The sequence below is a fragment of the Streptomyces sp. NPDC007983 genome (assembly GCF_042958345.1).
GTDB lineage: Bacteria > Actinomycetota > Actinomycetes > Streptomycetales > Streptomycetaceae > Streptomyces.
In genome coordinates this window covers 56,583-114,253 of the sequence record NZ_JBIBJI010000014.1, presented here as the reverse complement: position 1 = coordinate 114,253, position 57,671 = coordinate 56,583, and the positions used below count along the sequence as shown (strand labels likewise).

General features: G+C 71.5%; 43 protein-coding genes and 2 tRNA genes (2 of these 45 cut by a window edge). 23 read left to right on the top strand and 22 right to left on the bottom strand.

Translation table 11 applies throughout. The features are described from left to right. Both ACFZCY_RS32980 and ACFZCY_RS32975 read left to right on the top strand, forming a co-directional pair. A protein-coding gene (locus ACFZCY_RS32980; protein WP_391181545.1) for a hypothetical protein crosses the window boundary here: on the top strand, window positions 1-683 show its 3' portion. Its footprint begins 331 nt before the window's first position; 683 of the gene's 1,014 nt are visible here — the last part of the coding sequence; its start codon lies off the left edge, out of view; it ends in the stop codon at window positions 681-683. Between the two features lie 74 nt (window positions 684-757). After that, complete coding sequence (locus ACFZCY_RS32975) at window positions 758-1,612, top strand: hypothetical protein (RefSeq protein WP_391181542.1); 855 nt, start codon at window positions 758-760, stop codon at window positions 1,610-1,612. Window positions 1,613-1,706: 94 nt separating this feature from the next. Here the strand turns inward: ACFZCY_RS32975 and clpX are convergent, their stop codons facing one another. The 5 genes from clpX to ACFZCY_RS32950 form a co-directional block, all read right to left on the bottom strand. Further along, window positions 1,707-2,993, bottom strand: a complete 1,287-nt coding sequence (gene clpX, locus ACFZCY_RS32970; protein WP_123104843.1) for an ATP-dependent Clp protease ATP-binding subunit ClpX — start codon at window positions 2,991-2,993, stop codon at window positions 1,707-1,709. Between the two features lie 183 nt (window positions 2,994-3,176). Beyond that, complete coding sequence (locus ACFZCY_RS32965; RefSeq protein ID WP_055553128.1) at window positions 3,177-3,833, bottom strand: ATP-dependent Clp protease proteolytic subunit; 657 nt, start codon at window positions 3,831-3,833, stop codon at window positions 3,177-3,179. Between the two features lie 62 nt (window positions 3,834-3,895). After that, entirely contained in the window at window positions 3,896-4,510 is a 615-nt protein-coding gene (locus ACFZCY_RS32960; RefSeq protein ID WP_361481694.1) for an ATP-dependent Clp protease proteolytic subunit, read from the bottom strand. A 324-nt stretch (window positions 4,511-4,834) separates the two neighbouring features. After that, window positions 4,835-6,277: a trigger factor gene (gene tig / locus ACFZCY_RS32955; protein ID WP_391181536.1), complete on the bottom strand. Its 1,443-nt coding sequence runs from the start codon at window positions 6,275-6,277 to the stop codon at window positions 4,835-4,837. Between the two features lie 154 nt (window positions 6,278-6,431). After that, window positions 6,432-6,508, bottom strand: a tRNA-Pro gene (locus ACFZCY_RS32950). 152 nt (window positions 6,509-6,660) lie between these two features. On the opposite strand from ACFZCY_RS32950, the gene ACFZCY_RS32945 reads away from it, so the two are divergent. Beyond that, window positions 6,661-6,734: transfer RNA gene (locus ACFZCY_RS32945), tRNA-Gly, on the top strand. Window positions 6,735-6,800: 66 nt separating this feature from the next. Here the strand turns inward: ACFZCY_RS32945 and ACFZCY_RS32940 are convergent. Continuing rightward, entirely contained in the window at window positions 6,801-6,995 is a 195-nt protein-coding gene (locus ACFZCY_RS32940; protein ID WP_055552862.1) for a hypothetical protein, read from the bottom strand. A gap of 563 nt (window positions 6,996-7,558) precedes the next feature. Between ACFZCY_RS32940 and ACFZCY_RS32935 the strand changes: the two genes are divergently transcribed. Continuing rightward, window positions 7,559-8,740, top strand: coding sequence for an acyltransferase family protein (locus tag ACFZCY_RS32935; protein ID WP_391181534.1), 1,182 nt, complete (start codon window positions 7,559-7,561; stop codon window positions 8,738-8,740). 63 nt (window positions 8,741-8,803) lie between these two features. Here the strand turns inward: ACFZCY_RS32935 and ACFZCY_RS32930 are convergent, their stop codons facing one another. From ACFZCY_RS32930 to ACFZCY_RS32910, 5 genes are all read right to left on the bottom strand, one after another. Continuing rightward, complete coding sequence (locus ACFZCY_RS32930) at window positions 8,804-11,338, bottom strand: FtsX-like permease family protein (protein WP_391181531.1); 2,535 nt, start codon at window positions 11,336-11,338, stop codon at window positions 8,804-8,806. Next, the gene (locus ACFZCY_RS32925) at window positions 11,335-12,141 is read right to left on the bottom strand and encodes an ATP-binding cassette domain-containing protein (protein WP_391181529.1); all 807 of its coding nucleotides are present in this window, start codon (window positions 12,139-12,141) and stop codon (window positions 11,335-11,337) included. The genes ACFZCY_RS32930 and ACFZCY_RS32925 overlap by 4 nt, the downstream gene beginning before the upstream one ends. A gap of 129 nt (window positions 12,142-12,270) precedes the next feature. Continuing rightward, window positions 12,271-13,383: a SpoIIE family protein phosphatase gene (locus tag ACFZCY_RS32920; RefSeq protein WP_391181526.1), complete on the bottom strand. Its 1,113-nt coding sequence runs from the start codon at window positions 13,381-13,383 to the stop codon at window positions 12,271-12,273. Window positions 13,384-13,732: 349 nt separating this feature from the next. Further along, window positions 13,733-14,542, bottom strand: a complete 810-nt coding sequence (locus ACFZCY_RS32915) for a DNA-formamidopyrimidine glycosylase family protein (protein WP_391181523.1) — start codon at window positions 14,540-14,542, stop codon at window positions 13,733-13,735. Beyond that, complete coding sequence (locus tag ACFZCY_RS32910; protein WP_391181521.1) at window positions 14,542-15,030, bottom strand: ribose-5-phosphate isomerase; 489 nt, start codon at window positions 15,028-15,030, stop codon at window positions 14,542-14,544. Before ACFZCY_RS32910 ends, ACFZCY_RS32915 begins: the two co-directional genes overlap by 1 nt. 182 nt (window positions 15,031-15,212) lie before the next feature. Between ACFZCY_RS32910 and ACFZCY_RS32905 the strand changes: the two genes are divergently transcribed. Continuing rightward, complete coding sequence (locus tag ACFZCY_RS32905; RefSeq protein WP_391181519.1) at window positions 15,213-16,640, top strand: amino acid permease; 1,428 nt, start codon at window positions 15,213-15,215, stop codon at window positions 16,638-16,640. Between the two features lie 72 nt (window positions 16,641-16,712). Here ACFZCY_RS32905 and ACFZCY_RS32900 read toward each other — a convergent pair whose 3' ends face one another. Continuing rightward, window positions 16,713-17,306: a biotin transporter BioY gene (locus ACFZCY_RS32900; RefSeq protein WP_391181516.1), complete on the bottom strand. Its 594-nt coding sequence runs from the start codon at window positions 17,304-17,306 to the stop codon at window positions 16,713-16,715. A gap of 269 nt (window positions 17,307-17,575) precedes the next feature. On the opposite strand from ACFZCY_RS32900, the gene ACFZCY_RS32895 reads away from it, so the two are divergent. After that, window positions 17,576-18,997, top strand: a complete 1,422-nt coding sequence (locus ACFZCY_RS32895) for an amino acid permease (protein WP_391181513.1) — start codon at window positions 17,576-17,578, stop codon at window positions 18,995-18,997. 164 nt (window positions 18,998-19,161) lie between these two features. After that, a complete protein-coding gene (locus ACFZCY_RS32890; RefSeq protein WP_391181511.1) occupies window positions 19,162-19,803 on the top strand; it encodes a Fe-Mn family superoxide dismutase in 642 nt (213 codons plus the stop codon). Window positions 19,804-19,917: 114 nt separating this feature from the next. Here ACFZCY_RS32890 and ACFZCY_RS32885 read toward each other — a convergent pair whose 3' ends face one another. Next, window positions 19,918-20,553 (bottom strand): DsbA family protein, encoded by a 636-nt coding sequence (locus ACFZCY_RS32885; protein ID WP_391181508.1) that lies wholly within the window; start codon window positions 20,551-20,553, stop codon window positions 19,918-19,920. A 160-nt stretch (window positions 20,554-20,713) separates the two neighbouring features. On the opposite strand from ACFZCY_RS32885, the gene pepN (ACFZCY_RS32880) reads away from it, so the two are divergent. Both pepN (ACFZCY_RS32880) and ACFZCY_RS32875 read left to right on the top strand, forming a co-directional pair. After that, entirely contained in the window at window positions 20,714-23,335 is a 2,622-nt protein-coding gene (gene pepN / locus ACFZCY_RS32880) for an aminopeptidase N (RefSeq protein ID WP_391181505.1), read from the top strand. A gap of 142 nt (window positions 23,336-23,477) precedes the next feature. Next, window positions 23,478-24,500, top strand: coding sequence for a hypothetical protein (locus ACFZCY_RS32875; RefSeq protein WP_391181502.1), 1,023 nt, complete (start codon window positions 23,478-23,480; stop codon window positions 24,498-24,500). Window positions 24,501-24,520: 20 nt separating this feature from the next. On the opposite strand, the gene ACFZCY_RS32870 is transcribed toward ACFZCY_RS32875, so the two are convergent. Beyond that, window positions 24,521-26,257: a TIGR03767 family metallophosphoesterase gene (locus tag ACFZCY_RS32870; protein ID WP_391181499.1), complete on the bottom strand. Its 1,737-nt coding sequence runs from the start codon at window positions 26,255-26,257 to the stop codon at window positions 24,521-24,523. A gap of 336 nt (window positions 26,258-26,593) precedes the next feature. Here ACFZCY_RS32870 and ACFZCY_RS32865 point away from each other — a divergent pair, with 336 nt between their 5' ends. Together ACFZCY_RS32865 and pepN (ACFZCY_RS32860) are read left to right on the top strand one after the other, a co-directional pair. Then, on the top strand, window positions 26,594-27,619 hold the full coding sequence (locus ACFZCY_RS32865) for an aspartate-semialdehyde dehydrogenase (RefSeq protein WP_391181497.1): 1,026 nt from the start codon (window positions 26,594-26,596) through the stop codon (window positions 27,617-27,619). A 208-nt stretch (window positions 27,620-27,827) separates the two neighbouring features. Then, the gene (gene pepN / locus ACFZCY_RS32860) at window positions 27,828-30,401 is read left to right on the top strand and encodes an aminopeptidase N (protein WP_391181494.1); all 2,574 of its coding nucleotides are present in this window, start codon (window positions 27,828-27,830) and stop codon (window positions 30,399-30,401) included. A gap of 56 nt (window positions 30,402-30,457) precedes the next feature. Here the strand turns inward: pepN (ACFZCY_RS32860) and ACFZCY_RS32855 are convergent, their stop codons facing one another. The 6 genes from ACFZCY_RS32855 to ACFZCY_RS32830 form a co-directional block, all read right to left on the bottom strand. Beyond that, window positions 30,458-32,248 carry a tetratricopeptide repeat protein gene (locus ACFZCY_RS32855; protein ID WP_391181491.1) on the bottom strand — a complete coding sequence of 597 codons (1,791 nt, stop codon included), beginning with the start codon at window positions 32,246-32,248 and terminating at the stop codon, window positions 30,458-30,460. Window positions 32,249-32,269: 21 nt separating this feature from the next. Beyond that, window positions 32,270-33,244 carry an acyl-ACP desaturase gene (locus ACFZCY_RS32850; RefSeq protein ID WP_391181488.1) on the bottom strand — a complete coding sequence of 325 codons (975 nt, stop codon included), beginning with the start codon at window positions 33,242-33,244 and terminating at the stop codon, window positions 32,270-32,272. 212 nt (window positions 33,245-33,456) lie between these two features. Then, window positions 33,457-33,699: a hypothetical protein gene (locus ACFZCY_RS32845; protein WP_391181485.1), complete on the bottom strand. Its 243-nt coding sequence runs from the start codon at window positions 33,697-33,699 to the stop codon at window positions 33,457-33,459. A gap of 49 nt (window positions 33,700-33,748) precedes the next feature. After that, the gene (locus tag ACFZCY_RS32840; RefSeq protein WP_391181483.1) at window positions 33,749-35,446 is read right to left on the bottom strand and encodes an alpha-L-fucosidase; all 1,698 of its coding nucleotides are present in this window, start codon (window positions 35,444-35,446) and stop codon (window positions 33,749-33,751) included. Window positions 35,447-35,755: 309 nt separating this feature from the next. Beyond that, window positions 35,756-37,948, bottom strand: coding sequence for a 4-alpha-glucanotransferase (gene malQ / locus ACFZCY_RS32835; protein WP_391181480.1), 2,193 nt, complete (start codon window positions 37,946-37,948; stop codon window positions 35,756-35,758). Then, complete coding sequence (locus ACFZCY_RS32830; protein ID WP_361481750.1) at window positions 37,948-38,238, bottom strand: hypothetical protein; 291 nt, start codon at window positions 38,236-38,238, stop codon at window positions 37,948-37,950. The genes malQ and ACFZCY_RS32830 overlap by 1 nt, the downstream gene beginning before the upstream one ends. A 424-nt stretch (window positions 38,239-38,662) precedes the next feature. On the opposite strand from ACFZCY_RS32830, the gene ACFZCY_RS32825 reads away from it, so the two are divergent. Then, the gene (locus ACFZCY_RS32825; protein WP_391181767.1) at window positions 38,663-41,668 is read left to right on the top strand and encodes a beta-N-acetylglucosaminidase domain-containing protein; all 3,006 of its coding nucleotides are present in this window, start codon (window positions 38,663-38,665) and stop codon (window positions 41,666-41,668) included. 87 nt (window positions 41,669-41,755) lie between these two features. Here ACFZCY_RS32825 and ACFZCY_RS32820 read toward each other — a convergent pair whose 3' ends face one another. Then, window positions 41,756-42,292 (bottom strand): HNH endonuclease, encoded by a 537-nt coding sequence (locus ACFZCY_RS32820; protein ID WP_361481753.1) that lies wholly within the window; start codon window positions 42,290-42,292, stop codon window positions 41,756-41,758. A 420-nt stretch (window positions 42,293-42,712) separates the two neighbouring features. On the opposite strand from ACFZCY_RS32820, the gene ACFZCY_RS32815 reads away from it, so the two are divergent. After that, window positions 42,713-43,795, top strand: coding sequence for a mechanosensitive ion channel domain-containing protein (locus ACFZCY_RS32815; protein ID WP_391181476.1), 1,083 nt, complete (start codon window positions 42,713-42,715; stop codon window positions 43,793-43,795). 66 nt (window positions 43,796-43,861) lie between these two features. Here the strand turns inward: ACFZCY_RS32815 and ACFZCY_RS32810 are convergent, their stop codons facing one another. Next, window positions 43,862-45,799, bottom strand: a complete 1,938-nt coding sequence (locus tag ACFZCY_RS32810) for a protease pro-enzyme activation domain-containing protein (RefSeq protein ID WP_391181474.1) — start codon at window positions 45,797-45,799, stop codon at window positions 43,862-43,864. Window positions 45,800-46,025: 226 nt separating this feature from the next. Between ACFZCY_RS32810 and ACFZCY_RS32805 the strand changes: the two genes are divergently transcribed. The 10 genes from ACFZCY_RS32805 to ACFZCY_RS32760 form a co-directional block, all read left to right on the top strand. After that, window positions 46,026-47,249, top strand: coding sequence for an ROK family protein (locus ACFZCY_RS32805; RefSeq protein WP_391181471.1), 1,224 nt, complete (start codon window positions 46,026-46,028; stop codon window positions 47,247-47,249). A gap of 164 nt (window positions 47,250-47,413) precedes the next feature. Further along, window positions 47,414-48,742, top strand: a complete 1,329-nt coding sequence (locus ACFZCY_RS32800) for an extracellular solute-binding protein (RefSeq protein WP_391181469.1) — start codon at window positions 47,414-47,416, stop codon at window positions 48,740-48,742. A gap of 11 nt (window positions 48,743-48,753) precedes the next feature. Beyond that, window positions 48,754-49,707: an ABC transporter permease subunit gene (locus tag ACFZCY_RS32795; protein ID WP_391181466.1), complete on the top strand. Its 954-nt coding sequence runs from the start codon at window positions 48,754-48,756 to the stop codon at window positions 49,705-49,707. A 14-nt stretch (window positions 49,708-49,721) separates the two neighbouring features. Continuing rightward, complete coding sequence (locus ACFZCY_RS32790; RefSeq protein WP_391181464.1) at window positions 49,722-50,627, top strand: ABC transporter permease subunit; 906 nt, start codon at window positions 49,722-49,724, stop codon at window positions 50,625-50,627. Beyond that, complete coding sequence (locus ACFZCY_RS32785) at window positions 50,624-51,886, top strand: 6-phospho-beta-glucosidase (protein WP_391181461.1); 1,263 nt, start codon at window positions 50,624-50,626, stop codon at window positions 51,884-51,886. Before ACFZCY_RS32790 ends, ACFZCY_RS32785 begins: the two co-directional genes overlap by 4 nt. Before the next feature lie 77 nt (window positions 51,887-51,963). Continuing rightward, complete coding sequence (locus ACFZCY_RS32780) at window positions 51,964-53,034, top strand: BadF/BadG/BcrA/BcrD ATPase family protein (RefSeq protein WP_391181763.1); 1,071 nt, start codon at window positions 51,964-51,966, stop codon at window positions 53,032-53,034. A 124-nt stretch (window positions 53,035-53,158) separates the two neighbouring features. Then, a complete protein-coding gene (locus ACFZCY_RS32775; protein ID WP_391181458.1) occupies window positions 53,159-54,571 on the top strand; it encodes a hypothetical protein in 1,413 nt (470 codons plus the stop codon). A gap of 20 nt (window positions 54,572-54,591) precedes the next feature. Further along, entirely contained in the window at window positions 54,592-55,698 is a 1,107-nt protein-coding gene (locus ACFZCY_RS32770; protein WP_391181455.1) for a transporter substrate-binding domain-containing protein, read from the top strand. A gap of 200 nt (window positions 55,699-55,898) precedes the next feature. Further along, on the top strand, window positions 55,899-57,257 hold the full coding sequence (locus ACFZCY_RS32765) for a hypothetical protein (protein ID WP_391181453.1): 1,359 nt from the start codon (window positions 55,899-55,901) through the stop codon (window positions 57,255-57,257). Further along, window positions 57,250-57,671, top strand: partial view of a tetratricopeptide repeat protein gene (locus tag ACFZCY_RS32760; protein WP_391181450.1) — the beginning only. Its footprint extends 2,062 nt past the window's final position; 422 of the gene's 2,484 nt are visible here — the first part of the coding sequence; it begins with the start codon at window positions 57,250-57,252; the stop codon falls past the right edge of the window. The genes ACFZCY_RS32765 and ACFZCY_RS32760 overlap by 8 nt, the downstream gene beginning before the upstream one ends.

Genomic DNA, 57,671 nt, shown 5'->3' with positions numbered 1-57,671 from the left:
GCCTGGCGATAGCCATCGGCGCGGTGGTCGTGGTGGCCGCGGTGGTCGGCGGTGTCGTGGCGTTCAGCGGCGGGGACGGCGGCGGCACGGTCGCCGACGACGGCAAGCGCTACAAGCTCACCACCCCGCAGACCGTGGCCGGTGAGTACACGAAGTCCGACTCCTCCAGCGGCGGCGGGATCACCTCGTCGGACGCGGACGACTTCGAGAAGTTCGGCGTCAGCAACCCGAAGACCGAGGGCGCGGACTACAAGTCCGGCGAGGGCATGAGTTCGAAGCAGCTGCAGCTCAACGGCGTCTGGGGTGAGGTGAAGGACCCCGAGGCGGTCGTGGACGGCGCCTTCTCGAAGATCGCCGAGGAGTCCGAGAAGGACAAGTCGGCCGGCAGCATGAAGGCCGAGCTGGTGGGCAGCCCGGAGAAGGTGTCCCCCAGCGGGCTCGACAACGCCGTGATGAAGTGCCAGAACGCCAAGTTCACCCCGAGCGGGGACTCCGGTTCCAGCGGCCTGCCCACCAAGGGATTCACCATCCCGATCTGCATGTGGGGCGACCACAGCACGATCGCCTATGTGGTCGTCTCCGACACCGCGGCCGCGCTTTCCGGCAAGAGCATGTCGCTGGACGCGGCCGCGGAGATCACAGCGAAGGTCCGCAAGGACGCGCGCGTCGAGATCCCCAAGTAGTCGCGTTCCCGGCGCGGTTCCGCACCGTCCCCGTCCACACGCCGTCCACCGTCCGGAGGGATACCCCCACACCCATGAGCCACAACCAGCCACCGCCGCCGCCCGGTCCCTACGGCGGCGGCGGGCCCGGCCCGTACGGGGGCGCCCAGCCCAATCCGTACGGCGGGGGGCAGCAGCCGTCCGCGGTGCCCAACCCGTACGCGCAGAACCCGGGTTACGGCTATCCGCAGCCGGCCCAGCCGGGGTACGGCTATCCGCAAGCGCCGGGTCCCTATGGACAGGCTGCGCAGCCGGGCTACCCGGCGCCGCCCGGGCCCCCGCCGGGCCGCAATCGCACCAAGATCATCGCGATGTCGGCGGCGGGGCTCGTGGTGGTGGGGGCGATCGTCACCGGCGCCGTGGTGCTGTCCGGCGGCGACGGCGGCCCCGCGCCGATGCGGCTCGTCACCCCCAAGACGCTCGACAACGGCACGTACACCCTGTCCAAGGGCACCGATGAGCTGAGGGACGAGGGCACCAGCGTGCAGGGCAGCATGCCCAAGGGCGCGACATCCGTCCTCGGGCAGTACCAGCGCGCCGACGACGAGAACTCGGGGCTCGCGTTCTCCGGCATGTACGGGGAGATCGACGACCCCGCCCGGGTCAAGGACGGGATGTTCAAGGGCTTCGAGGACGGCGAGGGCACTCCGTCCGTCGAGCAGAAGCGCAAGACGTTCCGGCCGGACGGCGCGGACGGCCCCGCCATCGACTGCGAAGTCGTGAAGATGTACGAGCGGATCTACGCCCCGGCGTGCGCGTGGGCGGAGGAGACGGACGCGGCGATGGTGCTGGACGTCAACGCGGAGAACACCACCGCGTCCGACGTCGACCTGGAAGCCTTCGCGAAGGTGACCGCGGGCATCTACAAGGACACCCGCGAGCCCGCCTAGCCCCGCCCGCCCACAGGAGGCCCTACGGCGGCCTGTGACATGAAGAGGGCCCCGGGGAGACCGGGGCCCTCTTCGTATGCGCTCTACGCGGCGCTCACGCGCTCTTCTCGTGCCGTTCACCCGGCTCGGTGCCGCGCGAGCGGGGCACCAGCGTCGGGTTGACGTTCGAGTGGACGACGTCCTCGGTGATGACGACGCGGGCCACGTCCTTGCGGGACGGCACCTCGTACATCGCCGACATCAGGACCTCTTCGATGATGGCGCGCAAGCCCCGCGCGCCGGTGCCGCGCAGGATCGCCTGGTCGGCGATGGCCTCCAGGGCGGGGCGGTCGAAGTCCAGCTCCACGCCGTCGAGTTCGAACAGCCGCTGGTACTGCTTCACCAGCGCGTTCCGCGGCTCGACCAGGATCTGCAGCAGCGCCTCGCGGTCGAGGTTGTGGACGGAGGTGATGACGGGGAGCCGGCCGATGAACTCCGGGATCATCCCGAACTTCACCAGGTCCTCCGGCATGACCTCCTGGAACTGGTCGCTGGCCTCGATCTCGCGCTTGGAGCGGATCGTGGCGCCGAAGCCGATGCCCTTGGCACCGGCCCGCGACTCGATGATCTTCTCCAGACCGGCGAAGGCACCGCCCACGATGAACAGCACGTTCGTCGTGTCGATCTGAATGAATTCCTGGTGCGGGTGTTTCCGGCCGCCCTGCGGCGGAACGGAGGCCGTGGTGCCCTCGAGGATCTTCAGCAGCGCCTGCTGCACACCCTCGCCGGAGACATCGCGGGTGATCGAGGGGTTCTCGCTCTTGCGGGCCACCTTGTCGATCTCATCGATGTAGATGATGCCCGTCTCGGCCTTCTTGACGTCGTAGTCGGCGGCCTGGATCAGCTTGAGGAGGATGTTCTCCACGTCCTCGCCGACGTAGCCCGCCTCGGTGAGCGCGGTGGCGTCGGCGATGGCGAAGGGAACGTTCAGCATCCGGGCGAGGGTCTGCGCGAGCAGGGTCTTCCCGGAGCCGGTCGGGCCGAGCAGCAGGATGTTGGACTTCGCCAACTCGATGCCGTCGTCCTTGCTGTGGCTGCCGTTCTCTCCGGCCTGAACCCGCTTGTAGTGGTTGTAGACCGCGACGGACAGGGCCTTCTTGGCGGCCTCCTGGCCGACCACATAGCCCTCGAGGAACTCGTAGATCTCCCGCGGCTTGGGGAGTTCCTCCCAGCGCACCTCGGAGGTCTCGGCCAGCTCTTCCTCGATGATCTCGTTGCAGAGATCGATGCACTCATCGCAGATGTACACACCAGGGCCCGCGATGAGCTTCTTCACCTGCTTCTGGCTCTTTCCGCAGAACGAGCACTTGAGCAGGTCGCCGCCGTCACCGATGCGTGCCACGAGGTGCTTCCCCTTCGCCTTGGATCCGCTTTGCTCCGCGGAACCGGGTGCTTGCGCTGCGAGCTTTCCGCTTGATGTTTCCGGGGGCCGGCCCCCAGCCCTCTATGACGGTACCTTGCCGGGCCCCCGGTTCGGGCCCCCCTTGGACCGAACTGGTCCAAGGGGCGCCGGGCCGCCCGGGCTTCAGCCCAGGCCGACCGAGGTCTTACGGGTCGAGACGATCTGGTCGACCAGACCGTACGCCAGCGACTCCTCGGCGGTCAGGATCTTGTCACGCTCGATGTCGTCGCGGATCTTCTCGATCGGCGTGGTGGAGTGCTTGGCCAGCATCTCCTCCAGCTGCGACCGCATCCGCAGGATCTCGTTGGCCGCGATCTCCAGGTCGGAGACCTGACCCCGGCCCGTCTCACTGTACGGCTGGTGGATCAGGATACGGGCGTTGGGGAGCGCCATCCGCTTGCCGGGGGTACCGGCGGCGAGCAGCACGGCCGCGGCGGACGCCGCCTGGCCCATGCACACCGTCTGGATATCGGGCTTGACGAACTGCATCGTGTCGTAAATGGCGGTCAGCGCGGTGAACGAGCCGCCGGGCGAGTTGATGTAGACCGAGATGTCGCGGTCCGGGTCCATCGATTCCAGGCACAGGAGCTGCGCCATGACGTCGTTGGCCGAGGCGTCGTCGATCTGGACGCCCAGGAAGATCACGCGCTCCTCGAAGAGCTTCGCGTACGGGTCGTACTCCCGGACACCCTGGGAGGTGCGCTCGACGAAGCGCGGAACGACATAGCGCGATTCGGCCATCGGGCCGTCGTAGAGGCCGCTGCCGGGAAAGTTGTTCATCTGGGTGTTCACCATCCTGTGGCGATCAAAGGGCTGGAGGTCGGCTAACGGGACGGCGGGGCTCAGGCCCCGGTGCCGCCCCCGCCCGGAACGCCCGAGGCCGAGGCCATGACGTCGTCGACCAGGCCGTACTCCTTGGCCTCCTGGGCGGAGAACCAGCGGTCGCGGTCGGAGTCGCGGGTGATCTGCTCGACGGTCTGACCGGTGTGGAACGCGGTCAGCTCGGCCATCCGCTTCTTGGTGTGCAGCAGCCGCTCGGCGTGGATCTTGATGTCCGAGGCCGAACCGGCCAGGCCAGCGGACGGCTGATGGATCAGGATCTCGGCGTTCGGCAGCGCGAACCGCTTGCCGGGGGTGCCCGCGCTCAGCAGGAACTGTCCCATCGAGGCGGCGAGGCCCATGGCGATGGTGACGACGTCGTTCGGGATGAACTGCATGGTGTCGTAGATCGCCATGCCCGCCGAGATCGAGCCGCCCGGAGAGTTGATGTAGAGGTTGATGTCCTTGTCCGGGTCCGCGGCGAGCAGGAGCAGCTGCGCGGTGATCTTGTTGGCGATTTCGTCGTCGACCGGCTGGCCGAGGAAGATGATCCGCTCACCGAGCAGCCGGTTGTAGACCTGGTCGCCGAGGCCACCGCCGGTCGGCTCGCCGGCGGCGGAAGGCATCGTATTCGTCACGTATCCACCTGCTCGTCTCTGACGGCGACTGGCCGTCTCAGCGTCTTCTTCTGGGCTCGGGACGGGCCGGCCGGTGCGATCCGGCGGGCCTGCGAGACTCCCTGCCCTCGTATCTACGGACCCTAACGCGCTGGTCGGCGGGCGCCATCCCGCATCAGGAACTGTTCGCTCTGAGCGCAGGTTCCGCCGCCCACGCGGCCTTCGTGCAACGCCTTCACAAAAGGATGCACGGAAAGGATTCACGAAAAGGTTCGCGGAACACGAACGGGCCCGGACGCGCGCAGACGTTCGGGCCCGTTCGTACGGGCTGCGGAGCGGCCAGGATCAGCCCTCGGCCTTGTCCTGCGCCTTCTCCTGCTCGGGAGCGGCCTCGGCGGCGGCCTCGGTGGCCTCAGCGGCCTCGTCGCCCGCCTCGGTGCCCTCGGCGGCGGCCTCGACCGTCTCCGCGGTCTCGTCCTCGTCGTCGAGGTCGACGGTCTCGCCCTTGTCGTCCACGACCTTGGCGGCCTCGACCACGACGGCGAGCGCCTTGCCGCGGGCGACCTCACCGACGAGCATCGGCACCTGGCCGCCCTCGACGACCTGCTGGGCGAACTGGTCCGGGCTCATGCCGGAGGACTGCGCACGGCGCATCAGGTGCTCGGTGAGCTCCTCCTGGCCGACGGACAGCTGCTCCTTGTTGACCAGCTCGTCGAGGACGAACTGGGTCCGGATGCCCTTCTCCGCCTGCTCCTTGAGCTCGGCGTCGAACTCCTCGGCGGTCTTGCCCTGGATCTCCAGGTAGGACTCCAGGTTCAGGCCCATCTGGCCGAGCTGGTGGTGCTCCAGGTTGTGCTTCCGGGTCTGGATCTCGTCCTCGAGCAGCTTCTCGGGGATCGGCACCTCGACCAGCTCCAGGAGGGCATCCAGCACCTTCTCCTGGGCCTGGGTGGCCTGGTCGTACTTCTTCGACTGCTCCAGGCGCTTGCGGCTGTCCGCGCGCAGCTCCTCGAGGGTGTCGAACTCGCTGGCCAGCTGGGCGAAGTCGTCGTCCAGCTCGGGCAGCTCCCGGGCCTTGACCTCGTTCACCTTGACGGAGACCTCGGCCTCCTTGCCCTGCGCGGAGCCGCCCTTCAGCTCGGAGGTGAAGGTGGCGGTGCCACCGGCCTCCAGGCCGGTCACGGCCTCGTCGATGCCGTCGAGCAGCTCACCGGAGCCGATGGTGTAGGTGACGCCCTCGGCGACACCGTCCTCCAGCACCTCGCCGTCGACCTTGGCCTCCAGGTCGATCACGACGATGTCGCCCTCGCCGGCGGCGCGCTCGACGGGGCTGGTGGTGGCGAAGCGGTCGCGCAGCTGCTCGACCGACTTGTCGATGTCCTCGTCCGAGACCTCGACCGAGTCGACGGTGACCTCGATGCCGGAGTAGTCCGGGATCTCGATCGACGGGCGGATGTCCACCTCGGCGGTGAACGTCAGCAGCTCGTTGTCCTTGAGCTCGGTGATGTCGACCTCGGGCTGCCCGAGCGGGTTCAGCTCACCTTCGTTGACCGCGTCGGTGTAGAACTTCGGGAGGGCGTCGTTGACGGCCTCCTCCAGCACCGCGCCGCGGCCGAAACGCTGGTCGATGATGCGGGCCGGGATCTTGCCCTTACGGAAGCCAGGCACCGTGACCTGCTGGTTGATCTTCTTGTACGCCGCGTCGAGGCTGGGCTTGAGCTCCTCGAAGGGCACCTCGACAGTGAGCCGAACCCGGGTCGGGTTCAGGTTCTCCACGGCGCTCTTCACGGTTCGGTCTCCTTGGGGCTGACGTGTGGTGTTCTGCTGCCTCGCACTGATGCTTCGCAGCGGATCGCGCCCGGTAGAGAAAGACACAGACGCGCAGCTTGCATAGTAACCGCAAGCATGACGCGGCCCACAACGCGATCTTGACGCCAGTGGATGGTCGGGGTGGCCGGATTCGAACCGACGACCTTCCGCTCCCAAAGCGGACGCGCTACCAAGCTGCGCCACACCCCGTCGGTGCGACACGTAGGGTACATGGCCGCGGACGCCACGGCTGCCTGTTATTCCACCGCGGGACAAGGGTGTGCGGGACAGGGCCCGGACCCGCTACGATGCTTCCCGTGCCGCGGTCGCAGGTGATCACACCTGGGCGACGAGCGGCGCATGCGGGCGTAGCTCAATGGTAGAGCCCCAGTCTTCCAAACTGGCTACGCGGGTTCGATTCCCGTCGCCCGCTCCATGACGCACGACGGCCCGGCCCCGGGGAGATCCCCGGAGCCGGGCCGTCGGCGTTCCCGGACGCGACTCAGAGGTTGATGTCGCTGATGGAGCTGGCGACCGAGTCGAGGAAGTCCTGGATGTTCGGCGCCAGGTCGGAGGAGGCCAGGAGAAAGCCGAAAAGGGCGGCGACCAGCGCCGGCCCCGGCTTCGTCTTGCCGGCGCGGATCATCAGTACGAGGATGATCCCTACCAGCACCACCAATGACAGGGAAATGACCACAGCTGATCACACTTCCTCGGTCGCTCATGTCTTCACCCGGCCCCGGAAGCACGCGACCTCGCACACCCCCGCTGCAACCATCGTGCCATCAACTACGGCTCCACAGCAGCAGGGTGAGGTGATCACCTGCGTCGGCACACACCACACCCACCCCCTTGGTACCCCGTCAGAAATCCTTTACACGAGCGGTCACGGGTGACGCTCCCCACAATTCGGTGGATCAATTCCCGGCCTGATCACATAACCCGGAAGGGAATTCCGATTTCCATGAATCAGACATTCCGCCGGAGCCGCCTGAGGGGCATATGCACCATTTAAGGGGGATGAAACCCGACAGAACGGGCGGTCCGGTTCCTCATATCGAACAACCGGATCGCTATGTCGACTTGATAACGGTCGGCTATCGGCCGGAGTGTGAACTGTATTACCGGGGAAGACCTGGACGAGGTTTTACGCAATAGAGGTTTCGGCGCTATCGTGCCTCAGATGTTCCACGCTGCCATCTCTCCCCCACGCGCAGTGCGGTCCCGGGTGCTCTCCCCCAGCTCCTGGTGGGAGGGCCTGTGACCAACTCCCTGCGCCCGCACGGTTCCCAGCGGTCCCCGCTCCCCCCGGCCCGGGAGGCCGAGGCCGGGGCACCCCCCACACCGCAGAGCGAAGAAGCAGGGCGTCAGGCGACTCCGCCCGCCGCCAGTGCCCCTGCCGGGCAGAAGCCGAAGCAGCGGGACGCGTTCTTCGACAACGCGAAGTACCTCGCGATCGTGCTGGTCGCGATGGCCCACTCGTGGGAGCCGCTCACCGACTCGAGCCGCACCGCGGAAGCCCTGTACATGACCGTGTACACCTTCCACATGCCGGCCTTCATCGTCATCTCCGGCTTCTTCTCCCGCAGCTTCGACATGCGGCCCGACCGGCTCCGGCGGCTCATCACCGGGGTCGCGGTGCCGTATGTGCTGTTCGAAGTGGCATACAGCCTCTTCAAGCGGGTGGCCGACGACGACCCGAGCCACCCGATCAGCCTGCTCGACCCCTGGTACCTGACCTGGTTCCTGGTCGCGCTGTTCGTGTGGCGGCTCACGACGCCCATCTGGAAGCTGGTGCGCTGGCCGGTCCCGCTCTCGCTGGCGATCGCCACCCTGGCGTCCGTCTCGCCCGACATCGGCGACGACCTCGACCTCCAGCGGGTCCTGCAGTTCCTGCCGTTCTTCGTCATCGGCCTGTGCATGAAGCCCGAGCACTTCCAGCTGATGCGGGGCCGCAAGATGCGGATCGCGTCCGTGCCGGTCTTCGCGTGCGCCCTGCTGTTCGCCTACTGGGCGGCGCCCCGGATGAACTCGGCCTGGTTCTACCACCGCGACAGCGTCCAGGAACTCCACGCCCCGGCGTGGACCGGTCCCGTGATGACCCTGGCCATGTTCGGCTGCTCGATGGTCCTCACCGCCTGCTTCTTCGCCTGGGTGCCGCGGCGCCACATGTGGTTCACCGTGCTGGGCGCCGGGACGCTGTACGGCTACCTGCTGCACGGCTTCCTCGCCAAGGGCTCCCGCTTCTGGGGCTGGTTCGACGCCGAGTGGGTGCACAAGCCGCTGGGTGAGATCGCGGTCACCGTCGTCGCCGCCAGTGTGGTCACCGCGCTGTGCACCCCGCCGGTGCAGCGCGTCTTCCGCTTCGCGATGGAGCCGAAGATGACGTGGGCCTTCCGCAAGGACCCCGCCGAGCAGGCCCGTCACCGTACGGCCGCCTGACGGCTCACAGAACGCCCGAAAGGGGCCGGGACCGCATGGTCCCGGCCCCTTTCGCTTATCCGCTCACCCCCGTTCGGCCGTCTCCCGGCGCAGTGCCGCCCGGGCGGGCAGCAGGGTCGCCGCGAGGCCGAGCGCCACGGCCGCCCCCGCGAACCCGGCGTAGGTCAGCGGCGGGACGTACGGGCTCCCGCCGGTCAGCCCGCGCACCATCGGTACGAGCGTGGCCAGGGCGATCGCCGTGCCCAGCGCGACACCGGCCGTGGCCACCAGCAGCGCCTCCCAGCGCACCATGCCCAGCACCTGCCGCCGGGTCGATCCGATCAGGCGCAGGGTGCCCAGCTCCCGGCGGCGGTCGAGGACCGTCATCACCAGGGTGTTGACGGCGGCGACCGCGGCGAAGCCGCCGAGCACCGCGGCCATGGTGGTGTTGGACCAGGCGTTCAGCGCGCGGTCCCGGTCCTGGGCGGCCGCGTAGCCGTCCCGGCCGGTGACCCGCTCGCCGAGCCGCTTCCCGAGCGCCGCCGCGACGGCCGTACGGTCCGCGCCCGCGTCGTCCCGTACCAGTACGTCGCCGTCGAAGGACGAGGTGACATGGGCCGCGAGGGCCGCGCGGGGCAGGGTGAGGCGGGCGACGCCCAGGCCCCGGCCGTACGTCGCGACCACCTCGGGTGCGGCCCTGGTGCCGTCCGGGAGGCGGAGCCGGAGCCGGTCGCCCACGCGGACGTGCGCGGATCGCGCGAGGCCCGCGTCGACCGCCACCCGGCCCGGTCCCAGATCCGCCAGGCGGCCGCTGCGGACGTCCAGGTCCTGTACGGCCTCCAGCGCGCGGCCGGTGCCGGTGACGCCCTGGGCCGTCGCGCCCTCCAGCGCGGAGCCCGTCGGCACGAGCACCCCGGTGCGCAGCACGCCCACCGCCGCCGCGACGCCGGGTACGTCAGCCGCGCGGTCGGCCGTATCGGCCGGGAGGCCGCCGGGTGCGGAGACGACGTGATCGGCGACGATCCCGGCGCGCCGCTGCCCGGCCATCGCGTGGTCCTCGCTGGTGTGCATGAACACGAGCGTCGAGGAGAACGCCATGGCCAGCACGATCGGGGTGAGCGCGGAGGCCAGTCGGCGGGCGTTGGCCAGGGAGTTGGCCGACGCCAGGACGGCCGGGGCCGCGCCCGCGCGCAGCGGCAGTCCGATCAGCCAGGCGCACAGCAGGGCGACCAGCGGACCGAGCAGGGCCATGGCCAGCATGAAGAGCATCACGATCCCGAGCGCGGTGTTGGCCGCGTCCTCGCCGGAGGCCGACGCGGCGACCCCGGCGAGCACGATGCCGCCGGCCAGCGCCGCCGTGCCCAGCAGGGTGCGGATCACCCCGGGGCGCAGCCGCTCGACGGCGGCCTCGCCGAGCGCCCGGCCCGGTTTGATCCGCGCCGGGCGGCGCGCCGCCATGAGGCCCGCCAGGAGCGAGGTGACCAGCCCCGCGCCGACCGCGGTGACCAGCGGAATCCAGGAGACCGACAGTTCCATGGGGGCGGGGATCGCGCCCTTGGCCTCGAGCTGTCCGAACCACCAGTGCGCGAGGGCGATGCCGGGCAGGCAGCCGAGCGCGCCCGCGAGCGGGGCGACGAGCAGCGCCTCGGCCGCGATGGAGCGGCGGATCTGGCGCGGGGTGGCGCCGATCGCGCGCAGCAGGGCGACCTCGCGGGCGCGCTGGCCGACGGAGAGGGCGACGGTGCCCGCCGCGGTGAAGACGGCCACGGCGGTGGCGATCCCGCCGAAGGAGCCGCCGAGGGCGGTGAGCAGTTCCCTGGCCCCGGTGACCGAGGGGTCCTCGACCGCGCCGCGTCCGTCGCCGGTGTGCACGCGCGCGGTGGTGCCGTGCGCGGTGTCGCCGTATGCGTCCTTCAGCCGTGCGGCCAGGCCGTCCGGGCTGGTGCCGGGGGCGGGGCGGACGAGGATCGCGTCGACCGTACGGGGGTGGCCGGACAGGGCGCGGGCGCGGGCGTCGGCGAACCAGGCCGTGGGGGTGGCGTGGGTGCCGCGGGCGGTCCGGGCGATGCCGGACACCCGGAAGACGTGCCGGCCGTCCGGGGCGCTCACCGTGACGCGGTCGCCCACTCCGGTGTCCGCCGCGCGGGCAGCGGTCTCGTCGAGCACGATGCCGCCCGCCCGGGGCGGTGTGCCGGTGGCGAGCGTCACGCCCGTGAAGGGGGCCGCGCCCCAGCCGTGGCCGGTCAGCGCGCCCTGTGAGCCGCCGCCCGTGCGCAGCGGGAAGGCCGTGTCGGGTGCGGCGGCCGCCGCCCCGGGGGTGCGGGCGGCGGTGGTGACGAGCGCGGCGTCGAGCCGGGCCCGGTCGGGGACCGGCTCGGACTCGTCCTCCCGGTCCTCCCCGTGGCCGACGGTGTAGTGCGCGCGCTGGTCGGCGGCGACGACGACCGGGGCGCCCGCGTAACGCTCGGGCGGCACGGAGGCCCGTACTCCGGTCTCCAGCAGGATGCCGCAGGCGGACACGATCATCGCGGTCATCATCAGGGCGACGAAGGTGCCCGCGAAGGCGGCGGGCTTGAAGCGGACGGAGGCGCGGGCCAGTCCGTTGGTGAGCGCCCTCACCGGACGACGGCGAGGCCGGCGGGGGTGCGGGCGGTGAGCCGGGTCATCCGGTCGGCGATCTCGTGCGCCGGGGCGCGGGTGAGCCGGTCGGCCAGCCTTCCGTCCGCGAGGAAGAGCACCCGCTCGGCGTAGCTCGCGGCCACCGGGTCGTGCGTGACCATCACCACGGTCGCGCCGAGCGTGTCCACCGCGTGCCGCAGCAGTCCCAGCACCTCGGCGGCGGTGACGGTGTCCAGGGCGCCGGTCGGTTCGTCGGCGAAGACGACGTCGGGGCGGGTGACGAGGGCGCGGGCGATGGCCACGCGCTGTTGCTGCCCGCCGGACAGCTGTCCCGGGCGGCGCCGGGCGTGCTCGTGCAGCCCGACCTGGGCCAGCATCTCGCGGGCCCGGTGGCGGTCGGGGCGGGCGCCGGCGAGCCGCATCGGGAGCAGCACGTTCTGCTCGACGGTGAGGGAGGGCAGCAGGTTGAACGCCTGGAAGACGAAGCCGAGGCGGCTGCGGCGCAGCGTGGTGAGCTTGTTCTCGCTCATCCCGGTGATCTCCGTGCCGCCGAGCGTCACGGACCCGGCGGTCGGCCGGTCCAGTCCGGCGGCGCACTGCAGGAACGTCGACTTGCCGGAGCCCGAGGGGCCCATGACGGCGGTGAAGCTGCCGTGCGGGAGGGCGAGGTCGATGCCGCGGAGCGCGTGCACGGCGTTGCCGCCGCGGCCGTAGCGGCGCTGGACGCCCTGGAGTTCGATGGCGTGGGGGGCGGGGTGCGGTGCCGGGGGCGCCGCTGTCGTACGCCGCTTGCGCAGCCGCATGGTGGTGGCCCTTCTCCGTAAGGTCGCCCGATGTCCTGCGAGGTCCTACGAACCTAGGGATCGGGGGTGTCCCGGAGCCATGGCGGTCGCCGCCGTGTCCAAGGGGGGTTAACCCCCGGTACGACGGTCCTACTGGCGGCAGATCAGCAGGAGCGCCCGGTCGTCGTTGACGTCCTTGGCCACCGTCTCGATCAGGTGCCAGGCCGCGCCCTGGAAGCCGGAGGCGACGTAGCGGTCGGCCTCGCCGGTCAGATGGTCGATGCCCTCGCTGATGTCGCGGTCGGCGGTCTCGACGAGGCCGTCGGTGAACAGCATCAGGACGTCCCCGGGGCGCAGGGTGCCCTTGGTGGGGTCGAACTGGGCGCCGTCGTAGACGCCGAGCAGCGGGCCGTCGGCGGACTTCTCCTCCCATTTGCCGGTGCCCGCGCTGAGCTGGAGCGCGGGCAGATGTCCGGCGGAGAAGAGCTCGAAGTCGCCGCTGTCGAGGTCGAGTACGAGGTGGACGGAGGTCGCGAAGCCCTCTTCCCAGTCCTGGCGCAGCAGATAGCCGTTGGCGGCCGGGAGGAAGCCGTGCGGGGGCAGCGAGCCGAGGAGGCCGCCGAAGGCGCCGGAGAGCAGGAGGGCGCGGGAGGCGGCGTCCATGCCCTTGCCGGAGACGTCGGTGAGGACGACTTCGAGGGTGCGGCCGCCGTTGCCGGTGCGGGCGGCGACCACGAAGTCGCCGGAGAAGGACTGGCCGCCGGCCGGGCGCAGCGCCATCTCGCGGTGCCAGCCGCGCGGCAGGGCGGGCAGCTTGCTCTGGACGCGGATGCGTTCGCGCAGGTCGAAGAGCATGGTGCCGCCGCGCCGCCAGGGCACGCCGACCCGGCTGCGGAACTGGGCGATGAGCAGCCCGGAGAAGCCGACGGCGGCGACCACGAGGATGGTGCCGGGGGTGACCCGGGCGGAGGTGTCCTCCTCGGTGTACGGGCCGAGGACGGCGGACTCCACGATGAGGGCGGAGGCGGCGGCCGCGTACAGGGCGAGCAGGCTGGCGGGGCGCAGCAGCAGTCCGCCCGCGACGATCGGCAGGACGAGGGCGGAGGGGGCGCACCAGTCGGGGGTGGCAATGGTGCCGCCGGCGATGGCGGGGACGGCGAGGAGCAGCAGGGTGAGGGCGAGCCGGTCGGAGCCCTCGCCGCGGAAGTAGTCGACTCCGGCTTTGCGCACGCCGGTGCGAACCCGGTGCAGAGCTTTGCGCATCCGGGCCATCGGAGTGTCCGCGCCGCCAGTCATTGCATCGGGACCCTACCCACCCGTTCGGACGCGCGTCGATTCGTGGCGCGTTGAACCACCCAGCCAGGGGGGCAATCGTAAGCGATATTCGTTCGGGTGTACGGGAAACCGCTGCTGGGGATGGGGATATGAGCGCGGGGCCGGGGGCGGCCGATCGGCTGTTTGGGATGATTGGTACGGAAAGCTGGTGTTCGCCTTCGGTGTCGTACCCCGATCGACGGGGAAAACCGCGCGCTGGCGGGAGTTGACCGAATGCGAGCGCTCCGCCGGCGGCCGGGGCGGCGGTCCCACCTGACGGAGCGCCGGCCGACGCGCATCACGACCGCTGGCAAGCGGGGCACCAGAACAGGTTCCGGGCGGCCAGGCCCGCGGTGCGGATCTCGCCGCCGCAGACATGGCAGGGCTGCCCGGCCCGGCGGTAGACGTAGACCTCGCCGCCGTGGTCGTCGACGCGCGGCGGGCGGCCCATGGCCTCGGGGGTGTGCTCGGGGCGGACCGTGTCGATCCGGTTGTTCCGTACGCCCTCGCGCATCAACTCCGCGAGATCGGCCCAGATCGCGTCCCATTCGGCGCGGGTCAGTCCGCGGCCCGGGCGGTACGGGTCGATGCCGTGCCGGAACAGGACCTCGGCGCGGTAGACGTTGCCGACGCCCGCGACCACCTTCTGGTCCATGAGCAGCGCGGCCACGCTGACCCGGCTGCGGGAGATCCGGGCCCAGGCGCCGGCGCCGTCGTCGTCGGGGCGCAGCGGATCGGGTCCGAGGCGGTCGTGGATGGCCTGCTTCTCGGGCTCGGTGATCAGGGCGCAGGCGGTCGGCCCGCGCAGATCGGCGTAACCCCCGGGGCCCGCGAGCCGCAGCCGTACGGTCTCGGTGGGCGGCGGGGCGGGGGCCGGGCCGATGGCGTACTTGCCGAAGAGCCCGAGGTGGACATGGACCCAGCCGGTGGCCGCGAAATCCAGGAAGAGGTGCTTGCCGTGTGCCTCGGCGTGCTGGAGGACCTGTCCGTCCACGAGGGCCGCCCCGTCGGCGAACTTGCCCTGGGGGCTGGCGGCATGGACGGGCCGGCCGCCGAACCGGTCGAGATGGTCGGCAGCCAGTCGGTGGATGGTGTGCCCTTCGGGCATCAGTCGCCGGCGGGGTGATGGGCCGGGATGGGCGGCAGTGCGCCGGTGGTCTCGTAGTCGGCGAGCATGGCGATGCGGCGGGTGTGCCGCTCCTCGCCCGAGTACGGGGTGGCCAGGAAGATCTCGACGAACTTGATCGCCTCTTCCCGGGTGTGCATGCGCCCGCCGATGCTGATCACGTTGGCGTCGTTGTGCTCGCGCGCGAGGGCGGCGGTCTGCTCGCTCCAGGCCAGTGCGGCGCGTACCCCCTTGACCTTGTTCGCCGCGATCTGCTCGCCGTTGCCGGAGCCGCCGATCACGATGCCGAGGCTGTCGGCGTCGGCGGCGGTCCGCTCGGCGGCGCGCAGGCAGAACGGCGGGTAGTCGTCCTGGGCGTCGTAGATGTGCGGGCCGCAGTCGACGGGGTCATGACCGCCCGCCCGGAGCCACTCCACGAGGTGGTTCTTCAGTTCGTATCCGGCATGATCGGAGCCGAGGTACACGCGCATGCCCTGAGTGTGGCACGGCCGTGTCTTTCCCGCCGAGCCGGGTAGGCGCTCTGTGATTACCACGCAACACCAAGGAACCTCATGGAAACCTCAAGTAACGATTTGAAATCGAAGGTTCACCTGTTCGTTCTCCTGAGATTCACTGGCGTCGCTCCTATTCCGGAAGCAAAGGATCGAGCCATATGAGCGCACAACCAGCGACTTCCCCCGACGGCCTCAAGGCCGGGCTCAAGAACCGCCATCTGTCCATGATCGCGATTGGCGGGGTGATCGGCGCCGGGCTGTTCGTCGGCTCCAGCGCCGGTATCGCCAAGGCCGGGCCGGGCATCCTCGTCTCCTACGCACTCGTCGGCCTCATGGTCGTCCTCGTGATGCGCATGCTGGGCGAAATGGCCGCCGCGAATCCGACCTCCGGCTCCTTCTCCGCCTATGCCGACCGGGCGCTCGGCCGCTGGGCGGGCTTCTCGATCGGCTGGCTCTACTGGTTCTTCTGGGTCGTGGTGCTGGCGGTCGAGGCGACCGCCGGTGCCAAGATCCTGGAGGGGTGGTGGCCCGCCGTACCGCAGTGGGGCTGGGCACTGATCGTGATGCTCGTGCTCACCGCCGCCAACCTGGCCTCGGTCTCCTCCTACGGCGAGTTCGAGTTCTGGTTCGCCGGGATCAAGGTCGTCGCGATCATCGCCTTCATCGTCATCGGCGGGCTCGCGGTCTTCGGCGTCCTGCCAGGTTCCGACAACGAGGGCGCGGGGCTGTCCCACCTCACCGACCACAGCGGCTTCCTGCCCAACGGTCCGGGCGCGATCCTCACCGGGATCCTGCTGGTCGTCTTCTCCTTCATGGGCAGCGAGATCGTCACCCTGGCCGCCGGTGAGTCCGCCGACCCGCAGCGGGCCGTCTCCAAGGCCACCAACAGCGTGATCTGGCGGATCGCGGTGTTCTACCTGGGCTCGATCTTCGTCGTGGTCACCCTGCTGCCCTGGGACGCGAAGTCGATCACCAAGGACGGCAGTTACGTCGCCGCGCTCGACTCGATCGGCATTCCGCACGCCGGCCAGGTCATGAACGTCATCGTGCTGACCGCCGTGCTCTCCTGTCTCAACTCCGGCCTCTACACCGCCTCCCGCATGGCCTTCTCGCTCGGGAGGCGCGGTGACGCCCCGGCCGCGTTCGCGAAGATCAACGGGCGCGGTGTGCCGCAGACCGCCATTCTCGGCTCGGTCGTCTTCGGCTTCGTCGCGGTCTGGTTCAACTACCAGTGGCCGGACACGATCTTCCAGTTCCTGCTGAACTCCTCGGGCGCGGTCGCGCTCTTCGTCTGGCTGGTGATCTGCTTCACCCAGCTGCGGATGCGCGGCATCATCCAGCGCGAGAACCCGGACAAGCTGGTCGTCCGGATGTGGGGCTTCCCGTATCTGACCTGGGCGACCATCGGGATGATCTCGTTCGTGCTGCTCTACATGCTCACCGACAAGGACGGACGCGACCAGGTGCTGCTGTCCACCCTGGTGGCGGTGCTCGTGGTGGGCGTCGCGCTGGTACGGGACCGGATCGCCGGCCCCAAGCCGGTCGCCCCGGCCGAGAACGCCTCCAAGGAGTCCGTGGCCCCGTAAGCCGTTCACCGGATATGCGTCGGGCGGGCTGGGGAACCAGCCCGCCCGACGTGTACCGATGAGGGTGACGGCTCAGCCGCGGCGGCCCACCAGCTTCCAGGCGGCCGGCAGCGCGCCCATCGCCAGCGCGGCCTTCAGGGCGTCCCCGATCAGGAACGGGGTCAGTCCGGCGGCGACCGCCTGGCCGAGGGAGATGTCCGTGGCCAGCGCCAGGTACGGGACGCCGATCGCGTAGATGATCGCGGAGCCGGCCGCCATCGTGCCCGCGGTGCGCAGCGCCCCCCGGTCACCGCCGCGCCGCGCCAGCGCGCCCACCACGGTCGCGGCGAGCAGCATGCCCAGCACATAGCCGAAGGACGGCATCGCGGCTCCGGAGTCGCCCTCGGCGAACCAGGGCATGCCCGCCATCCCGGCCAGCGCGTACAGCGCGAGCGCCAGGAAGCCCCGGCGGGCCCCGAGCGAGGTGCCCACCAGCAGCGCGGCGAACGTCTGGCCGGTCACCGGCACCGGCGAGCCGGGGACGGGCACCGAGATCTGCGCGGCGAGGCCGGTGAGCACGGCGCCACCCACGACGAGCGCGGTGTCACGGGCGAGAACGCGCCGCGCGGGGAAGACCGCGTCGGCGAGGACCGTACCGGTCGGGGCGGCGGCAGAAACAGTGCTCATGAGCGGAACTCCGGGGTCGGGAGGGGGCGGACTACGCGACGGTAACCCGAGGTGAAGCCGCCCCACACCATCGGATCAGCACAAATGCCGGGCCCCGGGCTTGGCGGCTTCGGGCAGATTAGTCACGCAGAATGGCGCGATACGGAGCGTGACCATGATGTCCGATATCCAGAAAAGTTTGACATCAATGTTGTCCTGATCGGACGCACGCCCCACACTGGGGGCGTTTTGCATCCGCCCGCCCCTCACACAAGGGACAGAGACCAGCCATGAACCCGACACCTGCGTCCTCAGCGCCGCAGAGCGGCGCCAAGGCGACCGACGCGGGCGGGGACGCCGCGCGGCCGCTCTCGCACGGCCTCAAGCAGCGCCATCTGTCGATGATCGCCCTCGGCGGCGTGATCGGCGCCGGGCTGTTCGTCGGCTCCGGTGCCGGAATCGCCGCCGCCGGGCCCTCGATCATCCTCGCCTACGCGCTCTCCGGGCTGCTCGTGATGCTCGTGATGCGGATGCTCGGCGAGATGTCGGCGGCCAACCCGGCCTCCGGTTCGTTCTCCGTGCACGCCGAGCGCTCGATCGGGCCGTGGGCCGGATTCACCGTCGGCTGGATGTTCTGGGTGCTGCTGTGCGTGGGCATCGCCGCCGAGGCGATCGGCGCGGCCGGGATCATGGTCCACTGGTTCCCGGGCACCGACTCCTGGATGTGGGTCGCCGTCTTCATGGCGATGTTCTGCGGCACCAACCTCGCGGCCGTCAGCAACTTCGGCGAGTTCGAGTTCTGGTTCGCCGCGCTGAAGATCGCCGCGATCGGCATCTTCCTCATCCTGGGCGTCCTCGCCATCATCGGCGTCCTGCCCGGCACCGACGCCCCCGGCAGCAGCAACCTCACCGGCGAGGGCGGCTTCATGCCCAACGGCGCGAACGGCCTCGTCGTCGGCCTGCTGGCCTCCGTCTTCGCCTACGGCGGCCTGGAGACGGTGACGATCGCGGCGGCCGAGTCCGAGAACCCGGTCAAGAGCGTCGCCGGGGCCGTGCGCACCGCGATGTGGCGCATCGCCCTGTTCTACGTCGGCTCGATGGTCGTCGTCGTCACGCTCATACCGTGGAACGACGCGTCGGTCGTCAAGGACGGCCCGTACGTGGCGGTCCTGGACCACCTCGACATCCCGGCGGCCGGCAACATCATGAACGTCATCGTGCTGGTCGCCCTGCTCTCCGCGATGAACGCCAACATCTACGGCGCCTCCCGCATGTCCTACTCCCTGGTCGTCCGCGGCGAAGGCCCCGCCTTCCTCGGCCGGGTCTTCGGTGGCGTCCCCCGCCTCACCGTGCTCGCCTCGTCCTTCTTCGGCTTCGTCGCCGTCCTGCTCAGCTACTGGTGGCCGGACACCATCTTCAAGTGGCTCCTCAACATGGTCGGCGCCGCGGTGCTGGTCGTCTGGGGCTTCATCGCCGTGTCCCAGCTCGTGATGCGCCGCCGCCTCCAGCGCGAGGCCCCGGAGAAGCTGGTGGTCAAGATGTGGCTCTTCCCCTATCTGACCTACGTCGCCCTGGCCGCCACTGTGGCCGTCCTGCTCCTGATGCTCCGCGAGGACGACACCAGCACCCAGCTGTACTTCACGCTCGGCATGACGGCGGTGCTCGCGGTCATCGGCTACGCCCGCCAGCGGGCGCTGTCCGCCCGGCACTGATCTCCTCTCTCCTTCCGCTTCCGAGGCGGGGCGGGTCCCTCCATCCGAGGGCCCGCCCCGCCTCGGTCTTTTGGCGCGGGCCCGGGCTCTCCCCTGGCGGAAAACGCTCTTGCTGATAGCGTGCAATTGCAAGTCAATTGCATTAAGCGTCCGGAGGGCTTGGCATGGCCATCTACACACTTCCTGAACTTCCGTACGACTACTCGGCGCTGGCCCCGGTCATCAGTCCCGAGATCATCGAGCTGCATCACGACAAGCACCACGCCACGTACGTCAAGGGCGCGAACGACACGATGGAGCAGCTCGCGGAGGCGCGGGAGAAGGACCAGTGGGGGTCCATCAACGGGCTGGAGAAGAACCTGGCCTTCCATCTGTCGGGCCACATCCTGCACAGCATCTACTGGAACAACATGACCGGCGACGGTGGTGGTGAGCCGCTGGAGAAGGACGGGGTGGGCGAGCTGGCCGATGCCATCACCGAGCACTTCGGGTCCTTCGGCCGGTTCAAGGCGCAGCTGTCGAAGGCGGCCGCGACCACGCAGGGGTCGGGGTGGGGTGTGCTGGCGTACGAGCCGGTGAGCGGCCGGCTGGTGGTGGAGCAGGTGTACGACCACCAGGGCAACGTGGGGCAGGGCTCGGTGCCGATCCTGGTCTTCGACGCCTGGGAGCACGCCTTCTATCTGCAGTACAAGAACCAGAAGGTGGACTTCATCGAGGCCATGTGGAAGGTCGTCAACTGGCAGGATGTGGCCCGCCGTTACACGGCGGCGAAGGAGCGCGCCCACAACCTGCTGCTCGCGCCGTAAGAGACCTCCTGCTCACGTGATCGTCTTCTCAGCCTTCACAGGCAGGCGGAAAAACAGGGCCCCCGCGCGGTCGAGTCGCGCGGGGGCCCTGCCGTGCCGGGGCATGCGGGCGGGTCAGTCGAAGATCGGGCCGACCGTGCGGGTGCGCTTGATCTCGTAGAAGCCGGGGATGGAGGCGACCATCAGGGTGCCGTCCCAGAGCCGGGCGGCGGCGTCGCCCTTGGGGGCGGGGGTGACGACCGGACCGAAGAAGGCGATCTGCTCGCCGTCCGAGCCGGGGACGGCGATGACCGGGGTGCCGACCTCCTGGCCGACCAGGTCGATGCCCGCCTTGTGGGAGGCGCGCAGCTCGGTGTCGTACGCGTCGGAGTCGGCCGCGTCCGCGAGGTCGGCGGGCAGCCCGGCCTCCTCCAGGGCGGCGACGATCGTCTCGCGGTTCTTCTCCAGGCCCTGGTTGTGGAAGCGGGTGCCGAGGGCGGTGTAAAGGGGTCCGAGGACATCGCTGCCGTGCTTCTGCTCGGCGGCTATGCAGACCCGGACCGGGCCCCAGGCGGTCTTCATCAGCTCCTGGTACTTCTCGGGCAGCTCATCGAGCTTGGGCTCGTTGAGCACCGCGAGGCTCATCACATGCCAGCGCACCTCGACCGGGCGGACCTTCTCCACCTCGAGCATCCAGCGCGAGGTCATCCAGGCCCAGGGACACAGCGGATCGAACCAGAAATCGGCGGGCGTCTTGACAGTCTCGGCCATGGTCTCTCCTCGGACGGGAACGCGCGAATACGGAGTTATCTCGTACGACAACGTGGCCGGGTGCGGGGACCATTCCCCGATACCGAGTGTCAGTGCCGCGTGACATGATTCCCGCTGTCCGCCATCCGAGATGGCCAGCCGATGACGAGGGAGCCGCTACGTGCCCGGTGAGAACCTGACCCGTGACGAGGCCCGCGAGCGGGCGAGGCTGCTGTCGGTGGAGGCCTATGAGGTGGCCCTCGATCTGCGGTCCGCGGTCGGGGCGGACACCGGCCCGGGCCCGCGCACCTTCCGCTCGACGACGACCGTGCGCTTCCGCTGCGCCGAGCCGGGCGCCGCGTCCTTCGCCGACCTGGTGGCGCCGGAGGTCGTCGCGGTGCGGCTCAACGGGCGGGAGCTGGACCCGGCGGCCGTCTTCGACGGGACCCGGATCGCCCTGGAGGGGCTGGCCGGGGAGAACGAGCTGGTGGTGGACGCGCGATGTGCGTACAGCCGCACGGGCGAGGGGCTGCACCGCTTCGTGGACCCCGAGGACGGCGAGGTGTATCTGTACACCCAGTACGAGCCGGCCGACGCCCGGAGGGTCTTCGCCAACTTCGAACAGCCCGATCTGAAGGCGCCGTTCACCTTCTCGGTGACCGCCCCCGCGGGCTGGACGGTGCTGAGCAACGGGACGGCCGACGGGGTCGAGCCGTCCGGCGACGGCGACGGGGCCGCGACCACCCGCTTCACCCCGACGCTGCCCATCTCGACGTACATCACGGCCGTCGTCGCCGGCCCGTACCACTACGAGAGCGACCGCTACCGCCGCACCCGGCCGGACGGCTCGGTGCTGGAGATCCCGCTCGGCGCGCTGTGCCGCAAGGGGCTCGCCAAGCACTTCGACGCGGACGACGTCTTCACGGTCACCAAGCAGGGCCTGGACTTCTTCCACGACCACTTCGACTACCCGTACCCCTTCGGGAAGTACGACCAGGCGTTCGTGCCGGAGTACAACATCGGCGCGATGGAGAACCCGGGGTGCGTGACCTTCCGCGAGGAGTTCATCTTCCGCGGCAAGGTCACCCAGGCGTCGTACGAGCACCGGGCGACGGTCATCCTGCACGAGATGGCGCACATGTGGTTCGGCGACCTGGTCACCATGGAGTGGTGGGACGACCTGTGGCTCAAGGAGTCGTTCGCCGACTTCATGGGGGCCTTCGCGCTGGTCGGGGCCACCCGCTTCACCGACGGCTGGATCACCTTCGCCAACCGCCGCAAGTCCTGGGCGTACCGCGCCGACCAGCTGCCCTCCACCCACCCCGTCACAGCCGACATCCGGGACCTGGAGGACGCCAAGCTCAACTTCGACGGGATCACGTACGCCAAGGGCGCGTCCGTGCTCAAGCAGCTGGTGGCCTACGCCGGGCAGGACGCCTTCCTGGAGGGCGCCCGCCGCTACTTCAAACGGCACGCGTACGGCAACACCCGGCTGACCGATCTGCTGTCGGTGCTCACCGAGACCTCCGGCCGGGACATGGCGGCCTGGTCGCGAGCGTGGCTGGAGACCGCGGGCGTCAATGTGCTCACCCCGCAGGCCGTCTACGACGCCGAAGGGCACATCACCGAGCTGGCCGTCCTCCAGGAGGCCGCGTCCGACACCCACCCGACGCTGCGCCCGCACCGGGTCGCGGTCGGGCTGTACCGGAAGGACGCGGCCGCCGGGGAGCGCGCCGGGGCGCTCGTGCGCTACGCCCGCGCCGAGGTCGACGTGGACGGCCCCCGTACGGTCGTCACCGAGCTGACCGGGGCCGAGCGGCCCGATCTGATCCTGGTCAACGACGAGGACCTCACCTACTGCAAGATCCGCTTCGACGAGGTCTCGCTGGACACGCTGCGCGAGCACCTGGGCGAGCTGAGCGACCCCCTGGCCCGCGCGCTGTGCTGGTCCGCGCTGTGGAACCTCACCCGGGACGGGCTGATGCCCGCCCGCGACTACCTCGCGCTGGTGGCGAGGTTCGCCGGGGCGGAGAGCGACATCGGCGTGCTCCAGATGGTCCAGGCGTGGGCGCTGTCCGCGCTGCACCACTACAGCGCGCCGGAGCGGCGTGCGGAGGCCGGGGGCCGGATCGCCGAGGGCGCGCTGCGCGAGCTGCGGCTCGCCGAACCGGGCAGCGGACACCAGCTCGCCTGGGCGCGGTTCTTCGCCCAGGTCACCACCGGCGACGCCGAGCTGCGGATGCTGCGCGGCCTGCTGGACGGCTCGGCCCGGATCGACGGGCTCGATGTGGACCAGGAGCTGCGCTGGACGTTCCTGGCGGCGCTCGCCGCGCTGGGCGAGGCCGACGAGGAGGCGATCGCGGCGGAGCTGTCCCGCGACGACACCGCGTCCGGCAAGCGCCATCAGGTGCGCCTCCTGACCGCCCGGCCCTCGGCCGCGGTCAAGGCCGAGGCATGGGCGGCCGTGGTGGACTCCGACCGGCTGTCCAACGCGCTGGTGGAGGCCACCATCGCGGGCTTCGACCAGGCGAACCAGCGCGAGCTGCTGGCCCCGTACGCCCCGCGCTACTTCGAGGTGATCGAGCGGATCTGGCAGGAGCGGTCGATCGAGATCGCCATGGCGATCGTGCGCGGACTGTTCCCGTCCACCCAGGGCGACGCCACCGTCCTGGCGGCGGCCGACGCCTGGCTGACCGGTCACCCGGAGGCGCCGTCCGCGCTGCGCCGCCTGGTGCTGGAGGCCCGCGACGACCTCGCGCGGACCCTGCGCGGACAGGAGTGCGACGCACGGGCGGCGGGCTGACGGCTGCGGCTCCCGACGCCCGTCGGCGGACGGGGGCCCTTTCGGCATTCGAACTGCCGTACTTTAGTGCGGTGTTGTCCGGTTTTGTCGACGGTTCTGTCACAGCGGTGAGCGGGGTGGAGCGGGCGGGAATGGCGGGGTCATGAACCACAACACACCGCTGTCGCCCCGCCCCCTCCACCACCTCTCGGACGCCCGCCGCCGGGTCCTGACGACACATCAGCTGCGTGAGCACGGCGTGACGGCGGCGCAGACCGCGGAGCGCTGCCGGGCCGACGGCCCCTGGCAGCGGATGCTGCCAGGGGTGCATCTGCTGCACCCCGGCCCCCCGACCGGCGAGGAGCGGCTGTACGCGGCGCTGCTGTACACCGCGAGCCGCGGCCAGGCGGGCGGGCACGGCGCCGCCGCGGGGGACGGCCACGACGGTGAGGCGATGATCACCGGGCTCGCGGCGCTCGCCCTTCACCACTTCGCCTCCGCTCCCCCTCTGGCCTCCCTCGACCGCATCGACATCCTCGTGCCGCGTGCCCGGCGGCTGCGCTCCACCGGCTTCGTGCGCTTCGTCCGCGCCCACCCCCTCCCGCCGCCGCAGGACCGCGCCGGGATGCCCACCGCCCCGGTCGCCCGGGCGCTGGCCGACGCGGTCGCCCGGCTCTCCGACGCGGTGACGGTGCGCGCGCTGCTCACCGAGTCCGTGCGCCAGGGGCACTGCGACGCCGCGGCCGTGGTCACGGAGCTGAGCGGGGCCCGGCTGCTGTCCCGGCCGCATGTCGTCGACGCCGTGGACGCGCTGCTCGCCGAGGGGCGGGCCATCGCCGAGGGACGCCTGTACGACATGGTGCGCGGCTACGGCCTGCCCGAACCGCTGTGGAACGTGGAACTGCGGCTGCCGGGCGGGCCCGCGCTCGGCGGGGTCGACGCGTACTGGCGGGACCAGGGCGTCGCGCTGGAGATCGACGCCCGGGCGCCGCGCCACGGCGGGCCCGTCCCGGGCACCGCCCAGGCCCGGCGCGAGCATCTGGAGGGGATGGGCATCACGGTCGTGCGCGTCACGCCCAAGCGGCTCCGGGAGGGCCTGGAGGAGCAGGCCGCGGTGGTCCGTACGGCGCTGATCGCGGCGGCCGACCGCGGCCCGGCCCCCTATGTGATGCTCCTGCCGCGCTGAGAACGCTCACGGCTTACCGCTCACGGCTTGCGCAGCAGCAGCTCGGTGTTGCGGTCGTCCGGGTCACCGGCGAGGGTCTGGCTGGCGCCGGGCGCGTTGAAGGCCAGTTCGCGGTAGAGCGCGGCGAGTCCGGTCTGCGACAGGTCCTCGAAGTCGGTGCGGCGCGGGGCGGCCGCCTCGATGAGGGTGGTGAACAGGGACAGCGTGCCGTCCTCGTTGTCCACGACCTCGATGACCCGGGCCAGCTGGGGGAAGTCGACGTGGGAGGCGGTGGTGATCTCCCAGAAGGTGTCGTGCGGGGTGATCTCGTTCTGGTGGCTGTGGCCGTTGATCCAGGCCAGCACATGGGGGTTGCGCTGGAAGAGGGAGACCACCTCGTCGCCGCCGTGCCGGGCCTCGCCCGGGCGGTTCGGGTCGTTGTTCATGTTGCTCAGGCTGTCGCTGTAGTGGTGGCTGTAGACGATGACGTAGTCGTCCTTGTGCTCCTTGAGCGTCTTCTCCAGCCACTTCAGCTGGGCGGTGCCGATCGAGCCGGTGTAGTGGCCGCCCGGGTCGGTGGTGTCCAGGCTGATGCCGACGACGTTGTCGGAGATCCGGAACGAGTAGTAGAGGGTGCCCTCTTCGAGGTTGGCCTTGGTGTAGCCGTGGCCGACCGGGCCCGCCCCGGCGGCCAGCGGGTCGAGGTGGGCGGCGACGTACTCCTTCTGGGTGAAGGGCGCACGGCGCTCGTCGGGGGTGACCGTGCGCATGTCCTTGGCGTGCGCCTCCAGCACCGCCTTCATGTCGGCGCCCTTGGGGTCGGCGCCCTTGCGCTCGCCCTTGTAGATCTTCGCGGCCTCGTCGGCCGGGATGAGCTGGAGCTTCCGCTTGCCGGTCGCCAGCTCGGCGAGGTAGTCGCCGCCGAACGAGTAGACGCCGCCCGCCAGGTCGTCGTGGTTGCCGATGGTCGAGTACCACGGCAGCCGCAGCCCGGGGCTGTTGACGGTGCGCAGGGCGGCGTCGAGGAAGCCGTCGATGCGCGGGAAACCGGCCTGCTTGTCGGAGTCGCGCAGCGCCTGCTCCGGGTGCCAGAACTCCTTGAGTCCGCTGTTCTGCACGCCCTCGTAGTGGCGCGGATCACCGGTGTTGGGGGTGATCCGGCCGCCGTTCATGGCGGTGAGGAACCAGTCCAGCTCGATCTTCGAGTTGTTGTCGGTGTTGTCACCGGTGGTCATCACGAAGGAGAGCGGGGCGCCGGTGGCCGGGCCGCCGCGCAGCCCGTTGATCCGCTCGATGAGGGAGGTGAGGCCGACGACGGTCAGCGCCTCGTGGGGCCGCCAGGCGCCGGTGCGCCCCGAACGCAGGAACTCGTAGCGCAGCGGGTGCTGAACGTCCGTCAGGTGCAGGTCGGTCAGCTGGACGAACGAGGCCAGCGCGGTGCGCCGGTCCTCCCGGCCCGCCTTGGCGCCGGTGATGTCGGTACGTACCCTGCGGTCCCAGGCCGGACCGTCACCGAGGCGCCGGTAGCCGCCGGTGCCGGAGACCGGTGCGGAGAACGCCTCCAGGGTGGTGCCCGCGTTGGAGGGCGCGGCGGGCGCCTGGGCCACCCGGCGTCCCGCGGTGCGTGCCGTGGCGGGCTGCGAGGCCTTCGCCGATCCGCTGCCGGGCCCGAAGGCGATGCCGAGGCCGGCCGTGGCGCCGGTGGCCGCCGCGGCGGTGAGGAAGGTACGGCGGTCGAGTGCGGCGACGGCGGAGGCGGCGGACCGTATGCGGGACATGCGCGATCTCTCCCCGAGTGGATTCGCGAAGCGGGCGGACAGCGGCGGCTGTCCTCACTTCGGATCGTTGGCATCGGGGATGGCCTGAGAGTGAACGACGCGGCAACGCCGGTCGCCGATCTCCGCACGTCGATCTTGGTGAAGAAAACGGCCATCGCACCCTCGTGAACAGGAATTCTTCCGCTCACTTCGTGTTCACTCGCGCGGGAACGCCGCGCCTCGCCCCGGGGCGGCGGACCAGCGTGGCGTTGGTCACGGAAGGGTCACGGCGGGGCCTGAGACACTGGCCGGAAGGGTAGGCGCCATCGCGAGACACGACCAAGGAAAAGGGTTCATATGAGGATCGGAATCGTCGGAGCGACCGGCCAGGTCGGCGGAGTGATGCGGAGGATACTCGCCGAGCGCGACTTCCCCGCCGACCAGCTGCGGCTGTTCGCGTCCGCGCGTTCCGCAGGCCGCACGCTCCCCTGGGGCGGCACCGAGATCACCGTCGAGGACGCGGCCACGGCCGACTACTCCGGCCTGGACATCGTGCTGTTCTCGGCGGGCGGGGCCACCTCCCGCGCGCTGGCCGAGAAGGTCGCCTCGCAGGGCCCGGTCGTGATCGACAACTCCTCCGCCTGGCGCATGGACCCCGACGTTCCGCTGGTCGTCTCCGAGGTCAACCCGCACGCCGCGGTGCAGCGCCCCAAGGGCATCATCGCCAACCCGAACTGCACCACCATGGCCGCCATGCCGGTGCTGCGGCCGCTGCACCGGGAGGCCGGGCTGACCGCCCTGGTGGCCACCACCTACCAGGCCGTCTCCGGCTCCGGGCTGTCCGGCGTCGCCGAGCTGGACAACCAGATCCGCAAGGGCGCCGACCGCGCGGCCGAGCTGACCCACGACGGCTCGGCGATCGACTTCCCCGAGCCGGAGGTCTACGCCCGCCCGATCGCCTACAACGTGCTCCCGCTGGCCGGGAAGATCGTCGAGGACGGCCGGCTGGAGACCGACGAGGAGCAGAAGCTCCGCAACGAGAGCCGCAAGATCCTGGAGATCCCGGACCTGAAGGTCTCCGGCACCTGCGTCCGGGTCCCGGTCTTCACCGGCCACTCGCTCCAGGTGAACGCCCGCTTCGAGCGTCCGATCAGCGTCGAGCGGGCCGTGGAGCTGCTGGCCGGCGCCCCCGGCGTGGCCCTCAGCGACATCCCGACCCCGCTGCAGGCCGCGGGCCAGGACCCGAGCTTCGTGGGCCGGATCCGGGTGGACGAAACCGTCGAGAACGGTCTCGCGCTGTTCCTGTCCAACGACAACCTGCGCAAGGGCGCGGCGCTGAACGCGGTACAGATCGCCGAACTGGTCGCGGCCGACCTGAGCTGACACCTGCACCCGGAGGGGGTGTCTTGTCGCTCAGCCCGGCATGATCGGCAAGACACCCCCGGGGGGAGCGGCTTCGGCCGCTCCCCCTCCGGCGTTTCCCGGGCCGCTTATGTACCGGCGCCGACCGGTTCCGACGTGCGAGGATGGCAATCCGCCTGACGCATGGCGTACCGCACATACCGCACATGACGAACGGGAGAGAGCCGACGTGCCTGGTACCAACCTCACCCGGGAGGAAGCGCAAGAGCGAGCGCGCCTCCTGACCGTGGACGCGTACGAGATCGAGCTGGACCTGAGCGGCGCGCAGGAGGGCGGCACCTACCGATCCGTGACCTCGGTGCGCTTCGACGCCGCCGAGGAGGGTGCGTCCTCGTTCATCGACCTGGTGGCGCCCGCCGTGCACGAGGTGGTGCTCAACGGGGACGCCCTGGACCCCGCCGAGGTCTTCCAGGACTCGCGGATCACGCTGCCGTCGCTGCTGGCCGGGCGCAACGAGCTGCGGGTCGTCGCCGACTGCGCGTACACCAACACCGGTGAGGGGCTGCACCGGTTCGTCGACCCGGTCGACCAGCAGGCGTACCTCTATACGCAGTTCGAGGTGCCGGACGCCCGCCGGGTGTACGCCAGCTTCGAGCAGCCGGACCTGAAGGCCACCTTCCAGTTCACCGTGACCGCGCCCGAGGGCTGGACGGTGATCTCCAACTCGCCGACGCCCGAGCCCAAGGACAACGTCTGGCACTTCGAGCCGACGCCGCGCATCTCGACGTACGTCACCGCGCTCATCGTCGGCCCGTACCACAGCGTGCACAGCAGCTGGGACGGCGGCGACGGCCGGTCGGTGCCGCTCGGCATCTACTGCCGCCCCTCGCTCGCCGAGTTCCTCGACTCGGACGCCATCTTCGCGGTGACGCGGCAGGGCTTCGACTGGTTCGAGGAGAAGTTCGACTACGCGTACCCGTTCGCCAAGTACGACCAGCTCTTCGTGCCGGAGTTCAACGCGGGCGCGATGGAGAACGCGGGCGCGGTGACCATCCGCGACCAGTACGTCTTCCGCTCCAAGGTGACGGACGCGGCGTACGAGGTACGGGCCGAGACCATCCTCCACGAGCTGGCCCACATGTGGTTCGGCGACCTGGTCACCATGGAGTGGTGGAACGACCTGTGGCTGAACGAGTCGTTCGCCACGTACACCTCCATCGCCTGCCAGGCCTACGCGCCGGGCAGCAAGTGGCCGCACTCGTGGACCACCTTCGCCAACTCCATGAAGACCTGGGCCTACCGGCAGGACCAGCTGCCGTCCACCCACCCGATCATGGCCGAGATCAACGACCTGGACGACGTCCTGGTCAACTTCGACGGCATCACATACGCCAAGGGCGCGAGCGTGCTCAAGCAGCTCGTCGCGTACGTCGGCATGGACGAGTTCTTCCGCGGCGTCCAGGCGTACTTCAAGCGCCACGCCTACAAGAACACCCGGCTCACCGACCTGCTCGGCGCGCTGGAGGAGACCAGCGGCCGGGACCTGAAGACCTGGTCGAAGGCGTGGCTGCAGACGGCGGGCATCAATGTGCTGCGCCCGGAGATCCAGACGGACGCCTCCGGCACCATCACCTCCTTCGCGGTCCGGCAGGAGGCCCCGGCGCTGCCGACCGGCGCCAAGGGCGAGCCCACCCTGCGGCCGCACCGCATCGCGATCGGGCTGTACGACCTCGACGCGACCGGCAAGCTGGTCCGCTCCGAGCGGATCGAGCTGGACGTGGACGGCGAGCTGACCGAGGTGCCCGCCCTGGTCGGCACCAAGCGGTCCGCCGTCATCCTGCTCAACGACGACGACCTCTCATACGCCAAGGTCCGGCTCGACGCCGACTCCCTGGCTGTCGTCACCGACCACCTGGGCGACTTCGAGGCGTCCCTGCCGCGCGCCCTGTCGTGGGCCTCCGCCTGGGACATGACCCGGGACGGCGAGCTGGCCACCCGCGACTACCTGGCGCTCGTGCTGTCCGGGGTGGCCAAGGAGTCCGACATCGGCGTGGTGCAGTCGCTGCACCGCCAGGTGAAGCTCGCGCTCGAGCTGTACGCCGCGCCCGACTGGCGGGAGACCGGGCTCGCCCAGTGGACCGACGCCACGCTGGAGCATCTGCGCGCCGCCGCCCCCGGCAGCGACCACCAGCTCGCCTGGGCGCGCGCCTTCGCCGCGACGGCCCGCACCGACGCCCAGCTCGACCTGCTCGCCGCCCTGCTGGACGGCAGCGAGACGATCGAGGGCCTGGTCATCGACACCGAGCTGCGCTGGGCCCTGGTGGAGCGGCTCGCCGCGACCGGGCGCACCGACGAGGACGGGATCGCCGCCGAGCTGGAGCGCGACAAGACCTCGGCGGGCGAGCGGCACGCCGCCACGGCGCGGGCCGCACGGCCGACCGAGGCCGCCAAGGCCGAGGCGTGGGCGTCGGTCGTCGAGGGCGACAAACTGCCGAACGCGGTGCAGGAGGCCGTGATCGGGGGGTTCGTCCAGACCGATCAGCGGGAGCTGCTGGCGCCGTACGCCGAGAAGTACTTCGCGGCGGTCAAGGACGTCTGGAACAGCCGCAGCCATGAGATGGCGCAGCAGATCGCGATCGGGCTGTACCCGGCGCTCCAGGTCTCCCAGACCACGCTGGACGCCACCGACGCGTGGCTGGCCTCCGCCGAGCCGAGTGCGGCGCTGCGGCGGCTGGTGACCGAGTCCCGGGCGGGCGTGGAGCGCGCCCTCAAGGCCCGCGAGGCCGACGCCGCGGCGGGGTGACCTGGGTTGTGGGCAATCGTTCCGCGGGGCGGGACGATTGCCCACGAACGGGGGTACTACTCGACCGGGTCGGGGAGGGCCAGGCGGGCCATGGGGCCGTACTCGCGCAGGACCTCGGGGTGGCGTTCGGCGGCCGTCCGCAGCCACCGCTCGGCCTCTTCCGGACGACCGAGCCCCCGTACGGCCTTGGCCAGCCAGTACGCGGCCTCCGCGTGGCCGCCGTCGTGGGCGGCGTGCAGCAGCGGTACGGCGTCGGCGTGGGCGCCGCGCCGGACCATGCTGCGCCCGGCGAGAAAGGCGGGCGGTACGAGCCCGGTGCGGGCGGCGCGGACGTACCAGCGCTCGGCCTGCTGGGGGTCGCCGCCGCGCTCCTCGGAGGTCCGGCCGAGCCACCACGCGGCGCCCCCGTGGCCGAGCCCGGCGGCGCGGTGGAACCAGATCTCGGCGGTGCGCCGGTTCCCGGCCTCGTCGTGGATGCGGCCGATGTCGTACGCGGCGGAGGCGTCGCCCTCGCCCGCGGCGGGTTCGTAGTACGGCACCATGAGCGTGCCCTTGGCGCCGCCCGACCGGTACAGCATCCGGCCGAGGGTGAGGAGGGCGCGCGGGGTACCGGCCTTGCGGTACCACTCGGCGGCCTCGGGGAGCCGGTGGATGTGGTCCAGGGCCTCGGCGTAGGCGTACCAGGCGTCGGGGCCGCCGTCCTCGGCGCGGGCGCGCAGCCCGGGGAGGCGGTCGCGCCAGTGGGCGGAGCCCTGCCGTGCGGGATCGTCGCGGAGGGCGGCGACGTCCTCCAGGGCTCTGATGACCCGTTCCTCGCTCTCCGAGAACGGGTCCCAGTTCTCCGGGTCGACGCCGGTGGACAGCAGCCATTCCTCGGCCTCGTCCAGCCGCCGCTGGCGGGTGCACAGCACGCCGAGGTTGTAACAGGCCCAGAAGTGGCCGCCGTCCGCGTCGTCGGCCGTGCGGTACCAGGACTCCGCGGCCCGCAGGTCGCCGCGCTCCTCGGACCAGACGCCGAGGACGAACGCAGCGCCGTCGTAGCCGAGTTCATGGGCGCGCTCGACCAGGGCGCGGGCCTCGTCCCAGCGGCCGGCGTCGCGGGCGACGAAGATGGCCTGGTCGACCAGGGCCTTGACGCTGCCGACCGCGGCGGCGCGGGCGTACAGCGCCTCGGCCTCGGCGGCCATGTGCGGATAGGTGTCGTACATCCCCGCCCGGCCGGGGTCCAGCAGCGCGCGCAGCGCCTCGTACGCGGCCTCGGGGTCGCCCGCGGTCTCCGCCGCGGCGAGGGCGTCGCGCCAGCCCGCCAGTTCCCCGAGCAGGTCCTCGATGACCTTGCGGGCGCGGGTGGCGACGTCGTCGCCCTCGGCGGACGCCTCGGCCAGCCGCTCCAGGGCGGTGTCCCACTCGCCCCGGGCGGCCAGCATCACGGCGCCGTTGGTCATGCAGGCGACGCTGCCGAGCGCGGCCCCGCGCCCGTACCACTCCTCGGCACCGGCCGGGTCGCCCGCCTCCTGCAGCAGCCGGGCGAGCCCGAAGGCGCAGCCGCCGTCGCGGTCGGCGGCGGTCCGGTACCACCGTTCGGCCTCGGCGAAGTCGCCGCGGTCCCGGTGGCATATCGCGAGGGTGCGCGAGGCGTCCGCGTCCCCGGCGTCGGCGGCCCTGGCCCACCAGGGCAGGGCCTCGTCCAACTGCCCGCGCCCGGTCAGGAGTTCGGCGTACGACCGGTACGCGCCCGGTTCCCCGGCCGCCGCCGCGGCCCGCAACTCGGCTGCCTCGTCACGGTTTTCACCGGCGGTTTCCCCGGGTGCCGCGCCGGACGTCCCGTGCGAAGGATGATCGACCATCACCCGATGGTGCCAGAGTGATCAATCCCGCTCGGCACGGGCCCTGCGCCGGGCCAGCAGCGCCTCGCGGCGCTCGTCGAACTTGGTGGCCTGGTCGTCCAGTCCGCCCATGTAGAGGCCCAGTTCCTCCTGCGCCTTGAGCCCTTCCGGACCGAGCCCGCCGATCTCCAGCACCTTCAGGAAGCGCAGCACCGGCTGGAGGACGTCGTCGTGGTGGATGCGCAGGTTGTAGATGCCGCCAATCGCTATCTGCGCGGCGGCGCGCTCGAAGCCGGGCATGCCGTGGCCGGGCATGCGGAAGCCGACGACGACGTCGCGGACGGCGCACATGGTCTGGTCCGGCGCCAGCTCGAACGCCTTCGAGAGCAGGTTCCGGTAGAAGATCATGTGCAGGTTCTCGTCGGTGGCGATGCGCGCCAGCATCCGGTCGCAGACCGGGTCACCGGAGTGGTGGCCGGTGTTGCGGTGCGAGATGCGGGTGGCCAGCTCCTGGAAGGCGACGTAGGCCACGGTGTGCAGCATGCTGTGGTTGTTGTCGGACTCGAAGCCCTCACCCATGTGCGTCATGCGGAACCGCTCCAGCTGCACCGGGTCGACGGCGCGGCTGGTGAGCAGGTAGTCGCGCATGACGATGCCGTGCCGCCCCTCCTCCGCCGTCCAGCGGTGCACCCAGGTGCCCCAGGCGCCGTCCCGGCCGAAGAGGGTCGCGATCTCGTGGTGGTAGCTGGGGAGGTTGTCCTCGGTGAGGAGGTTCACCACGAGCGCGATCCGGCCGACGTCGCTGACCTTGGACTGGTCGGGCGCCCAGGCCTCACCGCCCATCACGCCGTCGAAGTTGCGGCCGTCGCTCCACGGCACGTACTCGTGCGGCATCCATTCCTTGGCGACCTTCAGGTGCCGGTTCAGCTCGGTCTCGACGACCTCTTCGAGCGCGTACAGGAGCTGGGCGTCGCTCCAAACGGCCTGACCGTTGCGGCTGGAGGGGGCGAGGGTCACTACGGAGCTCCTGGGGACGGGGACAACGGGCTTTACCTACGGCTCCGTAGGTTACGACACCGTAGGTTAAAGCGAAAATAAACTGCCACCCCGCGTGTGGCGGCCGCTGACCCGGGAGGGGTACCCGCATACGACGAGGGCGCCCCCGGCCGGTCCGGCCAGGGGCGCCCTCGCAGCGCCGTTCAGCGCTTTCGTCTTTCGCTCGCCCGTCGTCAGTCGGTCTGCTGACGGGACTTCTTGTCACCCAGCATGACGAGGCCCGCGATCACCAGGAACAGAAGGATCGGGGCGACGACGAAGAGGCCCAGCGTCTCGGCGACGCTCAGGCCCGGACCCGGGTCGTCACCGTCGTCGCGGGTGAGCGCGAACGCGGGGGACGACATCAGCTGCATCACCGTCGTCGCGGCGATGACGGCACCGGCGCGCACGGCGTTCTTTTTGACCTTGTTGCTCACACGCTCAAGCTATCGGACGTCCGTGCGGGGCGCGTGCGCGGGGTGGCCCTTAACGCCGTTCCGCCCGGTGGACGGCCTGACCTTGGGGTTTCTGCGCCCGGTGGACGGTCACCGGCAGCAGCCGGGGCGTCGCGCGGGACTCCTGGACCCGCACCCGCACCGCGTCGGCGGTCACGGCCGCGGGCAGCGCCAGGAGGCGGCGCGCGCCGATGGTGGTGCCGGAGGCGATGTCCCGCCAGGCCCCCGCCGTCCGCGCCTGCACGGTGAACGCCTCGACCCGCTGCCCGTACCGGATGTCCTCGCCGAGCCGCACCCGGTCGAACGTCACGGGCCCGCCGCCGGTCGGCAGGCCGGAGCCGTAGGTCTTCGTCACGGCCGCGCCGAAGGCGGTCAGCGAGGCGACGTCGGCGTCGTCGATCCGGCCGTTCTTCGCGGGCGGGACGTTGAGGAGCAGCGAGGCGTTGCGGCCCACGCTGCGCTCGTACAGCGACATCAGCTGCGCGGCCGTCTTGGGGCGCTCGGCGGGGTGGTGGAACCAGCCGGGGCGCAGCGAGACGTCCGCCTCGGCCGGGTACCACTGCAGGTACTTCACGCCGGGGGCGGTCAGCTTCGCCCGGGAGCCGATGTCGGCGTCGGTCGAGTCGTTGGGCAGCCCTCCGCCGATCACGGTCCAGGGGTCGACGGCGGACGGGGTCACCGACCACTCCGTCTCGCGGGCGACGCCGCCCTCGTTGCCGACCCAGCGCACGCCCTGGGCGCCCTGGAAGACGACGGTGTCCGGGGAGAGGTCCTGGATCAGCCGGAACCAGTTGGTGACGTTGTACTTCTGCGTGACCCCGGCGCCCGACCAGGGGTTCGCGCCGTCCAGCCAGAACTCGTCGATCGGGCCGTACTGGGTGAGGATCTCGTAGATCTGGTTGAGGTAGTACGCGTCGTAGTCGTCGGCGGTGAAGCGGAAGCTGGGCAGCTTGCCGGAGGCGACGTCGGCGGCGCGGTCGTCGCCGGGCACGAGGGTCGGGATGGTGCGCTCGGTGGGCGTGCTGCCGTTGCCGTACCGGCCCTGCCCGGCGGGTGCGCGGCCCGCGTCCTCCAGTGCCATGCGTTCGGGCAGCGACAGTTGCTCGCCGTTCGCCTGCTTCTGTCTGACCTTCTCGACCCACTGGGCGTGCCAGGCGTGCGGCAGCTCGGCCCCGTCGGCGGGCGAGAGGTACACCCCGACCTTGAGCCCCGCCGCCCTTGCCGCCTTCACGTACGCCCCGAGGACGTCCCCGTCGGGGTTCTTGCCGCCGGGACCGCGGGTCCACCAGGGGCTGGCGGCCACGTCGTGGTCCGTGTACCGGCTGGGGTAGAGCACGAAGCCGTCGTGATGCTTGGCGGTGAGCATGACCTGCCGGGCGCCCGCCGCCTTGTACGCGCGCATCCACTGGCCGAAGTCGAGCGCGGCGGGGTCGAACAGCTTCTCGTCCTCGGTGCCGGAGCCCCATTCGCGGTCGGTGAAGGTGTTCATGCCGAAGTGGGTGAAGGCGGTGACCTCCCGCTGCTGCCAGGCGAGCTGGCCGGGGGTGGGGACGGTGTGGACGGCCTTGTCGATGATGCGGGCGGGGGTGTCGCAGGCCTCGATGACGTGCTGTGACGCGTTGGCGATGGGGGTGTCGCAGCCGTCCTGGGCGGCGGCGCCGCCCGTGGGTATCAGCGTGGCTGCGGCTGCCATGGTGGCGAGGGCGAGGGTGCGGAGTCGTCCGGGCATGGGTCCCCTCTACGGTCGTGGCTGTGTCCATGACAGCAATCCCCCACCCCGCCCCTCCCCAACCGGGGCCCAGCCCCGGCCCACCACGACCGGGCACAGGCCGTGGCCAAGCGCGCCCCGGTGGCCGGAGCCCCGGCTCTGCCCCGCAGTCGGGGGTCCGGGGGCTTGCCCCCGGTTTCGGGAAGGGGCGGGGTGGGGCCACATCCCCCGGTGGGGTCCGGGCCGAAGCCTCGCCGGGGCGAGGTGGGGCCGACCAGCCTCGCGGGGACCGGGACGGAGACCCGCGCCCCGGCTCTGCCCCGGATGGGGCTAGGAGCCCTCGGTGAGGGTGGTCATCAGGGCGTGCAGGCGGGGCGAGGACGCCAGGTCCTCCAGGGTCATCGGCCTCCCCGCCGCGTCAGCGATCGGCAGCCGCCAGTTCGGGTACTGATCCCACGTGCCCGGCAGGTTCTGCGGTCGCCGGTCCCCCACCGCGTCCGGGAGCCACACCCCCACCATCCGCGCCGGCGTCCGCAGCAGGAAGCGGTGAACGGCCCTGATCGCGGCCTCCTCGTCGCCCGGGCCCTCCGGCAGCAGGCCGAGCCGCCCCAGCAGCTCCGTCCACTCGGCGACCTCGGCCGCCTCGGCGGCCCGCTCGGCGGCGAGCGGGCGGGCGAGCAGGCCCAGCCGGTGGCGCAGGGCGACGTGGTCGCCCGTGAGCCGGGCCGCGGTGCTGGGGAGGTCGTGCGTGGTGGCCGTGGCCAGGCAGTCGGCGCGCCACTCCTCGGGGGCGAGCGGACGGGCCGGGCCGTCGCCGTTCCAGTCGCGTTCGAACCACAGCACCGACGTCCCGAGCACGCCCCGCCCGGCCAGGGCCTCCCGTACGCCGGGCTCGACGGTCCCCAGGTCCTCCCCTATGACCGCGGCCCCCGCCCGGTGCGCCTCCAGGGCGAGCACGCCGAGCATCGCGTCCGCGTCGTACCGCACGTACGTGCCCTCGGTCGGCGGGCGGCCCTCCGGGACCCACCACAGCCGGAACAGGCCCATCACATGGTCGATGCGCAGCGCGCCCGCGTGCCGCAGCAGGCCGCGCAGCAGCTCGCGGTACGGGGCGTAGCCGGTGGCGGCGAGGGCGTCGGGGCGCCAGGGCGGGAGGCCCCAGTCCTGGCCCCGGGAGTTGAAGGCGTCGGGGGGCGCGCCGACGGACATGCCGGAGGCGAAGACGTCCTGCAGGGCCCAGGCGTCGGCGCCCGAGGGGTGCACCCCGACGGCCAGGTCGTGCACCAGCCCGATGCCCATGCCCGCGTCGAGCGCCGCGCGCTGGGCGGCGGCGAGCTGGTCGTCGGTGAGCCAGGCGAGCCAGGAGTGGAAGTCGGCGCGGTCCAGGTGCTCGCCCCGGGCGCGGGCGGTGCGGGCGGAGCGCGGGTCGGCCAGGCCGTCGGGCCAGCCGCGCCAGTCGGGGCCGTACGTCTCGGCGAGGGCGCACCACAGGGCGTGGTCCTCCAGGGCCTGGCCGCGCTCGGCGAGGAAGTCGCGGTAGGCGGCCCGGCGGCCTGGGCTGAGGGGGACGGCCCGGACCAGCTCCAGGGCCTCGCGTTTGAGGGCCCAGACCGCGTCCCGGTCGATCAGGGCGCCGTCGCGCAGGACGGACGTACGGAGCGCGGCCGCGGCCTCCAGCAGCCGGTCGGCCCGCTCGCGGGCGGCGCCGCGGAGGTGGGCGTATTCGGGCACGTTCTCGACCCGCAGGTGGACGGGGTCGGGGAAGCGGCGCGAGGAGGGCCGGTAGGGGGAGGGGTCGGTGGGGGCGGCCGGGGTGCCGGGCACCGCCGAGTGCAGCGGGTTGAGCTGGATGAATCCGGTGCCGAAGGCGCGCCCGGACCAGGCGGCGAGGTCGGCCAGGTCGCCGAGGTCGCCCATGCCCCAGGAGCGGGCGGACAGCAGCGAGTAGAGCTGGACGAGGAAGCCGTGGGTGCGGGCCGGGGGTGACGGCATCCGGCCGGGGGCCACGATGAGGGCGGCGGTGGCGGTGCGCCCGTCGGGGGCGTGCGCGGTGAGGGTGTGCGTACCCAGGGGCAGTTCCGTACCCGGAGGCAGCTCCGCGCCCAGGGAGAGTTCCGTACTCAGGGACAGTTCCGCGCCCGGAGGGAGTTCCGCGCCCGGGCGCGCGCCAAGGGGTAATAACGGGCGCTCGGCGGCCGCCGGTCCCCACCCGCGTGGCGCGCCGTCCTCGGTGCGCACGCGCAGCTCCGTGCCGTCGGGCAGGGCCTCGGCCAGGCCGTCGGGCAGGGCCTGGCGCGGCGTTCCGCCGGGGCGCAGGACCACGCAGGGGGGTAGCAGCCGGTCGCGCTGTCGGCGTTCGTGCCGGTCCAGCGCGTCGTTCACTGATCGGGGGGTGGAGGCGTCCACGCCCAGCGCGGCGAGTACGGCCACGACGGTGTCCTCGGGCACCTGGACGGTGCGGCCCGGGGCGGGCTCGTAAGAGGTGGCGACACCGTGCAGCTCGGCGAGCCGCGCTCTGCCCATCAGTACTCCATCGGCTCCATGGCCGCGCCCGCGCCGGTCCCGGCGGCGGTCGGCTCACTGGTGAGAGGCAGTTCGGTGGCGAGTGGGGGCTCGCTGGTCAGGGGAATGTTGTCGGCGAGTGGGGGTTCGCTGGTGAGGGGCGCCTCGGTGGCGACACCGGACCCGAAGCCGTCGAGGCCGCACAGTCCGCAGTCGGGGTCGGAGACCCCGGCGAACGGGTCCGGCTCGCGCACGACGACCTCGGGCACGGGTTTGGACAGGGCGGTGGGGAGAAGAGCTGACGCGGCCACACGGACCTCCGTGGGGTGTCGGCAGTGTGTCAATGACGAGCCCTACCCACTCAATCCGGCCGCAGACGTAAACGATGCCTGGACGTGCCGTACGTCACACCCGCGGGACAGGCGATTTCGCGGCCGGGAGGGGTCGGGAACACAGAGCTTACGGACAGAGGCCGCCTTCATCCGTCAGACTTGCGGGGGCGACACGACGGCGCGCAGGGGGCGGCCCGCAGGGTGCACACAACCGTCGGCACCACCGCGGTCGCGGCAATGCCGACAGTTCGGTCATGCGCGTTGACACCCTCACCGGCGTACTGGTGGGCTCGTCGCCGATTGGCGCCTTTTTGTGGCCAGAAAGACGGGGCCGGCTATCTGAATCGAGGAGACGCCCGTGCACTTCCGGGGGAAGAAGCCGAGGGCAGTGGGGGCGACGGCCATGGCGGCCGCGGTCATCGGCGGATTGCTCGGCGGCGCCCAGGGGGCGAGCGCCGCACCCGTGGATCATCCCGGCACCGCCGGGACCTCCACACCGGACCGGAACAGCGCCGGAGCCGTGCCGCCGGTCTGGCCGCGACCCCAGTCGCTGCGCGCACAGGGGACGGATGTGGCGATATCCGGCGAGGCCACGCTGATAGCCGACGGCGACGCCGATCCGTACGCGCTGGACGCGCTGCGCTCCCTGCTCCACGACGCGGGGGTGCGTACGGTCACCGAAGCGACCCCAGGGGCCCCGGGGGGCACACCCCCGGCGCGCGGGCTCGTGGTGCACGCCGGAGGCAAGGGCGCGCAGACCGCGTTGCGTGCGCTGCGGGCGCCGGAGCGCGGCGACCTCCCGTCCGGCGGCTACCGGCTGGCCACCGGCCGGGTGGACGGGCGCGCCACGGTCGCGCTGGACGGCGTCGGATCGGACGGCCTCTTCCACGCCGTCCAGACGCTGCGCCAGCTGCTCGTCCAGCGGAAGGGCGACCAGGACGCCAAGGCGTTCGCCGGGGTCACCGTCCGCGACTGGCCCGGTACGGCGGTCCGCGGCACCACCGAGGGCTTCTACGGCTCCCCCTGGTCGCACCGGGACCGGCTGGCCCAGCTCGGCTTCATGGGCCGCACCAAGCAGAACCGCTACCTGTACGCGCCCGGCGACGACCCGTACCGCCAGGCCCGCTGGCGCGATCCGTACCCGGCCGAGCGGCGCGAGGAGTTCCGCGAGCTGGCCACCCGCGCCCGCGCCAACCATGTGACCCTCGGCTGGGCGGTCTCCCCCGGCCAGGAGATGTGCTTCTCCTCCGACAGCGATCTGAAGGCGCTGCTGAAGAAGGTCGACGCCATGTGGGCGCTGGGGATGCGCTCCTTCCAGCTCCAGTTCCAGGACGTCAGCTACAGCGAGTGGCACTGCGGCAAGGATGCCGACACCTTCGGCTCCGGCCCCGAGGCGGCGGCGAAGGCGCAGGCCAGGATGGCCAACGCGGTCGCCCGTCACCTGGCCGGGCGGCACCCGGACGCGGCCCCGCTCTCGCTGATGCCGACCGAGTACTACCAGGACGGCGACACCGACTTCCGGCGCGCGCTGGCCGCCGATCTCGACACCGCCGTCGAGGTGGCCTGGACCGGCGTCGGGGTGGTGCCCCGGACGATCACCGGCGGTGAGCTGGCCGGCGCCCGGGCCGCCTTCGGCCACCGGCTGGTCACCATGGACAACTACCCGGTCAACGACTACGCCCAGGACCGGATCTTCCTCGGCCCCTACACCGGCCGGGACCCGGCCGTGGCCACCCAGTCCGCCGCCTTACTGGCCAACGCCATGGAGCAGCCGACCGCGTCCCGCATCCCGCTGTTCACGGCGGCCGACTTCGCCTGGAACCCGCGCGGCTACCGCCCCCAGGAGTCCTGGCAGGCGGCCATCGACGACCTGGCCGGACCGGACGGCAAGACCCGCGCGGCGCTGCACGCGCTCGCCGGGAACGACGCGTCCTCGGTGCTCGGCGGCGACGAGTCCGCGTATCTGCGGCCCCTGACCGACGCCTTCTGGTCGGCGGTCGGCCGTACGGACGTGGGGCGGCTGGACCGGGCGGCGGACCGGCTGCGCGCGGCGTTCGCCACGATGCGGGACGCCCCGGAGCGGCTGTCCGGGACGCTGGGCGACGACGTACGGCCCTGGCTCGACCAGCTCGGGCGCTACGGCGACGCGGGCGTACGGGCGGTGGACATGCTCACCGCCCAGGCGCACGGCGACGGCGACAAGGCGTGGACGGCCCGGCTGGCGGTGGAGGGGCTGCGCGAGAAGATCGCGGGCAGCCGGGTCACGGTCGGCAAGGACGTGCTGGACCCCTTCCTGAAGAAGGCCCTGGCCCAGGCGGACGACTGGTCCGGCGTGAAACGGTCCGGCAAGGAGAAGCTCCGTACGCGCGAGGCCGATCAGGCGGCCGCGGACGGCAAGGCGACCACCACGGTGGCCTCCCCGGGCAAACCGGTCACCGTGCGCTTCGGCCGCACCCGCCCGCTGTCCTCGGTCTCCGCACTCACCGGGCGGTCCGCGGAGGGCTCGGGCACCGTCGAGGCCCATGTGCCGGGCGAGGGCTGGCGCCGGCTCGGCGCGCTGGCCGCGGACGGCTTCACGCAGGTCGGCGGCAAGGGCATACGCGCCGACGCGGTCCGGCTGAGCTGGGCGGCGGGCACCACGCCGCCCACCGTGCACGAGATAACCCCCTGGTTCGCCGACACCCCGGCCGCCGAGCTGCGGCTGTCGCGGGAGTCCGTGGACGCCGAGGTCGGCGGCCGGTCCGCGACCATCAAGGCCGAGCTGACCTCACTGCGCCCGGGCGATGTGAACGACGAGCTGACGCTGCGCACCCCGCGCGGCATCACGGCCCGGGCCCCGGAGGGGGTGACGGCCCCGCGCGGGGCCACGGCGACCGCCCGGATCGAGGTTTCCGTCGACAAGGACACCAAGCCGGGCGCGTACGCCGTTCCGGTCCGCTTCGGGTCGCAGCAGCGCATGCTGACCGTCCGGGCCCTGCCCCGCACCAGCGGCCCCGACCTGGCCCGCGCGAAGGGCACGAAGGCGACCTCGTCCGGCGACGAGACCCCCGACTTCCCCGCCTCCGCCGCCGTCGACGGCGACCCCGGGACCCGCTGGTCCTCCCCCGCCGAGGACGGCGCCTGGCTCCAGCTCGAACTGGCCCGCCCGACCCACCTCGGGCGGCTCGATCTGCGCTGGCAGGACGCGTACGCCTCGCGCTACCGGGTCCAGGTCTCGGCGGACGGACGCACCTGGCGCACGGCGGCGACCGTCACCGACGGCAAGGGCGGCCTGGAGATGGTGGGGGTGGACGCCCCGGACACCCGGTTCGTCCGGATCCAGGGCATCGAGCGCGGCACCCGCTTCGGCTACTCGCTCTGGTCGGTAGCGGCGTACGCGGCGGAGAAAACGGAGAAAACGAAGAAATAGGCCCCATCACCGTGCGGTGCCCCCACCTCGACGGTCGGGGGCACCTGCCGGCGGGACCCGGTCCCGAAAAAGCGCCGGCCCGGTATCTCAGGCGGATTTGCCGTCGATCCGGGCCATCGCGTCGTCCGCGCCGAATGCCTCCAGGTATGGCAGCCAGCGCGGGTCCCTATGGCCGGTGCCGATGATGCGCCAGGCGAGGCCGGACGGCGGCGCGGGTTGATGGCGCAGCCGCCAGCCGATCTCGGCGACGTGCCGGTCGGCTTTGACATGGTTGCACCTGCGGCATGCGGCGACCACGTTTTCCCAGGTGTGCTGCCCGCCACGGCTGCGCGGGATGACGTGATCGACGCTGGTTGCGACGCCACCGCAGTAGGCGCATCTGCCGCCGTCGCGGGCGAACAGGGCGCGGCGGGTGAGCGGGACGGGTCCGCGAAAGGGCACCCGCACGAAGCGCTTCAGCCTGACGACGCTGGGAGCGGGGATCGCACGGGTCGCGCTGTGCATCAGGGCGCCTGAGTCCTCGAGGCTGATGGCCTTGTCATTGAGGACGAGAATGAGCGCGCGGCGGAGCGGTACGACGCCGAGCGGCTCGTACGACGCGTTGAGGACCAGGACATGCGGCACGGATGCCTCCTTGTACGCCGGCGGCGCGTGGCTCGCGCCGGGACGATCTCCCCCAGTTTCCCCTGAACCCTGGCCGGAACGCCACTATCACCGGGTTAACGGTTGAGAGGCATTTCCGCGTACCGCGCGTATACGACCCGCCCACGACCCGCCCACACTGCACACGAGGCCCACTAGAGCTTCGCTGGAGTGGCAAGAATCACGGCCCCGGGCGACCTTCGGGGCGCCCTGCGGACGACCGGCCCCCGGGCGGCGGCGGAAACCGCGAGCTGAGGCCGTTCCCCCTGCTTTCGTGCGCCCCCCGGGCGCGCTCGCGCGCTCTCGAACACAGGAACGGCACTTTCCCGCGCCCGGCTACTGTGTGAAGGAATTGCGCGTGCGCCATCCGCGCGGGCATGCCGTAGACGAAGGGTTTCCGCTGTGTTCTGGTCCGCTGCTCTGGCCGCTGACTCGACGCCTCGTCCCACGACCCCGACTCTGGACGATGCGCACAGGAGCGCCACCAACGCCGCGGGCTGGGTGGAGGAGAACTGGTCCACCTGGCTCAGCGTCGGGCTGCGCATAGCCCTGATCCTGGTGATCGCGTTCGTCCTACGGTCCGCCGTGCGGCGGGGGATCACCAAGCTGATCGAGCGCATGAACCGCACGGCCCAGGCCGTGAACGGCACCGCGCTCGGCGGGCTGCTGGTCAACGTCGAACGGCGGCGGCAGCGGTCCGCGGCCATCGGCTCGGTGCTGCGCTCCGTCGCCTCGTTCGCGATCATGGGGACCGCGGGGCTGATGATCCTCTCCGCCCTGCAGATCAACCTGGCGCCGCTGCTCGCGAGCGCCGGTGTGGCGGGTGTGGCGATCGGTTTCGGCGCCCGCAACCTGGTCACCGACTTCCTCTCCGGCGTCTTCATGATCCTTGAGGACCAGTACGGGGTGGGTGACTCGATCGACGCGGGGGTGGCCTCCGGCGAGGTGATCGAGGTCGGTCTGCGGGTCACCAAGCTGCGCGGGGACAGTGGGGAGATCTGGTACGTCCGCAACGGCGAGGTCAAGCGGATCGGCAACCTCAGCCAGGGCTGGGCGACGGCCGGGGTCGATGTCCAGATACGTGCCGACGAGGACCTGGACCGGGTCCGCGAGGTGATCAACCAGGTCGGCGTGGACATGGCCAAGGACGAGCCGTGGAACGAGCGGCTGTGGGAGCCGATAGAGGTGCTGGGGCTCACCGCGGTCTATCTGGACTCCATGATCGTCCGGGTCTCGGCGCGGACCATGCCGGGCAAGTCCCTCGATGTCGAGCGCGAGCTGCGCTGGCGGATCAAGAAGGCGCTGAACGAGGCGGGCATCCAGCTGGTCGGCCGCCCGCCCGAGGGCGATCCGGCAGGCGAGCCGGTCGACGCGACGGCGTCCATGACCGCGCCGTCCGCGCTGGCCAACCCGGAGTCCCCGCAGTCCGCCGCGGCCAGTCCCCTCACGCCGCCCACGACGACGCCGCCCGCCCCCTCGAAGTGAACCGCCCGCCCCCTCGAAGCGAGGGGACGGGCGGCACGGCGGGCGCAGGCGCGGATCAGCGGCGGATCAGCGTCGGTGCGCGCCGAAGGACGCCAGGTATCCGGCGGCCGGGGTGCCCACCCCCGTCACGTCGTCGTAGCCGACGACCGCGCTGAGCGAGCTGTCACGGCCGAGGCTGCGCAGCGAGGTGACCAGGCCGTCCGAGGCGTCGTGGCTGTTGACGTAGTCGACCCGGACCACGCCGAGCGAGACCCCGGCGCCCAGCGGATGGTCGGTCACATCGTGGTACGAGGCGGTGCCGTACCGGCCGTACAGCGACGGGTTGGCGAAGCCGAGCGGCCGTCCGCCGCCCGCCTGCTGGGCCAGCGCCTGGACGCCGGCGATCACCGGGGCGGCCAGCGAGGTGCCGCCGATGCGGTATTCGCCGTACTGGAGCGATCCGTCGGGGAAGGTCTGCGTCTGCCCCACCAGGAAGCCGGTGTTGGGGTCGGCGACGGCCGCGACGTCCGGGGTGACGCGCTGCTTGGCGGTTCCGCCGTTCGCCCGGGCGAGCGCGTCGGGCACCACACCGCGCTGGTAGAACGGCTGCGGCACGGTCTTGCTGGTGCCGCCTCCGGCGCCCGAGGTGTACGCGCCGGGCAGCGAGTTCCAGTTGCTGCCGTCCGACGTGAGGGTGGCCTTGGTGGTGCCCCAGCCGGTCTCCCACTGATACGTGTTCTTCTTGCCGACGGCCAGTGAGGTGCCGCCGACGGCCGTCACCCACGCCGAGTTGGCGGGGGTGTCGACCTGCTTGGTGCCGGTGGAGGCGACGTTGTCGCCGTTGTCGCCGGAGGAGAAGTAGAAGCCGATGCCCTCGACCGCGCCCTGCTGGAAGATCTGGTCGTAGGCGAGCGCCAGGTCCGGGGTCTGGTTGGCCTCCACGTCGCCCCAGGAGTTGGAGACGATGTCGGCCAGCCGGTTGTCGACGACCTTGGCGAGCGCGTCCAGCAGGTCGTCGTCGGTGCAGGACGCGCCGCCGACGTAGACGAGGTCGGACGCGGGGGCCAGCGCGTGCACGGCCTCGACGTCGAGGGTCTCCTCGCCGTACCAGCCGCTCGCGTCGCAGTCCTCGGTGTTCCGGTACTCGGCGGGCAGCACCTGCGTCAGCTGGCCCTTGCGATAGCCGGGGTCGCCGTTGCGCTTCGCGTAGCGGGCGGCGTCGGCGGCGATGGTCGGCGAGGCGAAGGCGTCGGTGATGGCGACCGTCACGCCCTTGCCGGTGTTGCGGGACTTGGCGCCGTAGGCGGCGCGCAGCTGCTTGCCGGTGTACCCCTTGATGGCGTACGGCTGCTTGGCGCCGTACGCGGAGGGCAGGCTCTTGTCGGTCCGGGAGCCGTAGTAGCTGGAGAACGGCCCGGCGTTCTTGAAGACCGCACCTGGCGGCGGCAGCGTCTCGCCCTGGGTGGCCATGTGCCTGGCCCGCTTGGGCGCGTTGTCCAGGCCGACGACGGTGAGGACGGCGCCGTTCAGCGAGGCGGGCACGGTGGCGGCCTTGGCCGGGGCCCGGTAGACCGTGCCGTCCTTGGTGTAGTTGTGCAGCTGGGTGCCGAACGCCTTCTCGGCGGCGGCCACCTGGCCGGTCACCGAGACGTAGTGCTCGTTGTGGCCGGTGACGGTGAGCCCGGCGCCCCGCAGCCAGTTGGTCACGGCGTCGGTCTGCTGCCGGGTCGGCCCGAACCGCGCCCGGGTCTGCCGGGCCGTCAGGTACTTGCCGTGCGTGGGCGAGGAGGGGTCGGACACGGCGGCGGCGTAGTCCGCGAGCCCCTTGGCGTCCCGCCCGGCGAGGTAGACGCGCGCGGTGACCTTACCGCTGTCGGCGGCGGCACCCCGGTCCGAACTCGCCGTGGCCCAGGCGGGCTTGGTCGCGCTCAGGGTGTCCCGTCCGGGCGGTGCGGAGTCGGCCTGAGCGACGGGTATGCCCACCGTGAGCGGCAGTGCCGTCGCTATCACCAAGGCCGCGCGCATGCGGAAGGAAGACGACCTGAAAGAAGACGATGTCACCTGGCCCCCTGTGAGTGATCCATATGGTCGATAGGCCACTCTCTCGGTGTCTTGTCCATGCCAGGTCCATGGCTTCGCCAAGAAGACACCAAATCCGGACGCTCACACCCATTGACGCCGCCCCGGAAGCGTCTTACTTTCCTCTTCATCAATAGGAAAGTTTCTTAACAGAGTGAGGCGGGGCACCACCATGGCCGCACCACCCCCCGGCAACACCCCCAACGGCACGCCCGGGACCCCCCGGGTCCTGCGCGCCATGAACGACCGGGCCGCGCTGGACCTGCTGGCCGCGCACGGCCCGCTGACCCGGACCCGGCTCGGGGAGCTGACCGGGCTGTCCAAGCCGACCGCCTCACAACTGCTGACCCGCCTGGAGTCCGCCGGGCTGGTCCGGCCGACCGGCAATGTGACCGGGCGGCCCGGACCCAACGCCCAGCTGTACGAGATCAACCCGGCCGCCGCCCATGTCGCGGCGCTCGCCGTCGACCAGGAGGGCATCACCGCCGCCGTCGCCGACATCACCGGCCAGGTGGTCGGCGAGCACCGGGTGACCGCCCCCACCACCGACGAGTCCCTGACCGGCCGCACCGCGGAGCTGGTGGCCGAGGCCGTCGACGGCGCCCTGGCCGCGGCCGGGCTCGACCGGTCCGATCTGCACGGGACCGTCATCGGCACCCCCGGCGCCCTCGACCCGCGCACCGGGAAGCTGCGCTACGCGCCGCACCTGCCCGGCTGGCAGTCGCGCGCCCTGCGGGACGAGCTGGCCGAGGTGCTGCACACGCCGATCGTCATCGAGAACGACGTCAACCTGGCGGCCGTCGCCGAACAACACCACGGCACCGCCCAGGACTTCGACGACTTCGCCCTCGTCTGGGCCGACGAGGGGGTCGGCGCGGCCATCGTGCTCGGCGGCACGCTGCTGCGCGGGGCCACCGGCGGAGCCGGGGAGATCGGCTACATGCCGCTGCCGGGCGCGCCGCTCGCCCGCGGCGGACCGGACGCGGCGGCCGCGCCGGACGGAGGCGGCGGGTTCCAGAAGCTGGTCGGCTCCCCCGCCGTCGTGGAGCTGGCCCGGGAGCACGGCATCGAGGCGCCCACGGCCGCCAAGGCGCTCGCCACCGCGCTGCGCACCCCGGGGGCGGGCGATCAGGTGCTGACCGAGCTGGCCCGGCGGCTGGCCACCGGGCTCGCCTCCGTCGTCGCGGTGGTCGACCCGGAGCTGGTGGTGCTGTCGGGGGAAGTCGCGCAGGCCGGTGGGGAGCGGCTGCGCGAGCTGGTCGAGGCCGAGCTGACGGGGCTGGCACTGCCCCGGCCGGAATTGCGGATCAGCGATATCGAGGGGGATCCGATACTCATCGGCGCGCTGCGTCAGGCGGTCGCCGATGCGCGTAACACCGTTTTCGACACCGCCTGAGAATCACCGCCTGAGATTCACCGCTGAGAATCACCGCCTGAGATTCACCGCTGAGATTCACCACCTGAGAATCACCGCCTGAGACACCGCCTGAAATTCACCGTCCATCCGGCGCCCGTACCGCCGCTTCCCCTGCCGTCCCCCGCAGTAAAGGAAGTACCCCCATGCCCCGAATGCCGGCTGTCCTCGTCCCGGTACTGAGCGCCGGTGCCCTGCTGCTGACCGGTTGTGCCAATCCCAGCACCGGCAGCGCGACCGACGATCCGTCCAAACCCGTCACGCTGAAGTTCTGGCACGGCTGGTCGGACAAGAACGAGGTCAAGGCGATCGACGCCAGCATCGCCCGGTTCGAGAAGCTCCACCCCAACATCAAGGTGAAGGCGACCGGCAATGTCACCGACGCCACCTTGAACCAGGCGCTGCGAGCCGGCGGGGACGACGCTCCGGACGTGGCCTCGTCGTTCACCACCAACAATGTCGGACAGTACTGCTCGTCCGGGATGTGGGCGGATCTCGACCCGTTCATGCAGAAGACCGGCCTGGACAAGAACAAGGTCTTCCCCAAGACGCTGCTGGACTACACCAGCTATGACGGCGACCAGTGCGCGCTGCCGCTGCTCGCCGACGCGTACGGGATGTACTACAACAAGGACGCGTTCCGGGAGGCCGGGATCTCCCGCCCGCCACGCACCATGTCGGAGCTCAAGCGGGACGCCGTCAAGCTGACCAAGCGCACCAAGAACGGCGGTTACGAGCGGGTCGGCTTCATGCCGAACTTCCGGCTCTACCAGAACAGCCCGGACCGGCTTTTCGCCCAGTGGGGGCCGACCTACTTCGGCAAGGACGGAAAGGCGCGGCTGGCGAAGGGCAGCGCCGCAAAGGACTTCTTCGCCACCACGCGGGATCTGGTACAGAGCCAGGGCGGCTACGGTCCGCTGGAGAAGTTCCGTACCACCTTCGGCGACGAGATGTCCTCGCAGAACGCCTTCCTCACCGGCAAGCTGGCCATGCACATGGACGGCGAATGGCGCGGACTGTTCATGAAGGGCGCGAAATTCAAGTGGGGCACCGCTCCCCTGCCGGTGCCCGACGACAAGCCCGAGACCTACGGCCGGGGCTATCTCACCGGAACGGTGATCGGCATAGGGCACAGCAGCAAGCACCAGAACGCGGCATGGGAACTGGTGAAATTCCTGACCGCCGACACCAACCAGGTCGTCTCCTTCGCCAACGCCATCCACAACGTGCCGTCCACCAAGGCGGCGCTCACCTCCCCCAAACTCGACCCGGACCCCACCTTCCGTGCCTTCCTGGACATCGCGCAGAACCGATACAGCACCGCCCTGCCCGCCTCGATCAACGGCGGACAGTACGTGGTCTCCCTCCAGGACTTCTCCTACGGCGTCGAGGGGGGCAAGGTGCACGACCTGGACAAGGGGCTGAGGGAACTCGACAAGGAAATCGACGCCGACAACCTCCAGGCCCAGAACTGACGGAGCGCGACATGGCCACAGTGATGAACTCCCCCGCCCTGCGCCGTAAGGCCATGCGCCGGCGGCTGCGCACCCTCGGTTTCCTCTCCCCCTGGCTGGTCGGTTTCACCGTCTTCTTCGGCTATCCGCTGGTCGCCACCATCTATTTCTCCTTCATGCACTACAACCAGATCGAGGCCCCGACCTTCGTGGGGCTGCGGAACTGGCGGTACGTATTCGAGCAGATGCCGCTGTTCGGCCCGGCGCTGTGGAACACGCTCTGGCTGGTCGTGGTGATGGTCGCGCTGCGGGTCGTCTTCGGCCTCGGGATCGGCCTTCTGGTGACCAAGGTCAAGGCCGGGGTCGGCTTCTTCCGCACCGCGTTCTACCTCCCGTATCTGGCTCCCCCGGTGGCGGCCACGGTCGCCTTCGTCTTTCTGCTCAACCCCGGCACCGGCCCGGTGAACGACATCCTCGGAAACGTCGGGATCTCCGCCCCCAACTGGTTCAACGACCCGGCGTGGGCCAAGCCCTCGCTCGTCCTGCTGTCCCTGTGGGGCATCGGCGACCTCATGGTCATCTTCATGGCGGCGCTGCTGGACGTGCCGAAGGACCAGTACGAGGCAGCCGAGCTGGACGGCGCCGGGGCGCTGCACAAGTTCCGCTATGTGACCTGGCCGTCGATCACCCCGATCGTGATGTTCGCGGTCGTGACGGGCGTCGTCCAGACCATGCAGTACTACACCCAGGCGCTGGTGGCCGGAAAGCTCGCCTCCGGCGTCACCATCGGGCCCGGTTCGGTCATCCAGCCCGGCTATCCCGACCACTCCACCCTCACCGTGCCGCAGCTCGTCTACTCGCTCGGCTTCCAGAACTTCAACACCGGAGCCGCCTGCGTGCTCTCGCTCGTACTCTTCGCGATCGCGATGGCAGTGACGACGCTGCTGATGCGCCGGCGCGCCGGCCTGCTGTCGGCCGAGGACTGAGAGGACCGTCCGCCATGACCGCAACCACCACTCTCACGGCGCCCTCCGCGCCCGTCCGCCCCCGGCCCCGGCGCTCCCCCGCCCCGGCCGCCCGCCGCCGCGCCGCGCTCCACTGGATCGCCGTGCACACCGTCGCCATCGCCGCGGCCCTCTTCTTCCTGCTGCCGTTCGTCTTCGTCTTCCTGACCGCCGTGATGAGCGACAGCCAGGCGATGAGCGGCGCCCTGTGGCCCACCGAATGGCACTGGTCGAATTACGCCGATGTCTTCCGGACCCCCGGATTCCTCGACTGGTGGCGCAATTCGCTGATGTACGCGGTGCTCGGCACCCTGTTCACGCTCTGCTCGTCCATTCCGGTCGCGTACGCGCTCGCCAAGTTCCGCTTCCGCGGCCGCCGTACCGCCATGCTCCTGGTCATCTCGACGATGATGCTGCCGCCGCAGGTCGTCGTGGTGCCCATGTATCTGGTGTGGGCGCAGCAGTTCCATCTGTCGGGGTCGCTGTGGCCCCTGATCATCCCGATGGCGTTCGGGGACGCGTACTCCATCTTCCTGCTGCGCCAGTTCCTGCTGACGATTCCGAAGGAATACCTGGAGTCGGCGCGGGTCGACGGCTGCGGTGAGTTCCGTACCCTGCTGCGCATCATCGTTCCGATGGCCAAGCCGGGCATCGCGGCCGTCGCGCTCTTCCAGTTCTTCTACTGCTGGAACGACTACTTCGGCCCGCAGATCTACGCCGCGCAGAATCCGGGCGCCTGGACGCTCAGTTACGGGCTGGAGAGCTTCAAGAGCGCGCACAGCGTCAACTGGAATCTGACGATGGCCGCGACACTGCTGGTCATGGCCCCCGTCATCATCGTCTTCTTCTTCGCCCAGAAAGCCTTCGTCGAAGGCGTCACACTGACAGGAGTCAAGGGTTGAAACTCGCAGTCGTGGGGGGTGGGTCCACCTACACCCCCGAACTCATCGACGGGTTCGCCCGGTTGCGGAACGCGCTCCCGATGGAGGAGCTGGTCCTGGTCGACCCGGCTGCGGACCGGCTGGAGCTGGTCGGCGGGCTCGCCCGCCGGATCTTCGCCAAGCAGGGCCACCCCGGGAAGATCTCCTGGACCGACGACCTGGACGCGGGCGTGGACGGCGCCGACGCGGTGCTGCTCCAGCTGCGCGTCGGCGGCCAGGCGGCGCGCGAACAGGACGAGACCTGGCCGCTGGAGTGCGGCTGCGTCGGCCAGGAGACCACCGGCGCGGGCGGGCTCGCCAAGGCGCTGCGTACCGTACCCGTCGTGCTGGACATCGCGGAGCGGGTACGCCGCCGCAATCCGGACGCGTGGATCGTGGACTTCACCAACCCGGTCGGCATCGTGACCCGGGCGCTGCTGACGGCCGGGCACCGGGCCGTCGGCCTGTGCAACGTCGCCATCGGCTTCCAGCGCAAGTTCGCGAAGCTGCTGGGCGTGGCGCCCGGGGAGGTGACGCTGGAGCACGTCGGCCTCAACCACCTCACCTGGGAGCGGGCGGTGCGCGTCGGCGGACCCGACGGGGAGGACGTGCTGCCCAAGCTGCTCGCCGAGCACGGTGGGGCGATCGCGGACGACCTGCGGATGCCGCGCGACCTGGTGGACCGGCTGGGCGTCGTCCCCTCCTACTACCTGCGCTACTACTACCAGCACGACGCCGTCGTACGGGAGCTGCGCACCAAGCCGTCGCGGGCGGCGGAGGTCGCGGCGATCGAGCGCGAACTGCTGGAGATGTACGGCGACCCCGCGCTTGAGGAGAAGCCGGAGCTGCTGAGCCGGCGCGGCGGCGCGTTCTACTCGGAGGCGGCGGTCGACCTGACCTCGTCGCTGCTGCGCGACAGCGGGGAGGTGCGCATCGTCAACGCGTTCAACGACGGCACGCTGCCCTTCCTGCCCGACGACGCGGTGATCGAGGTCCCGGCGACCGTGGACGCGCAGGGCGCGAAGCCCCTTCCGGTGCGCCCCCTGGAGCCGCTGTACGCCGGGTTGGTCTCCCACGTCACGGCGTATGAACACCTGGCGCTGGAGGCAGCGTTGAAGGGCGGGCGGGAGCGTGTCTTCCAGGCGCTGCTCTCCCACCCCCTCATCGGCCAGATCGACTACGCCGAGAAGCTGACCGACGACCTGATCGCGCACAACCGGGAGCACCTGGCGTGGGCCTGACGCAGTCCGAACCGGCCGGTTCCGCACCGGCCACCACCGCCTCGGCACCGGCCTCCTCCGCCGCGCCGGGGCCGTCCGTGCTGGCGATCGACGCGGGCAACAGCAAGACCGACGTCGCGCTGGTCGGCCCGGACGGCACCGTGCTCGGCACGGCCCGCGGCGGCGGCTTCCGGCCGCCCGTCGTGGGCACCGAGCGGGCCGTCGGCGGGCTGGCGCGGCTGGTGGAGGAGGCGGCACGGCAGGCCGGCGGCTCCGGTCCGCCGCGGGTGGGGCACGTCTCCGCGTGCCTGGCCAACGCCGATCTGCCGAGCGAGGAGGAGGAGCTGACGGAGGCGCTGGCCGGCCACGGCTGGGGCGACACCGTCACGGTCGCCAACGACATCTTCGCGCTGCTGCGGGCCGGGGTCGCGGACGACGGCGAGCCGACCGGCGTCGCCGTCGTCTGCGGCGCCGGTATCAACTGCGCCGGGCTGGGCCACGGCGGGCGCACCGCCCGCTTCCCCGCCATCGGGCGGCTCTCCGGCGACTGGGGCGGCGGGGGCTTCCTGTCGGAGGAGGCGCTGTGGTGGGCGGCCCGCGCGGAGGACGGCCGGGGCGAGCCGACCGAGCTGGCCCGCGCCCTCCCCGCGCACTTCGGCCTGAGCACGATGTACGAGCTGATCGAGGCCGTCCACCTGGGGCGGCTGGAGCCGTCCCACCGCTATGCGCTGACCCCGGTGCTGTTCGCGGTGGCCGCTGGCGGCGACAAGGTCGCGCGCGCGATCGTCGACCGCCAGGCGGAGGAGGTGGTCACGATGGCCACGGTCGCGCTGACCCGGCTGGACCTCCTGGCCGAGGAGACGCCGGTCATCCTGGGCGGCGGGGTGCTGGCCGCCCGGCATCCGCAGCTGGACGACCGGGTCCGCGCGCTCCTCGCGGAGCGCGCCCCGAAGGCCGCGCCCCGGGTCGTCACGGCCCCGCCCGTGCTCGGTGCAGCGCTGCTCGGCCTGGACCGCACCGGCGCGCCACCGGCGGCGTACGGCCGGCTGCGCGCGCACTACGACGGGGCCGAGGGGGCGGCAACGCAGGCGGCAACGCAGCGTGCGCGAAAGGGCGTCACGGAAACTGACGGTGACGAAAGGGGAACCGGAAGTCCCTCCCGAGCGTAATCAGAGTGGGGAGGGGAGATCGCGATCCGAGCAAGATCCAGGCAAGACCGGTGACCTGGTCGGTGGGCGCGGTCCATACTTCTGCGGACAGTGACCGTGGGGTCCGGACCAAGGGGGAGGTCTTGTGTCACATCTGTCGGCCATCGGCAGACCCGCGCCGCCGCCCGCGCCCGCGGCCCCGCCGCCGCGGACCGCGTGGCGGGAGGGCCTGGACCGGTTGCGGACCGCGGCCACGACGGAGCCCGGGCGGCTGCGGATCATCGGAGCCGTGCTGGCCGCGCTGGTGGTGGCGTTCGGGGCGGTGACGGCCTGGCAGGTCTCCGACCGCGAGACCGCGGCCGACGCGGTGGCCGAGCACAGCCAGCCGCTGAGCGCGGACGCCGCACGGATCTACCGCTCGCTGGCCGACGCCGACACCACGGCGGCGAGCGGCTTCCTGGCGGGCGGCCAGGAGCCCGCCGCGGTGCAGCGGCGGTATGAGCGGGATATCGGCACCGCGTCCGAGCTGCTGGTGCGGGCCGCGGCCAACACGGACGGTTCGGCCTCGGCGCGCGCCGAGATACGGAAGATCAGCCAACTGCTGCCGGTCTACACGGGCCTGGTCGAGTCCGCGCGCGCCAACAACCGCCAGGGCCTGCCGCTGGGCGGCGCGTATCTGCGGTATGCGAACGACACGATGCGCACCCGGCTGCTGCCCGCCGCCGACCGGCTGTACGAGGTGGAGACCGCCCGGCTCGGCGAGGACTACGGGGACGCGAAGTCCTGGCCCTGGGCGGCGATGGGGGTGGGCGTGGCCGCGCTGGCCGCCCTGGGCTGGGCCCAGCGCCGCAACTACCGGCGGACCAACCGCGTGTTCAACCACGGTCTGCTGGGCGCGTCCGCCGCCGCCGCGGTGGTGCTGGCGTGGCTGGTGGTCGGCCATGCCATCGCCCGCGCCGATCTGAACGAGTCCGACGACCACGGGGCGAAGTCCCTGCGGGTGCTCAACGAGGCGCGGATCGCCTCGCTGCGGGCCCGCGCCGACGAGAACCTGACGCTGGTCGCGCGCGGCGCGGTCGTCGTCGACAAGGACGGCGCCGACAAGGGCAAGGACGCCTACGAGGTCAGCTACGCCTCCCGGATGTCCGGGCTCGTCGGCCGCGAGTCCGGCAGCCGTCCCGCCAAGGGCAGCCTGCTGGGCCGGGCGCGGCAGCTCGCGGACGACAGCGGGGGCCGGGAGCCGGTGGAGGCGGCCGCCACGGCGGTCCGCACGTGGCAGGCCCGCCACAAGGCGGCGCGCGGCGCCGACGACGCGGGCGACTACAAGGGCGCGCTGGAGAAGGTCATCGGCGCCAAGGACAGCACGGGCGAGTCCTTCGACCGGGTGGACGACGAGCTGGCGAAGGCGCTGGACCATGAGCAGCGGCAGTTCCAGCAGGCCGCCGACAGCGGGCGCGGGGCGTTCACCGGGATGGCGGCCGGGGCCGGGACGCTGGCGGTGCTGGGCGCGGCGGGCGCGGTTCTGGGCATAGGCCGCAGGCTGTCGGAGTACCGGTGACGGCGATGGGGGGCGGAGACATGCGACCGGCACGACTGCGATCGACGCATTTGCGATCGACACGGCTGCGATCGGGACGGCTGCGATCGGCGCGATTCCGGTCGGCGCGGCTGCGCTCGGGCCTCGCCGCGGTGGTGTGCGCCCTCGGGGTGACCACGGCCATCGTGGGGCCCGCGCTGGTGGACGGCGGGGGCGACGCCCGGCAGTCCCGGCCGTCCGACCGGTCCCGCCTGGGTCCGCACACCCTGGGCGCCGGTTCGGAGGCGGCGGCAGAGGACTGTGAGAAGCCGGAGGCGAGCCTGCGGCCCTCGGGCGCGAGCGGTAAGGCCATCAAGCGGATCAAGGACCGGAGGATCCATGGGCACAAGGTCGGCAAGCTGATCGCGGGCGTCGACCAGAACAGCTACCGCTGGGGCTATCGCGACCCGGCCACCGGTGAGCTGACCGGGTTCGACATCGACCTCGTGCGCGCGATCGCCAAGGACATCTTCGGCGATCCGGACGCGGTCATCTACCGCACCGTCCCGACCAGCCAGCGCATCAAGGCCCTCCAGCAGAACAAGGTGGACATCGTGGTGCGCACCATGACCATCAACTGCGACCGGATCAAGGACGTGGCCTTCTCCACCGCCTACTTCCAGGCCGGACAGCAGGTGCTGGTCCCCGATGGCTCGTCCATCACCGGCTACAACACGACCCTGCGCGGCAAGAGGGTCTGCATGGCGCAGGGTTCGACCGCCGAGGCCGTGCTGGACGACCCGGAAAAGGGCGCCAAGGCGCTCGGGGCGATCAAGGTGAAGCCCGTTCCCAACCAGCTGGACTGCCTGGTCAGGCTCCAGATGGGGCAGGTGGACGCAGTGATCACGGACAACGCGCTGGCGGCGGGCCAGGCCGCCCAGGACCCCTCCGTCAAGCTGGTCGGCCCCCGATTCACCGATGAGCTGTACGGCGTGGCGATGAACAAGAAGGACGACGACCTGGTACGCCGGGTCAACAAGGTCCTGGAGGACTACCGCAGAGGTGGCGCCGACAGCCCCTGGCAGCGCGCCTACCGCACCTGGCTCGCGGAGGATTTCGGCAGGACACAGCGGAACCCGGCACCTCCGGATCCCCTGTACAAGAACTGAGGGGCCAAGAACTGAGGGGCAAAAACTGAGGAGCCAAGAACTGAGAGGCCAAGAACTGAGGGCCAAGTGAGGGGGCCCCAGTGAGGAGGGCCAGGAGTTGAGCGACCGGCAAGGATTAGCGCCCGGTCCCCACGCGTAGGGATGTCGCAGCAGACGGATCACGCCTGACGGATACGGACACGGACTCGGAGAGGTGATCGATGGGGGTCCCGGGACCCTTCCCCGGCTCCACGGGGACACCCGAGGGGCCGGCCATGGGCCGCGAAGAGGTGGACCGTGCGCTGGCGAGGCTCGGCGCCGAGCACGAGGCGATCGAGACGTCGCTGCTCGCCCTCCAGGACCACGCGGGCAGAAGGCTGCTCGAGGGTGCCGAGCTGACGGGTGTCACCAAGGACCGGTGGGCCACCACCGAACAGGCCATCTCCCTGCTGTGGAGCTATTTCGACGCGTACACGGACGCCCTCCAGCGGGCCCGCGAGGTGCGCTCCCGGCACCGCTGGTCCACCCCGGGCGAGCTGGCCGAGCTGACCGAGCTGCTGCGCGGCCCCGGTATCACCCTGCCCAGCACCGCCACGCTCACCGGCACGCCGCTGCTCAGCGAGCAGTTGAGCCTGGAGCAGCTGACCGACCGGATGAACCGCTGGTATGCCGAGGCGCTGGACGTCATCGTCACGGCCGACGCCGTGTGGTCCGCGTTGCCCGCCCGGATCGACATGCTCTCCGCCGAGCTGCACCGCACCCGTTCGCTCGCCCACTCGGTCGGGGTGCGGCCCGGGGAGCATCCCTCGGGCGACGATCTGGAGCAGATCACCGCCGAGCTGACCGCGCTGCGCGCCGAGGTGGTCTCCGATCCGCTCGCCTTCTGGAAACCCGCCGCCGGAAGTTCGGCGCCCGGCGGCGGCAGCCCCGACACCGTCCGCTACGACCGCGCCGCCCGCGCCCTGGACGACGTGCGGCGCGAGATCGAGGCCGTCCTGGACGTCCGGCAGGACGCCGAGCGGCGTCTGATGCGGCTGCGCGATGTGCTCTCCCGCGCCGATCGCACCCTCGCGGAGGCCCGGCAGGCGCGCGGTGAGGTGCTGGCGAAGATCGCGGCGTCCGAGGTGCCCGCGGTCAGCGGCCCGCCGACCGCGCTGCACGAGCAGCTGGTCGCGGCCGCCGACTACCGCCGCCGCTCCCAGTGGCACCGGCTCTCCCCGCTGCTGGACAGCCTGGAGCAGCGCGCCGACGACGAACTGCTGCGCGCCCGCGAGTCGTTGACGGCGGTGACCGCGCCGCTCGCGGTCCGCGCCGAGCTGCGCGGCCGGCTGGACGCGTACAAGGCGAAGGTCGCCCGGCACGGTATGGCGGAGGATCCGCTGCTGGTGGAGCGGTATGACATGGCGCGCCGGATGCTGTGGAGCGCCCCGTGCGATCTGCGCGCCGCCGAGCAGGCGGTCCTGCGCTATCAGCGGGCGGCCGCCGAGGCGTTCGCGCCCCGGCAGCAGGACCCCGCCGGTCACGGTGCCGCCGATCGCAGCACCGCCGATCACGGCGGCGAGGGGGAGCGCTATGAGTGACGTCGTCACCTGCCAGCGGCGCGAGTGCGGCGGGGCGTACGAGGACGTGGGCGGCGGCGAGCTGTACTGCGACACCTGTGGGATGGCCCCGGTGGTCTCCCCGCAGGGCATGGTGAGTTCACCGCCCACCGGCGTCGCGGGCGGCGGGGGCGGCGGGGGCCGTGGCTCCTCGTCGTCGCGCTCCTCGGGCGCGTCCCGGCCGTCGCGGTCGTCGTCGTCCCGGCGCTCGGTGTCCGGGCGGCTGTCCCGCTCCGTCTCCGGGCGCTCCTCGCGTTCGGTCTCGGTGCGCGGCTCCGGCCCCTCCTCGTCCGCCTCGGGGCGGAACGCGCTGGGGGCGGGCCTGGTCAGCGTCCCCGGAGTGCCGCGCCCCGATCCGCGTTCGGCGGTGCTCGCCAATCCCGAGGTGCCGGAGCG

What these genes read in the sequence shown, in the direction of transcription:
- ACFZCY_RS32975 (WP_391181542.1), top strand. Translation starts at nt 758, where the DNA reads ATGAGCCACAACCAGCCACCGCCGCCGCCCGGTCCCTACGGCGGCGGC.
- ACFZCY_RS32965 (WP_055553128.1), bottom strand. Translation starts at nt 3,833, where the DNA reads ATGAACAACTTTCCCGGCAGCGGCCTCTACGACGGCCCGATGGCCGAA.
- ACFZCY_RS32925 (WP_391181529.1), bottom strand. Translation starts at nt 12,141, where the DNA reads ATGCGGCTGCGCAAGCGGCGTACGACAGCGGCGCCCCCGGCACCGCAC.
- ACFZCY_RS32920 (WP_391181526.1), bottom strand. Translation starts at nt 13,383, where the DNA reads ATGCGCAAAGCTCTGCACCGGGTTCGCACCGGCGTGCGCAAAGCCGGA.
- ACFZCY_RS32915 (WP_391181523.1), bottom strand. Translation starts at nt 14,542, where the DNA reads ATGCCCGAAGGGCACACCATCCACCGACTGGCTGCCGACCATCTCGAC.
- ACFZCY_RS32910 (WP_391181521.1), bottom strand. Translation starts at nt 15,030, where the DNA reads ATGCGCGTGTACCTCGGCTCCGATCATGCCGGATACGAACTGAAGAAC.
- ACFZCY_RS32905 (WP_391181519.1), top strand. Translation starts at nt 15,213, where the DNA reads ATGAGCGCACAACCAGCGACTTCCCCCGACGGCCTCAAGGCCGGGCTC.
- ACFZCY_RS32900 (WP_391181516.1), bottom strand. Translation starts at nt 17,306, where the DNA reads ATGAGCACTGTTTCTGCCGCCGCCCCGACCGGTACGGTCCTCGCCGAC.
- ACFZCY_RS32895 (WP_391181513.1), top strand. Translation starts at nt 17,576, where the DNA reads ATGAACCCGACACCTGCGTCCTCAGCGCCGCAGAGCGGCGCCAAGGCG.
- ACFZCY_RS32890 (WP_391181511.1), top strand. Translation starts at nt 19,162, where the DNA reads ATGGCCATCTACACACTTCCTGAACTTCCGTACGACTACTCGGCGCTG.
- ACFZCY_RS32885 (WP_391181508.1), bottom strand. Translation starts at nt 20,553, where the DNA reads ATGGCCGAGACTGTCAAGACGCCCGCCGATTTCTGGTTCGATCCGCTG.
- ACFZCY_RS32875 (WP_391181502.1), top strand. Translation starts at nt 23,478, where the DNA reads ATGAACCACAACACACCGCTGTCGCCCCGCCCCCTCCACCACCTCTCG.
- ACFZCY_RS32870 (WP_391181499.1), bottom strand. Translation starts at nt 26,257, where the DNA reads ATGTCCCGCATACGGTCCGCCGCCTCCGCCGTCGCCGCACTCGACCGC.
- ACFZCY_RS32865 (WP_391181497.1), top strand. Translation starts at nt 26,594, where the DNA reads ATGAGGATCGGAATCGTCGGAGCGACCGGCCAGGTCGGCGGAGTGATG.
- ACFZCY_RS32855 (WP_391181491.1), bottom strand. Translation starts at nt 32,248, where the DNA reads ATGGTCGATCATCCTTCGCACGGGACGTCCGGCGCGGCACCCGGGGAA.
- ACFZCY_RS32840 (WP_391181483.1), bottom strand. Translation starts at nt 35,446, where the DNA reads ATGCCCGGACGACTCCGCACCCTCGCCCTCGCCACCATGGCAGCCGCA.
- malQ (WP_391181480.1), bottom strand. Translation starts at nt 37,948, where the DNA reads ATGGGCAGAGCGCGGCTCGCCGAGCTGCACGGTGTCGCCACCTCTTAC.
- ACFZCY_RS32825 (WP_391181767.1), top strand. Translation starts at nt 38,663, where the DNA reads ATGGCGGCCGCGGTCATCGGCGGATTGCTCGGCGGCGCCCAGGGGGCG.
- ACFZCY_RS32810 (WP_391181474.1), bottom strand. Translation starts at nt 45,799, where the DNA reads ATGCGCGCGGCCTTGGTGATAGCGACGGCACTGCCGCTCACGGTGGGC.
- ACFZCY_RS32805 (WP_391181471.1), top strand. Translation starts at nt 46,026, where the DNA reads ATGGCCGCACCACCCCCCGGCAACACCCCCAACGGCACGCCCGGGACC.
- ACFZCY_RS32800 (WP_391181469.1), top strand. Translation starts at nt 47,414, where the DNA reads ATGCCCCGAATGCCGGCTGTCCTCGTCCCGGTACTGAGCGCCGGTGCC.
- ACFZCY_RS32795 (WP_391181466.1), top strand. Translation starts at nt 48,754, where the DNA reads ATGGCCACAGTGATGAACTCCCCCGCCCTGCGCCGTAAGGCCATGCGC.
- ACFZCY_RS32790 (WP_391181464.1), top strand. Translation starts at nt 49,722, where the DNA reads ATGACCGCAACCACCACTCTCACGGCGCCCTCCGCGCCCGTCCGCCCC.
- ACFZCY_RS32770 (WP_391181455.1), top strand. Translation starts at nt 54,592, where the DNA reads ATGCGACCGGCACGACTGCGATCGACGCATTTGCGATCGACACGGCTG.
- ACFZCY_RS32765 (WP_391181453.1), top strand. Translation starts at nt 55,899, where the DNA reads ATGGGGGTCCCGGGACCCTTCCCCGGCTCCACGGGGACACCCGAGGGG.